This is a genomic window from Acrocarpospora catenulata (genome assembly GCF_018476525.1).
Taxonomy (GTDB): domain Bacteria; phylum Actinomycetota; class Actinomycetes; order Streptosporangiales; family Streptosporangiaceae; genus Acrocarpospora; species Acrocarpospora catenulata.
In genome coordinates this window covers 1-49,964 of record NZ_JAHCST010000067.1, presented here as the reverse complement: position 1 = coordinate 49,964, position 49,964 = coordinate 1, and the positions used below count along the sequence as shown (strand labels likewise).

At 70.3% G+C, this 49,964-nt stretch carries 46 protein-coding genes, 1 tRNA gene, 1 rRNA gene and 1 pseudogene; 12 read left to right on the top strand and 37 right to left on the bottom strand.

Annotated elements, in window-relative coordinates:
* The first annotated feature begins 355 nt into the window (after nt 1–355).
* The 4 genes and pseudogenes from KIP79_RS39325 to KIP79_RS50280 all read left to right on the top strand — a co-directional run.
* On the top strand, nt 356–724 hold the full coding sequence (locus KIP79_RS39325) for a hypothetical protein (protein ID WP_214110103.1): 369 nt from the start codon (nt 356–358) through the stop codon (nt 722–724).
* A 62-nt stretch (nt 725–786) separates the two neighbouring features.
* On the top strand, nt 787–2,541 hold the full coding sequence (locus KIP79_RS39320) for a P-loop NTPase family protein (protein WP_250214576.1): 1,755 nt from the start codon (nt 787–789) through the stop codon (nt 2,539–2,541).
* A 308-nt stretch (nt 2,542–2,849) separates the two neighbouring features.
* Nucleotides 2,850–3,203, top strand: a complete 354-nt coding sequence (locus KIP79_RS39315; protein ID WP_214110101.1) for a helix-turn-helix domain-containing protein — start codon at nt 2,850–2,852, stop codon at nt 3,201–3,203.
* Nucleotides 3,200–4,042, top strand: a pseudogene (locus tag KIP79_RS50280) (recombinase family protein); the annotation flags it as partial. The gene KIP79_RS39315 and the pseudogene KIP79_RS50280, both read left to right, overlap by 4 nt.
* A 327-nt stretch (nt 4,043–4,369) precedes the next feature.
* Here KIP79_RS50280 and KIP79_RS39300 read toward each other — a convergent pair.
* Nucleotides 4,370–4,660: a hypothetical protein gene (locus tag KIP79_RS39300; protein WP_214110100.1), complete on the bottom strand. Its 291-nt coding sequence runs from the start codon at nt 4,658–4,660 to the stop codon at nt 4,370–4,372.
* A 196-nt stretch (nt 4,661–4,856) separates the two neighbouring features.
* Nucleotides 4,857–4,929: transfer RNA gene (locus tag KIP79_RS39295), tRNA-Ala, on the bottom strand.
* Nucleotides 4,930–5,020: 91 nt separating this feature from the next.
* On the opposite strand from KIP79_RS39295, the gene sigJ reads away from it, so the two are divergent.
* From sigJ to KIP79_RS39280, 3 genes are read left to right on the top strand one after another with little or no spacing between them, the layout of a single operon-like run.
* Nucleotides 5,021–5,908, top strand: a complete 888-nt coding sequence (sigJ, locus tag KIP79_RS39290) for an RNA polymerase sigma factor SigJ (protein WP_214110099.1) — start codon at nt 5,021–5,023, stop codon at nt 5,906–5,908.
* On the top strand, nt 5,908–6,654 hold the full coding sequence (locus tag KIP79_RS39285; protein WP_214110098.1) for a DUF429 domain-containing protein: 747 nt from the start codon (nt 5,908–5,910) through the stop codon (nt 6,652–6,654). The genes sigJ and KIP79_RS39285 overlap by 1 nt, the downstream gene beginning before the upstream one ends.
* Before the next feature lie 36 nt (nt 6,655–6,690).
* A complete protein-coding gene (locus KIP79_RS39280; RefSeq protein WP_214110097.1) occupies nt 6,691–7,848 on the top strand; it encodes an NAD(P)-binding protein in 1,158 nt (385 codons plus the stop codon).
* 106 nt (nt 7,849–7,954) lie between these two features.
* On the opposite strand, the gene KIP79_RS39275 is transcribed toward KIP79_RS39280, so the two are convergent.
* From KIP79_RS39275 to KIP79_RS39250, 6 genes are all read right to left on the bottom strand, one after another.
* Entirely contained in the window at nt 7,955–9,226 is a 1,272-nt protein-coding gene (locus KIP79_RS39275; protein WP_214110096.1) for a CynX/NimT family MFS transporter, read from the bottom strand.
* Between the two features lie 131 nt (nt 9,227–9,357).
* Entirely contained in the window at nt 9,358–9,768 is a 411-nt protein-coding gene (locus KIP79_RS39270; RefSeq protein WP_214110095.1) for a hypothetical protein, read from the bottom strand.
* The gene (locus KIP79_RS39265; protein ID WP_214110094.1) at nt 9,765–10,118 is read right to left on the bottom strand and encodes a hypothetical protein; all 354 of its coding nucleotides are present in this window, start codon (nt 10,116–10,118) and stop codon (nt 9,765–9,767) included. The genes KIP79_RS39270 and KIP79_RS39265 overlap by 4 nt, the downstream gene beginning before the upstream one ends.
* Before the next feature lie 80 nt (nt 10,119–10,198).
* Nucleotides 10,199–10,834, bottom strand: coding sequence for a response regulator transcription factor (locus tag KIP79_RS39260; RefSeq protein ID WP_214110093.1), 636 nt, complete (start codon nt 10,832–10,834; stop codon nt 10,199–10,201).
* Nucleotides 10,831–12,084: a sensor histidine kinase gene (locus KIP79_RS47845; protein ID WP_214110092.1), complete on the bottom strand. Its 1,254-nt coding sequence runs from the start codon at nt 12,082–12,084 to the stop codon at nt 10,831–10,833. Before KIP79_RS47845 ends, KIP79_RS39260 begins: the two co-directional genes overlap by 4 nt.
* A gap of 79 nt (nt 12,085–12,163) precedes the next feature.
* Entirely contained in the window at nt 12,164–13,258 is a 1,095-nt protein-coding gene (locus KIP79_RS39250) for a carboxylate-amine ligase (protein ID WP_214110091.1), read from the bottom strand.
* 118 nt (nt 13,259–13,376) lie between these two features.
* Here KIP79_RS39250 and KIP79_RS39245 point away from each other — a divergent pair, with 118 nt between their 5' ends.
* Nucleotides 13,377–14,753, top strand: coding sequence for a Dyp-type peroxidase (locus KIP79_RS39245; protein ID WP_214110090.1), 1,377 nt, complete (start codon nt 13,377–13,379; stop codon nt 14,751–14,753).
* On the opposite strand, the gene KIP79_RS39240 is transcribed toward KIP79_RS39245, so the two are convergent.
* Nucleotides 14,750–16,585 carry an ABC transporter ATP-binding protein gene (locus KIP79_RS39240; protein ID WP_214110089.1) on the bottom strand — a complete coding sequence of 612 codons (1,836 nt, stop codon included), beginning with the start codon at nt 16,583–16,585 and terminating at the stop codon, nt 14,750–14,752. The genes KIP79_RS39245 and KIP79_RS39240 overlap by 4 nt on opposite strands.
* Complete coding sequence (locus tag KIP79_RS39235; RefSeq protein WP_214110088.1) at nt 16,585–18,339, bottom strand: ABC transporter ATP-binding protein; 1,755 nt, start codon at nt 18,337–18,339, stop codon at nt 16,585–16,587. The genes KIP79_RS39240 and KIP79_RS39235 overlap by 1 nt, the downstream gene beginning before the upstream one ends.
* 168 nt (nt 18,340–18,507) lie before the next feature.
* On the opposite strand from KIP79_RS39235, the gene KIP79_RS39230 reads away from it, so the two are divergent.
* A complete protein-coding gene (locus KIP79_RS39230) occupies nt 18,508–19,338 on the top strand; it encodes a permease-like cell division protein FtsX (RefSeq protein ID WP_214110087.1) in 831 nt (276 codons plus the stop codon).
* 88 nt (nt 19,339–19,426) lie between these two features.
* On the opposite strand, the gene KIP79_RS39225 is transcribed toward KIP79_RS39230, so the two are convergent.
* The 3 genes from KIP79_RS39225 to nadD all read right to left on the bottom strand — a co-directional run bounded on the left by KIP79_RS39225 (nt 19,427) and on the right by nadD (nt 21,226).
* Nucleotides 19,427–20,062 (bottom strand): histidine phosphatase family protein, encoded by a 636-nt coding sequence (locus KIP79_RS39225; protein ID WP_214110086.1) that lies wholly within the window; start codon nt 20,060–20,062, stop codon nt 19,427–19,429.
* A gap of 22 nt (nt 20,063–20,084) precedes the next feature.
* Complete coding sequence (gene rsfS, locus KIP79_RS39220; RefSeq protein WP_214110085.1) at nt 20,085–20,489, bottom strand: ribosome silencing factor; 405 nt, start codon at nt 20,487–20,489, stop codon at nt 20,085–20,087.
* Nucleotides 20,490–20,620: 131 nt separating this feature from the next.
* Nucleotides 20,621–21,226, bottom strand: a complete 606-nt coding sequence (nadD, locus tag KIP79_RS39215) for a nicotinate-nucleotide adenylyltransferase (RefSeq protein WP_214110084.1) — start codon at nt 21,224–21,226, stop codon at nt 20,621–20,623.
* Nucleotides 21,227–21,291: 65 nt separating this feature from the next.
* Here nadD and KIP79_RS39210 point away from each other — a divergent pair, with 65 nt between their 5' ends.
* On the top strand, nt 21,292–22,311 hold the full coding sequence (locus tag KIP79_RS39210; RefSeq protein WP_214110083.1) for a M48 family metallopeptidase: 1,020 nt from the start codon (nt 21,292–21,294) through the stop codon (nt 22,309–22,311).
* A 37-nt stretch (nt 22,312–22,348) separates the two neighbouring features.
* On the opposite strand, the gene KIP79_RS39205 is transcribed toward KIP79_RS39210, so the two are convergent.
* From KIP79_RS39205 to KIP79_RS39195, 3 genes are read right to left on the bottom strand one after another with little or no spacing between them, the layout of a single operon-like run.
* Nucleotides 22,349–24,010, bottom strand: coding sequence for a serine/threonine-protein kinase (locus tag KIP79_RS39205; RefSeq protein WP_214110082.1), 1,662 nt, complete (start codon nt 24,008–24,010; stop codon nt 22,349–22,351).
* A 51-nt stretch (nt 24,011–24,061) separates the two neighbouring features.
* The gene (locus KIP79_RS39200; RefSeq protein WP_308170120.1) at nt 24,062–24,502 is read right to left on the bottom strand and encodes a DoxX family protein; all 441 of its coding nucleotides are present in this window, start codon (nt 24,500–24,502) and stop codon (nt 24,062–24,064) included.
* Nucleotides 24,499–24,687 carry a hypothetical protein gene (locus KIP79_RS39195; RefSeq protein ID WP_214110080.1) on the bottom strand — a complete coding sequence of 63 codons (189 nt, stop codon included), beginning with the start codon at nt 24,685–24,687 and terminating at the stop codon, nt 24,499–24,501. Before KIP79_RS39195 ends, KIP79_RS39200 begins: the two co-directional genes overlap by 4 nt.
* A 130-nt stretch (nt 24,688–24,817) precedes the next feature.
* Between KIP79_RS39195 and KIP79_RS39190 the strand changes: the two genes are divergently transcribed.
* Nucleotides 24,818–25,462 (top strand): LuxR C-terminal-related transcriptional regulator, encoded by a 645-nt coding sequence (locus tag KIP79_RS39190; protein WP_214110079.1) that lies wholly within the window; start codon nt 24,818–24,820, stop codon nt 25,460–25,462.
* Here the strand turns inward: KIP79_RS39190 and KIP79_RS39185 are convergent.
* The 20 genes from KIP79_RS39185 to KIP79_RS39090 all read right to left on the bottom strand — a co-directional run bounded on the left by KIP79_RS39185 (nt 25,459) and on the right by KIP79_RS39090 (nt 48,493).
* Complete coding sequence (locus KIP79_RS39185) at nt 25,459–26,706, bottom strand: glutamate-5-semialdehyde dehydrogenase (RefSeq protein WP_214110078.1); 1,248 nt, start codon at nt 26,704–26,706, stop codon at nt 25,459–25,461. The two genes, KIP79_RS39190 and KIP79_RS39185, sit on opposite strands and share 4 nt — an antisense overlap.
* The gene (gene proB, locus KIP79_RS39180) at nt 26,703–27,821 is read right to left on the bottom strand and encodes a glutamate 5-kinase (protein ID WP_214110077.1); all 1,119 of its coding nucleotides are present in this window, start codon (nt 27,819–27,821) and stop codon (nt 26,703–26,705) included. The genes KIP79_RS39185 and proB overlap by 4 nt, the downstream gene beginning before the upstream one ends.
* Before the next feature lie 9 nt (nt 27,822–27,830).
* The gene (obgE, locus tag KIP79_RS39175; RefSeq protein ID WP_214110076.1) at nt 27,831–29,180 is read right to left on the bottom strand and encodes a GTPase ObgE; all 1,350 of its coding nucleotides are present in this window, start codon (nt 29,178–29,180) and stop codon (nt 27,831–27,833) included.
* 82 nt (nt 29,181–29,262) lie between these two features.
* The gene (gene rpmA / locus KIP79_RS39170; RefSeq protein ID WP_214110075.1) at nt 29,263–29,523 is read right to left on the bottom strand and encodes a 50S ribosomal protein L27; all 261 of its coding nucleotides are present in this window, start codon (nt 29,521–29,523) and stop codon (nt 29,263–29,265) included.
* Between the two features lie 5 nt (nt 29,524–29,528).
* Nucleotides 29,529–29,843, bottom strand: coding sequence for a 50S ribosomal protein L21 (gene rplU, locus KIP79_RS39165; protein WP_214110074.1), 315 nt, complete (start codon nt 29,841–29,843; stop codon nt 29,529–29,531).
* A 179-nt stretch (nt 29,844–30,022) separates the two neighbouring features.
* Complete coding sequence (locus KIP79_RS39160) at nt 30,023–32,824, bottom strand: Rne/Rng family ribonuclease (protein WP_214110073.1); 2,802 nt, start codon at nt 32,822–32,824, stop codon at nt 30,023–30,025.
* 103 nt (nt 32,825–32,927) lie between these two features.
* A complete protein-coding gene (locus tag KIP79_RS39155) occupies nt 32,928–33,680 on the bottom strand; it encodes a TIGR03936 family radical SAM-associated protein (RefSeq protein ID WP_308170119.1) in 753 nt (250 codons plus the stop codon).
* Nucleotides 33,681–33,911: 231 nt separating this feature from the next.
* Nucleotides 33,912–35,822, bottom strand: coding sequence for a TIGR03960 family B12-binding radical SAM protein (locus KIP79_RS39150; RefSeq protein ID WP_214110072.1), 1,911 nt, complete (start codon nt 35,820–35,822; stop codon nt 33,912–33,914).
* Nucleotides 35,823–35,841: 19 nt separating this feature from the next.
* Nucleotides 35,842–36,726 (bottom strand): phosphotransferase family protein, encoded by an 885-nt coding sequence (locus KIP79_RS39145; RefSeq protein WP_214110071.1) that lies wholly within the window; start codon nt 36,724–36,726, stop codon nt 35,842–35,844.
* Nucleotides 36,723–38,159 carry an NsdA family TPR-like regulatory protein gene (locus tag KIP79_RS39140; RefSeq protein ID WP_214110070.1) on the bottom strand — a complete coding sequence of 479 codons (1,437 nt, stop codon included), beginning with the start codon at nt 38,157–38,159 and terminating at the stop codon, nt 36,723–36,725. Before KIP79_RS39140 ends, KIP79_RS39145 begins: the two co-directional genes overlap by 4 nt.
* Before the next feature lie 54 nt (nt 38,160–38,213).
* Nucleotides 38,214–38,501: a hypothetical protein gene (locus KIP79_RS39135; RefSeq protein WP_214110069.1), complete on the bottom strand. Its 288-nt coding sequence runs from the start codon at nt 38,499–38,501 to the stop codon at nt 38,214–38,216.
* A 138-nt stretch (nt 38,502–38,639) separates the two neighbouring features.
* Complete coding sequence (gene rodA / locus KIP79_RS39130) at nt 38,640–39,818, bottom strand: rod shape-determining protein RodA (RefSeq protein ID WP_308170118.1); 1,179 nt, start codon at nt 39,816–39,818, stop codon at nt 38,640–38,642.
* Nucleotides 39,815–41,848 (bottom strand): penicillin-binding protein 2, encoded by a 2,034-nt coding sequence (gene mrdA / locus KIP79_RS39125; protein ID WP_214110104.1) that lies wholly within the window; start codon nt 41,846–41,848, stop codon nt 39,815–39,817. The genes rodA and mrdA overlap by 4 nt, the downstream gene beginning before the upstream one ends.
* Before the next feature lie 5 nt (nt 41,849–41,853).
* The gene (mreD, locus tag KIP79_RS39120) at nt 41,854–42,363 is read right to left on the bottom strand and encodes a rod shape-determining protein MreD (RefSeq protein ID WP_250214573.1); all 510 of its coding nucleotides are present in this window, start codon (nt 42,361–42,363) and stop codon (nt 41,854–41,856) included.
* 4 nt (nt 42,364–42,367) lie between these two features.
* Nucleotides 42,368–43,495 carry a rod shape-determining protein MreC gene (gene mreC / locus KIP79_RS39115; RefSeq protein WP_214110067.1) on the bottom strand — a complete coding sequence of 376 codons (1,128 nt, stop codon included), beginning with the start codon at nt 43,493–43,495 and terminating at the stop codon, nt 42,368–42,370.
* Between the two features lie 31 nt (nt 43,496–43,526).
* Complete coding sequence (locus KIP79_RS39110; protein ID WP_214110066.1) at nt 43,527–44,558, bottom strand: rod shape-determining protein; 1,032 nt, start codon at nt 44,556–44,558, stop codon at nt 43,527–43,529.
* Between the two features lie 184 nt (nt 44,559–44,742).
* A complete protein-coding gene (ndk, locus tag KIP79_RS39105) occupies nt 44,743–45,153 on the bottom strand; it encodes a nucleoside-diphosphate kinase (protein ID WP_214110065.1) in 411 nt (136 codons plus the stop codon).
* A gap of 34 nt (nt 45,154–45,187) precedes the next feature.
* Nucleotides 45,188–46,774 (bottom strand): hypothetical protein, encoded by a 1,587-nt coding sequence (locus KIP79_RS39100; RefSeq protein ID WP_214110064.1) that lies wholly within the window; start codon nt 46,772–46,774, stop codon nt 45,188–45,190.
* Nucleotides 46,775–46,785: 11 nt separating this feature from the next.
* Nucleotides 46,786–47,124: a DUF4233 domain-containing protein gene (locus KIP79_RS39095; RefSeq protein ID WP_214110063.1), complete on the bottom strand. Its 339-nt coding sequence runs from the start codon at nt 47,122–47,124 to the stop codon at nt 46,786–46,788.
* A 46-nt stretch (nt 47,125–47,170) separates the two neighbouring features.
* A complete protein-coding gene (locus tag KIP79_RS39090; protein ID WP_214110062.1) occupies nt 47,171–48,493 on the bottom strand; it encodes a bifunctional folylpolyglutamate synthase/dihydrofolate synthase in 1,323 nt (440 codons plus the stop codon).
* 70 nt (nt 48,494–48,563) lie between these two features.
* Here KIP79_RS39090 and KIP79_RS39085 point away from each other — a divergent pair, with 70 nt between their 5' ends.
* A complete protein-coding gene (locus tag KIP79_RS39085) occupies nt 48,564–49,799 on the top strand; it encodes a folylpolyglutamate synthase/dihydrofolate synthase family protein (protein ID WP_214110061.1) in 1,236 nt (411 codons plus the stop codon).
* Between the two features lie 55 nt (nt 49,800–49,854).
* Here the strand turns inward: KIP79_RS39085 and rrf are convergent.
* A 5S ribosomal RNA gene (rrf, locus tag KIP79_RS39080) occupies nt 49,855–49,964 on the bottom strand; the annotation flags it as partial.

The window sequence follows — 49,964 nt, the reverse complement described above, 5'->3', positions numbered from 1 at the left end:
ACCGTTCAGGGGCACGCCCCTTCCCACGACACACCGGCAAGCGCACGAGACGTGGGGACTTAAAACTGGCCATCAGTGGTGACCTCGATCTGGCCACCTGCGGCTACTTTTGCACGGCCACGGACACAAGCGATCCTGTGCCTGTTGTGCGGGTTCCTGATCGCCAGCACCGACGCCGGACCGCACATCAGCCAGGCTCTGGCCTCGCTGCTGAACTGGCTTGCCGGGTCCCCCTGACCATGCACCGACACGGCCCCACAGTCGCATCAGCGCACCTCAACAACCACAGCTGGCATTCCACGCACACCCAAGGAGACCGCCACGAGCCCACATCGACGCAAGGAGGAGATGCCCTATGCCAAACGCGATGCCCAACCCCTCCCACCAGCCCGTTTCCCCCATCGATCTCTATGAGGTCCACCGTCGCATGATCCAGGCCGAAGGTGCCGTAGCGGGATACCGCTCGGTGACCCCTGGCCCCGAGACCGTGTGGGCGATCATCACCGCTAGCCTGGCCGATGTCGGCCCGTTGACGGCCGAGGTCACCGCCCTGCGCACCGAGATCGGCCAGACCCGTTTGACGCTGGCCAACCTGCGCGCCGCAGCACACGCCACCCTCGCCGGTGCCGACGACGGCGAGAGCGACCCCCTGTGGTACCTGCGCGACGAACTGACCGCTCAGGCCGCCACCGCCACTGTCCCCGACATCACCGAGGGCCGATGACAGGCCGTCGCCTGTCCCGGCGTCAGATACGCCGAGCGCGCCGACGCTACGGGGTCGAGCCGATGATCCTGCTCGATGACCTGGACCGCGACCTTGTGTCCCTGGTCGTGGAGTTCCTTGCCCGTGCGGGGTGGCGCTACCGCAGCGAGCTTGCCCCGATCACCACGACCGCCCTGGTGGTCGTCGCCGACTGGGTCCTGCACCGCCATGACCCGCGCTGGTGGCCGCACGTGCTCGTCGTCACGACCGCTGCCACGGTGGCGGTCCTCCTGTTGGGGAGCCGAGCCGGACTCGCCAGCATGCCCGAACGCGTCTACGCGGCCGTCATGCTGCTGCTCACGGGGCTGTGGCTGGCGGTGGCGACCGTACGCGGCCCGCTGGCCGAGCCGCTGCCCGTGCTGCTGGCGGTGTGCGGCCTGCTGGGAGCCGTGCCGTGGTGGGCGCACCGCCGACGACGCGCCCGCGTCCGGGTGGAACGCACCCTCGCCGCGTGGCCGGAGATCTCCCGCGCGGTCGGCCTGACCGGATCACGGGTGCAATCGGCTGTCGTGGACGCCTGGGGGTGGCGCGCCCGCCTGGCGCTGGCACGCGGGCAGACCCCAGAGGATGTCATCGCCAAGCTCCCCGCCCTGGAATCGGCGCTGGGGACGCGACGCGGTGCGGTCCGCATCCTGCCCATCGCGGCAAAGGCCAACCGCGCTGAGCTGAGAGTGATCGCCACCGACCCGCACGCCGACGCTATTCCATGGCGGGGACCGTCCATCGCCAGCATGACGGAACCGCTTGAGCTGGGGGTGTTCGAGGACGGCACCCCGGTACGGGTGTCCTTCCTGCGCCGTCACGCGCTGCTGGCCGGAATCGCCGGATCCGGCAAGAGCGGTGGGGTCAACGTCATCATGGGCAACCTCGCGGCCTGCCCCGACACCGTCGTCTGGGGCGTGGACCTCAAACGCGGGATGGAGCTGGGGCCATGGGCGTCCTGCCTGGATCGGCTGGCCACCACCCCGGGCGAGGCTGACGCGCTGCTGGCCGATGCGGCGGCGATCCTGGAAGCCCGTGCCGACTGGCTGGCCTCACGCGGCAAGCGGGTCTGGGAACCCTCACCGGAGTTCCCCGCCCTGGTGATCGTCATCGACGAGTACGCCGAACTGGCAGAAGAGTCCCCCGAAGCGCTCGGACAAGCCGATTCCCTCGCACGGCGCGGCCGTGCCGTCGCCGTGACCCTGATCGCAGCGACCCAACGGCCGAGCCAGCGCGCGATGGGACACGGGGCGGTCCGCTCGCAGATGGACATCCGGGTGTCCTTCCGCGTGCGGGAACGCCGTGATGTGGACCTGATCTTGGGTCAAGGCATGCTGGCCGCAGGCTGGCACGCGCACACCCTTGACCAGCCGGGAAAGTTCCTGGTCAGCGCTCCCGGGCATGACATCCCCCGGCGCGCCCGGGGCGCGCTGCTCACCGACGCCACGGTGCAGCGCACCGCCACCCACTACGGCCCCTATCGCCCCCGCCTGGATGAGATCTCGCGGACCGCGCTCGGCACGGCCCGCACGCCCGACCCACACCCCGAGGACGAGCCGGACGGCCCAGACGACTCAGACGGCCCGGACGCGAGCGGAGACAAGACCGGGGATGCCGACACGGCGCTGTGGGATGCCCTGTGTCAGGCACCCCCGGACGGGGCGAGCGTCGCCGAGTTGATCACTGTGACCGGAATGGGACGACGGTGGATCTACTACCGGCTCGGAGAGCTCACGCGAGACGGCCGCGCCGTTCAGATGTCCCGTGGACGCTGGCGCGCCCACCACATTACGTAACCAAAACCCACGTTGTGCACGTGCACGTTCCGCGCGCGTCTGCACACATAGGCGGCGCGCTCGTCCGTGCACGTGCACGATGCACGATCACGCAACGTAGCGAGAGGAGGTGATGCCTGCTTGCCAGCGCGTGTAGTGATCCACGCCAAATCCCGCCAGCATGTCAGTTCGGCGCGGTTGATCGACGCCCTAGTGATGATCGCTCGGGAACATCTGGAACGTCCGAGGACATCGACCAGTACCGGCCGGAGTGTTCCCGAATCGGAACAGACGGCGTAGCGTGGAAGACCCGCACGAAGGCAGCCAAGATGGACCAGCAACCGCCGTCACCGCCCACGCTCGGTGAATACCTCGACGCTGCGCGCATGAGCCAGAACTACAGTCTCCGTCAGCTCGCACGGGCAACCGGAATACCCATGTCGGTGGTGAACCGTATTCTCAAAGACGCAGTAATCGGCCCGTCCGCCGAGAATCTATTCCGGATTGCCCGCGCGCTGAACCTCCCCCCTATTGATGTGTTCCGCCTCGCGGGGGCGGATGCCCTGGAGACCAGGGCAGACCTGGAAACCTTTCTCCGCTCCGAATACGGACTACCCGACAACGCCATCAACCAGATAAACGCCATCATCAGCAGGCACGCACGGAAGGGGGACGCATCATGACGATTCCATCAGGGTCTTCCACAGGGACCAAACGGGCTGTCACCTACCTGCGCGTGTCTACTCGCGCTCAGGTCAACACCGACTACGACCCCGAAGGCATATCACTGCCAGCGCAACGGGCCGCATGTCAGCTACGCGTCGCCGAACTCGGGGCCGAAATCGTCGCCGAGTACGTCGAACCCGGACGCTCGGCTACCACGATCGAAGGCCGTCGCGAATTCCAGAAGATGATGGCCAGGATCAAGGCGGAAAAAGACGTTGACTACATCATCGTCTACAACCGGGCGCGTATGTTCCGCAACTCAACGGATGCCGCACTCATCAAGCACGACCTTCGCACGTTAGGTGTCCAGCTGATTTCGATCATGGACTACACCGAAGACACCCCAGTCGGTGATCTCGTCAGCCACATCATCGACGGCATCAACGAATACCAGTCGCGGGCGTCCGGAGCCGACATCGCTTACAAGATGGAACAGAAGGTCATCCGTGGGGGAAGCATCGGGCGCGCCCCCATCGGCTATCTCAACGTCCGTGACCGTTACGAGGGAAGAGAAGTCCGTACCGTCGCCATCGACCCGGTACGCGCACCCTTCGTCCAAATGGCATTCGAGTTGTACGCCACCGGCGACTATGGATACGAGGATCTCGCCGACGCGCTATTCGACGCGGGACTACGCGCCAGACCGGACAAGAACCACCCGGCAGGCGCACGAGTGTCCATCAACAAAATCGGCAAGATGCTACGCGACCGCTATTACCTCGGATACGTGACTCACAAAGGGGTCGAATACAAGGGGCGACACAAGCCCATCATCAGCCCCGACCTCTTCGACCGTGTACAGGATGTTCTGTTCGAGCTACGCGGCGCGGGAACCCGAGCGAGGGTCCACCATCACTATCTCAAAGGCAGCATGCGATGCCATAGGTCCAAGCACCGCATCATCCTCATGCCCGGAAAGAGTAAAACCGGACAACAGTACTTCTATTTTATTTGCCGTGGCCGCCAAACACACGAATGCGACCTACCGTACATCCCTGTCGCAGACGTGGAAAAAGCCATCGAAGCGCATTACGCCACCATCTCGATACCGCAGGATCTTCGCGACCGAGTCACGGCGGGAATGGACACCGCCCTCCAGACCGACAACGCGACCGCTCAAGCGCTACGCGAACGGGTCTCCCAACAACTGACCGAACTCGACAAGCACGAAGACCGGTTCCTCGACCTGGTGGGAGACCCCGACTGGCCACGGGAGAAGATAGCCAAAAGAATGCGCGACATCCGCGACAAGCGCACACGCCTGCAAGCACAACTTGAGAAGGCCGACCGCCCTGATCTCGACACGGGCCGCGCCGCGATCACGACCGTCCTGGATCTGCTCAGCCAACCGGGCAAGCTCTACCAAGCGGCCGGCGAGCACAGCCGACGCGCACTCAATCAGGCGTTCTTCCACGTCCTGTACATCGACGTCGCAGACGACGTGCCCGGTGTCCTATCCGATGCGCCTACCGCCCCCATCGCGCCCTTCCTGCACGTCTCCAGGGGCGTACAACACGAAAGCGGCGCTGTCACCGACAGCGCCGCTCATGGTGCAACGATGCTCCTCGCCACCGCCCTGGATGGGCGGTGTTCGAGTAACAACCCTTGGGTGGAGCTATGGGGACTCGAACCCCAGACCCCCTCCATGCCATGGAGGTGCGCTACCAGCTGCGCTATAGCCCCTTGCGACGTGTGTGAGTGTATCGGAAGTGGGGCGTGGAGGGGTAACCGAGCGCGTGTCACGTCGGGCGGGGGGTGGTACGTCTGGAGGTCTATGGGTGAGGAGACGTTCGCGGAGCATCGGGAGATTCTGGTGGGGGTGGCCTACCGGATTCTGGGGAGTGTCGTCGAGGCCGAGGATGTGGTGCAGGAGGCCTGGTTGCGGTGGGCCGAGGTGGATGCGGGGGTGGTGGAGAACGTCCGGGCGTTTCTGGTTCGGGTGACCACGAATCTGGCGATTGATCGGTTGCGGCGGTTGAAGGCGCGGCGGGAGACGTACGTGGGGCCGTGGTTGCCGGAGCCGGTCAGTACCGAGGGGGGTGGGGTGGAGCGGGCCGAGTTGGCGGACAGTGTCGAGTTGGCCATGTTGGTGGTGTTGGAGACGTTGTCGCCGTTGGAGCGGGCGGTGTTCGTGCTGCGGGAGGTGTTCGGGTTCTCGCACGCGGAGATCGGGGAGGCGATCGGGCGGGCGGAGCCTGCGGTGCGGCAGTTGGCGCGGCGGGCCCGGGGTCATGTGCAGGAACGGCGGCCGAGGTTCGATGTGGATCCGGTGGAGCGGCGGGCCGTGACGGAGCGGTTCATCGGAGCCTGTGCTGGCGGGGATCTGAAGGGGCTGATGGAGCTGCTGGCAAAGGATGTCACGCTGGTGACCGACAGCGGCGGGCGGATCAGGGCGCCTCGGCGGGTCATCGCGGGGCCGGAGAAGGTGGCGCGGTTCCTGCTGGCGGTCTCGTCCGATGAGGGGATCGATCATTTCCTGCGCAGCGCCGGGCTGGCGAGGGGAACCTCGTTCGAGCTGGCGGTCCGGGAGATGAACGGAGCACCCGCGTTGGTGGTCAGCGCCGACGGGAACGCGGTCTCCGTACTGTCGCTGGTGGTGGCCGATGGCAGGGTGGAGACCATCTATCTCATGGCAAATCCGGAAAAGATTGCACACCTTTAGTGATCACGTGTGGAGTGGATCTGGCGGCGGAGGCCGTACGGACGGCGGTGGCGTGGATTTCCTGGTCGCCGGAGGGCGCCCGGGTGACCCGGATCGAGACGCAGGCGGACGATCAGCTGATCGTCGAAGCCATCACGGATGCTGATAAATCCGGAATTGATTGTCCGCTGGGGTGGCCGGAGACGTTCCTGGAGTTCGTAGCAAAGCACCGGGAGAACCGGCTGGATGTGCCGCTGAGCACCATGGGACGGGTCTGGCGGAGGGACCTCGCCTACCGCCGCACCGACCTGATCGTCCACGAGCTGACCGGCCGCCAGCCGCTGAGCGTCGCGGCGGACCGGATCGCCCACGTCGCCATGCGCTGCGCGGGCCTCATGGCGGAACTCGCCCGCCGGGGCCAGAACGTCGACAGAACCGGCCAAGGAGCCATCGTCGAGGTCTATCCCGCAGCCTCCCTCAAACAGTGGGGACTCTCCTGGAAGAGCTACAAACGCAGCGCGAACCTCCCCAACCTCACCCTCCTCGTCGACGCCCTGCAAACGGCGGCCCCCTGGCTGGACCTCGGCCCGTACGAAGATCTCTGCCGCAGGTCGGACGACGCCACCGATGCCGTGGTCGCCGCCCTGACCGCCAGGGCGGCCGCCCTTCACCTGGTCACCGTCCCCACCCCGGACCAGGCCGTCCTCGCCCGGGCCGAGGGATGGATCGCCGTCCCGACCACGTCGATCGGCAAGCTCCACGCCTGATGTCACGTTCGCGCGGGCGGCTGCGTCCTGGGGTGCATGGATGGAATCACGGTGATCGGTGGCGGGCTCGCCGGACTCACGGCGGCCATCGCCTGTGCTGAAGGTGGTGCGCGGGTCACGCTCTTCGAAGCGCACCGCACGCTGGGCGGACGGGCACGTTCGTCCGAACAGCCCTATGTCGCCAATGACGGCACACGCGTCTTCTACTCGGACGGGGAACCGTTCCGGTGGCTTGCCCGGCGCGGGCTGGTGCAGCCGTATCGGAAGTTGGGCCTGAAGGAAGGCCGCAAGGCGCGGGTGCGGTACGGAGGGACGCTGAAGGCGGCCATTCCCCGCCCACTGATCAAGGCGATCGCGAACCGGAGGCTGGTCGCGCCCGTCGACGAGGACTTCGCGTCGTGGGCGACCCGCCGGCTCGGCGCCGATGCGGCCCACGTGGTCGGCAAGGTGCTGGGAGTCGTCACCTACGACCACGATCCCGGACGCCTCTCCGCCGCCTTCGTCTGGGAACGCTTCCGCCGGGTGACCAAGCCGCGGTTCCCCGCGCCGCGCTACATCGTCGGCGGCTGGTCCAAGGTCGTCGAACGTCTCGCGACACACGCCCGCGACCTGGGCATACACATAGAAGCCGGCACACGGGTCACCGACCTGCCCACCGGCCCGACCATCGTCGCGACCTCACTGGACGCGGCTCGCCAGCTCCTCGCCGACGACTCGCTGCGCTGGGAGAGCGGACGCGCCGTCCTCCTCGACCTGGCCGTACGGCAGGCCCCCGGCGACCTCTTCGTCATCTCCGACCTGGACGAGGGCGGCTTCCTCGAACGCTACTCCTCCCCCGACCCCACCCTCGCCCCACCGGGCGAAAGCCTCATCCAACTCCAGATGCCCGTACGCCCCGGGGAGTCCAAAGCCGACACCCTCACCCGGCTGGAGCTCCTGGCCGACCTCGGCCTCCCGGGCTGGCGGGACCGGCTCACCTGGCGGCGGGACGCCACCGCGACCGGCAGAACCGGCGCCCTGGACCGGCCGGGGCAGACCTGGCGCGACCGCCCGGCGATCGTCCGGGGCGACGGCCTCTGGCTGGCCGGCGACCAGGTGGCCGCGCCCGGTCTGCTCAGCGAGGTCTCCATGAACAGCGCCCTGGTGGCCGCCCGGCACGCCCTGACCGCCCTCCCCACCCTCCGCGTCCGGTAGTCGGCGAAAGTCGCGGATCTGTTGTGGCGCGCGTGCCCGGCCGGATACGCTCCGATCTTTTACCTTCCTGTGGTGGGGGTCCTTCACCGGTTTGGGACAGGATGGCCTATTCTTGATCTGTGGTCGCCCGAGGCGAGGTCAGGTCGCCTCGGGCGGCCACCTGTGTTTCGTCCTCCAGGAAACGGTCGGCGCCCGCGTACCGCCCGGTGACCACCTGGGCGCCGAGCACCAGGAAGAGCAGCGCGAAGGGCAGCGCCCAGCCACCGCTCACCTGGTAGAGCACCCCCACCACCAGCGGACCCACCCCCGCGAAGAGATATCCGGCGCTCTGCGCGAACGCCGACAGCGCGGCGGTGGCCTCAGCGGTCCGGGTACGCAGGGCCAGCATGGACAGGGCCATCGGGAAGCTGCCCATGCCCAGGGACACCACGGTCGCCCAGAGCCAGAGCGCCTGCCCGGTGAGCAGGCCGGCGAAGCCCACGACGTACACCAGGGCGAATCCGACCACCAGGCCGCGCTGGTCGCGCATGCGGGCGGCCAGCGCGGGCACCACCAGCGAGGTCGGGATGCCGAGGCCGGTGAAGATCCCGAGCACCAGACCCGCCTGGTCGGCGGTGTAGCCGCCATCCCGCAGCAGCTGCGGCAACCAGCCGAACATCACGTACGCGATGAGGCTCTGCGTGCCGAAATATCCGGCCATCGCCCAGGCCAACCGGCTCCGCACCAGCTCCCCCGGCCTGGTGTACGCGGCCGCGTTACGCCGCTCCGGCTCATCGCGCGGGAGCGCGAGCCACGGAATGGCGGCGACGGCGGCCAGCGCGGCCCACACCCCGAGGGCCACGTGCCAGTTGCCGTCCGCGGCACGCATCAGCGGGACCGTGCCGGCGGCGGCGAGCATGGTGCCGACGGCCAGGGCCGTCGCGTAGAGCGTCATCATCGCGCCGGAACGGGCCGGAAAGTGGCGCTTGATCAGGGTCGGGATGAGCACGTTGCCGATCGCGCCACCGGCCAGCGCGACCACGCTGGCCAGCAGGAACACCGTGGCGGAGCCGACCATGGCGCGGATCAGCAGACCGGCGCCCAGCAGGACCAGGGCGGTGATCAGCAGGCGATGCTCGCCGATGCGGCGGGACAGCGCGGGCGTGACCGCGCCGAACGCGGCGAAGCAGAGCACCGGGAGGGTGGTCAGTACGCCGGTGGCGATGCCGGACATGCCCAGGCCGGCGCTGATCTGGTCGAGTACGGTGCCGACGCTGGTGACGGCGGTGCGGAGGTTGAGCGCGGCCAGGACCACGCCGAGCACGATCAGCCAGGCCAGCGATCCGGAACTCCGCTCCCGGCGTTGGCGGGTGTTCCGGTGCACGAGTACGGCGGCCATACCTGGCTCAAACCTCCACTTATCGAATCATAGGATGAATCTATGATGTTACATGAACCTCACTAACGGGGCCCAACAGGAAGGGACCCTGGGATAATCCCGGGTCCCTCGATCTGGTGAACGGTGGCGGCCTACGCCCGGCGCCCCCGCGAAAGCCAGATGAAACCAATGATCGGCAGCAGCAAGGGGATGAAGAGGTATCCGCTCCCGAACCCCGACCAGACGGTGGCCTTCGGGAACGCCGCCTGGTCCACCAGGCTCAGTGTGCCGACGATCAGCACCCCGGCCAGCTCGATGCCGCAGGCCACCAGCGCGAGTTTCCGGTATCCCCGGCCCAGCGCGACCGTCAGCAGGATGTAGACCGCCGCCGCGACCGCCGACAGCAGGTACGCCACCGGCGCCTCCTCGAACCGCGTCGCCAGTTGCACGCCGGCGCGCGAGGTGGCCGCGATCGCGAACACCGCGTAGACCGCGACCAGCACCCGCCCGGGGCCCGCCTTCACCCCTGCGGCGACCGGCACGGCGTCGTCCTGCCCGCTCATCCCGTGCCGTTCCAGATCTGCAGCAGCCGGCCGGTCATGACCGCCACGGTGAAGGCGCCGACCGCGATGACGCCCGGTCCCCATCGGGTCCGCTCCGCCCGGCCCCACCACAACGCGGCCAGCGGAATCACCAGCGTGCCGACCAGGTAGCCGATGAAGGTGGCCCGCTCGCCGACCTTGCCGAGCTGGCCGAACGCCAGCACGGCCTGCACGATCAGCGCGACCTCCAGCACCACCAGACCGGCCAGCAGCCCCACGCCCATCGGCCGATCACGAACCGCGGAGATCACGCAGAACAGCGCGAGCAACAGCCCGCCCCCGATGATCCACCCTGCGAATCCCCCGGTCACCCCAACCTCCACGACATGGCGAGTAGGCTACCGCCCACCTCGCTCGCCCCCGATCCCGGTACGAAACCGGAGCCGACGGGCTAGGCCAAACCGTGCTGGGTGGCCAGGACGGCCAGGCGGATCCGGTTGGTGCAGCCGGTCTTGGTCATGACGCTGGCGACGTGGGTCTTGACGGTGGTCACGCCGACGCTCAGGCGGGTGGCGATCTCGGGGTTGGACAGCCCTTCACCCACCAGGGCCAGCACCTCGCGTTCTCGACGGGTCAATGGAAGGGACGCGGGGGTGGCCGTGGCGTGGGTCGTCACGGCCTGGTCGACCAGTCGGGAAAGCGCGCCGGAGCTGAACGTGCGGTCTCCCTCGGCGGCCCGGCGTACGGCGGCGACCAGGTCGGCGGGCGGGGTGTCCTTGACCAGGAAGCCACAGGCCCCCGCGGCCAGCGCCGGGTAGAGGTGATCGTCGTCGTCGAAGGTGGTGAGCGCCAGCACCCGGACCGCGGCGTGGGAGGCGACGATCCTCCGGGTCGCGGCCACACCGTCCAGGCCGGGCATGCGCAGATCCATGAGCACGACATCGGGAACCGTGTCCTCGACCAGACGGACGGCCTCTGACCCGGTGGCCGCCTCGCCCACGACCTCGATGTCCGGCGCCGAATCGAACAACATCCGCAGCCCCATCCGCACCAGCTGCTGGTCATCCACCAGAAGAACCCTGATCACGCCGTCCCCCATCCGACTCTGGCCTCCTCGCGGCCAGGCGGCAGAACCGCGCTCAGCCGCCAGCCTCTCCCGACCGGCCCGGCGGACAACGCCCCGCCGAGCAGTTCGACCCGCTCCCGCATCCCCACCAGCCCATGCCCGCCGGCCAGACTCACTCCGGCCGCCGGGCTGGAAGCACCCGCCGCGACGGAGGACGCCAGTGCCACGGACGTACTTCGCCTGCCGGTATCAGTCCCGGAGAGAGTGGTGGCCGTCGTGGGTGCGCCGTCATCCTCGACCTCGACAAAGACGGATTTGTCGTCACGGAGGGTGACACCGAGCTTGACGTGGGCGGACGGCCCCGCGTGCTGGGCGGTGTTGGCCAGGGCCTCCTGAGTGAGGCGGAGGACCGTGATGCCCCGCACCGCGTCCACCTGGGCCGCGCCGGAATCGATGGTGGCCTCGATCCGGAGGCCGGTCGCGCGGGCCCGGTCGATCACCACGCTCAGGGCGTCGGGCAGCCCGCCGGTCTCGACGAAGGACGCCCCGGGAACGGCCGCCGGATCCCGCAGGATGCCGACGAGTTTCCGCAGGTCGGCCAGGGCTGCGGTGCCCGAGGAGTGCAGGTCGTCGAGGACGTCGGTCACTCGCGGGTCGGCGCCGCCGGCGAGCACGTGCCGGGCCACCCCCACCCGGAGCACCATCGAGGAGACGTGGTGGGCGACCAGGTCGTGGAGTTCCCTGGCGATGGCGGTGCGCTCGGCGGCGCGGGCGGCGGCGATGCGTTCGGCCGCGCTGTCCCGCTCCCGCCGGGCGGCCTCCCGCGCGAGCCGCACGTAACCACCCAGGAGCAGCGGAACCCCGACCACGATGACCATGCGGAACCCCGCGGCCCCGATGGTCGCGGGCAGCTTGTCGAGCAGGTTGAAGCAGACCACCACGCCGAGCACCACCGCCCCGGCGAGCACCTGCCGGCCGGTGGAACGCACCGCGAGTTCGAAGAGCAGCACGCAGGCCAGCACTTTCAGCACCGGAGCCACCGCGAAGCCGGACCAGTCGGCGTAGAGAAGCAACCCCGACTGGACGAGCAGCGCGGCCGGCGGCGACCAGCGGCAGAGGGCGGCGAGCACCAGGGCGGCCAGGCCGAGCGCCCAGTCGCGGCCCGTCACGCCCGGCACGAGCCACACCAGATCGCCCACCAGGGCGGCGAGCAGGATGCCCAGCCGGACCAGGATGTAGTCCGGCTCGAAGATGCGCTCGATCCACGCCACGCCCCGCAGCGTAGACGCCGCCACCGACAGAAGCCTCCTCCACCCGGAGGAGAGCCACCCGCCTGTCCTGACGGATCCGCTAGTCGATCGCGGTCTCCCGCAGGACGAGGTCCACCACGTCGGCCGCCTGGCGACGCTGGTTGAAGGCGCGGCGTTGCCGGGCGGCGGAGGTGCCCCGGGACAGGGCGTTCGCGGTCAGGGCGGCGACGGTGTCCCAGTCGTCCAGATCTTCCAGGGTCGGGCGGAGATCATGGAGCATGCCGTCGATGATGACCCGGGCGGGCAGGGGTTTGCCGTCCAGCGGGGAGATGAGGTCGCCTTCCAGGCCGGATCTGGCCGCCCGCCAGTGCCCGGCGCGCAGCAGCGTGGGCCTGATGTCCCCTCGAGGGGGAGCCCCCGCCTCGATCGCGGCCGTCTCCCGGGTCACCAGGGCCCGGAACAGTCCGGCGAGCAGTATCACGTCGTCCACCAGCGGACAGGCGTCACAGATCCGCAGTTCCATGGTCGGCACGTGGGTGGAGAGCCGGATGTCGAAGTAGACCATGCCCGGGTCGTCGATCACTCCGGAGGTCACCAGGTCGGCCACCGCCTGGTCGTACTCGGCGGCCCCGGAGAACGGCCCGAGCATGCCCGCCGTGGGCCACCGCTGCCAGGCCACCGCCCGGCTGCTGGCGTACCCGCTGTCCGCCTCGAACCAGTACGGCGAGCTGGCGCTCAACGCGAGCAGCGCGGGCAGCCAGGGTTCCACCCGCTGCGCCACCAGCACCGCCAGATCACGATCAAGCACGTCCACGTGTACCTGGGCCCCGCAGACCAGCTGTTCCCTGGCGATGAACTGGTAGGTGTCGTGCAGATACTGGTACCGATCATTTTCGGTCAGTTCGAATCCGGACTCACTGTGCAGGGGTGAGGTCCCCGCGGCCGCCACCCCCAGGCCCTGCGGCTCGCCCGCCGCGATCAACTGCCGCCGCAGGTCGACCAGGTTGGCCCGGAGGGCGGACAGGTCGGCGGTGGGCTCGCTGTTGGTCTCCACCACGGCCTGCTGCAGTTCGGCGGAGAACCCGGAGGTGGGCAGTCGGTCCAGGAGGGTGTGGGCCCGCGGGCTCAGCCGCCGGCTCACCAGATCGACGACGTGGAACTCCTCTTCGACGCCAAGTGCCAGCTTCTGGGTCATGCATGGGGGTTTACCCAGCTTCGTGGCAAATCCGATGCCTGCCAAACGAAACATTTTCCCCTGCTTTGCACTCAAAACAGTGGGGTCCGTCAAATCTAACGAAACGGGGATAGGCGTCATGCCAGTGGAGCTGTTCAACGAGAAACCCCTGGCCTGGGATTCGGCCGGGCTGGATGCCGACACCAAGGAGATGCTGGCCACGCTCCAGCCGAACATCCTCCGGGCACACATACGGGAACACCTGTCCGTGCTGTTCCTGCGCTTCGCCGTACCGGCGGACGGGCGGCAGTTCATCCGCGGTCTGCTGCCGCTGATGAAGTCGGCGCGCCGGCATCTGCAGGAGGTACGGCGCTTCGATCAATCCGGCACAAAGGGCACGCCATATGTCGGATTCGGATTGAGCCGATCAGGATATCGCCACCTAGGTCACGAAATTTCGGATCTGCGGAAATTTGGGGATCTGGCGTTTCTGGACGGCATGAAGAAGCGAACCGCGATCCTGGACGATCCGCCTGCGGAGGAATGGGATACCCCATACCAGCGGGACATTCACGCCGTCGTCCTGGTCGGGGACGGCGACCACACGGCGTACCAGGAGACCCTGGCGAAGGTCCGGGCCCTGGTCCCGCCGGGGGCCCGGGTGCTCGGCGAGGAGACCGGAATCGCCCAGCGCAACCCCACCGGGGACGGCATCGAGCACTTCGGCTACGTGGACGGCCGCAGCCAGCCGCTCTTCCTGGCCGACCAGGTGAGCAAGGAGCCGGGCCGCAACTGGAACCCGTTCTTCCCGCTCTCCCAGGTCCTGGTGCCCGACCCGCTGGCCCCCGACCCGGACCGGCACTTCGGCAGCTACTTCGTCTTCCGCAAGCTCGAACAGAACGTGCGCGCCTTCCACCAGGCCGAACACGACCTGGCCGACGCGCTCGGCCTGACCGGCCCGGCGCGGGCGCGGGCCGGCGCGCTGCTGGTGGGCCGCTTCCGCAACGGCACGCCCCTGCTCATGCACGGCCAGCCGAGCTCGGACGGCTGGGCGGTGCAGAACAACTTCAACTACAACCGCGACCCCGGCGGCAAGTGCCCCGTCTCCGCGCACATCCGCAAGACCAACCCCCGGGACGGCCTGGAGCGCGGCGTGATGATGGCCCGGCGCGGCCAGACCTACGGCGTACGGACCGACCAGCCGTGGGACGACGCGCCACCGGAGACCCGCCCGACCGGAGGGGTGGGTCTGCTGTTCATGGCGTTCAACTCCAGTCTGGAGGGCCAGTTCGAGTTCACCCAGCAGACCTGGGCCGACAATCCGGGCTTCCCGGAGGAGGGCGCCGGCCACGATCCGGTGATCGGCCAGGGCACCCGGGAGATCAAGGTCACCCACCCGGACAGCTGGGGCTCCACCAGCCGGTCCACCCCGGTGGCCCAGGTGCCGCAGACCGTGACCATGCGCGGCGGTGAGTACTTCTTCATGCCCTCGCTGGCCTACCTGAAGACGATCTAACCCGAAGCCGACAGGCTCTCCAGCCAGGCGGTGTGCAGCCCCGCGAAACGGCCGGAGGCGGCGATGAGCCGGTCGGGTGGTCCGTCCTCGACCACCCGGCCGTCCGCCATCACCAGCACCCGGTCGGCGATCTCCACGGTGGAGAGCCGGTGCGCGATGATCACCGCGGTCCGCCCGGCCAGGATGGTCCGCAGCGCCCGCTGGACCAGGCGCTCGCTCGGCACGTCCAGGCTGGAGGTGGCCTCGTCCAGGATGAGCACGGCCGGATCGGCCAGGAAGGCCCGGGCGAAGGCGACCAGCTGCCGCTGCCCCGCCGACATGCGCCCGCCGCGCTTGCCGACCTCCGCCTCGTACCCGCCGGGCAGCCCGGAGATGAACGGGTGCGCGCCGACGGCGGTGGCCGCGGCGACCACGTCGGCCATCGGGGCGTCCGGCCTGCCGAACCGGATGTTGTCCGCCACCGTGCCGCTGAACAGGAAGTTCTCCTGGGTGACCATGACCACGGCCCGGCGCAGCGTGGCCTCGTCCAGGTCCCGCAGGTCGACGCCGTCCAGCAGCACCCGCCCGGCGACGGGATCGTAGAACCGGGAGATCAGCTTGACCACCGTGGTCTTGCCCGCGCCCGTCGCGCCGACCACGGCCACCGTCTGCCCGGCCGGGATCTCCAGGTCCAGCTCGGGCAGGATCGGGATGTCCGGCGTGTACGAGAACCGTACGCCGGCGAACGTGACCGCCCCGCGCGCCGCCGGCAGCGGCACCGGGTGCTCCGGCTCGGCCACCCCTGGGGGCTCCTCCAGCACCCCGGAGAGCTTCTCCAGCGCGGCCCCCGCCGACTGGAGGGTGTTGTAGAACTGCGAAATTTCTTGCATGGGCTCGTAGAACTGGCGCAAATAGAGCAGGAAGGCGGCCAGCACGCCCACGGTGACCTCCTGGCGGAAGGCCAGCCAGCCGCCGTACACCAGGACCAGCGCGATGGTCACGTTGCCGATCAGCTTGATCCCCGGCATGAAGATGGCCACCAGGTGCATGCTGCGCGCGTTGGCCGCCCGGTAGTCCTCGTTCAGCTGCTCGAAGATCTCCTGGTTGCGCGGCTCGCGGCGGAAGGTCTGGGCGGCCCTGATGCCGGTCATCGACTCCACGAAGTGCACGATCACCAGCGCCACCGTCTCCCTGGTACGCCGGTAGGCCAGCGCGCTCTGCCGCCGGAACCAGCGGGTGGCCAGGAACAGCAGCGGCAGCGGGGCCAGCGCGACCAGGCCGAGGTGCACGTCCAGGATCAGCAGCATGACCGCCGTGCCGACCAGCGTGAGCACCGCGGTGACCAGCCCGTCGAAGCCCGCCTGGAGCAGCTCGGCCAGCGCCTCCACGTCGGAGGTGAGCCGGGAGATGACCCGCCCCGAGGTGTACTTCTCGTGGAAGGACAGCGACAGCCGCTGGAAGTGCGTGAAGACCCGGCGGCGCAGTTCCAGCAGCACGTCCTGCCCGATCCGCCCGGAGATGCGGAGGAACGCCTGCCGGGTCAGCGCCTGCGCCAGCGCGGCGCCCAGGATGCTCCCGACGATCATCAAGGTGATCCCCATGCCCTCGCCGCGGGCCAGGGCCGGGATGCCGGTGTCGATCCCCAGCGCCACCAGGTACGGAATGCTCAGCCCCGCCACGTTGCTGAGCAGCACCACCACGACCAGCCGGGCGATCGCGCGCCGGTGCGGGCGGAGCAGCTCGCCGAGCAGCCGCCGGGAACGTTCCCTGAGCAGCAGTGAGACCTTCTGCGGCACGTCGTCCTGGTTCTCGGCGGCGACCCCTTGCCACTGTCTGTCGGTCGACACCGTCATCACACCACCTCCTCCGCGGCCAGCAGCGAGCGGTACTCGGGCACCTCGTTGAGCAGCTGGTGGTGGGTGCCGACGTGGGCGATGGTGCCGTCGCGGAGCAGCGCCACCCGGTCGGCCAGCAGCACCGTGGAGGCCCGGTGCGCCACCACGATGCCGGTCGCGTCGGCCAGCACCCGGCGCAGCGCCTCCTCCACCAGCGCCTCGGTCTCCACGTCCAGCGCGGAGAGCGTGTCGTCCAGCACCAGGATCTTGGGGTGGCCGAGCACCGCGCGGGCCAGCGCCAGCCGCTGCCGCTGGCCGCCGGACAGGGACATGCCCTGCTCGCCGATCCTGGTCTCCAGCCCCCAGGGCAGGTCGTAGGCGAAGGTCGCCTGGGCCACCTCCAGGGCGGCCCGCACCTCCTCCTCGCTGGCCTGGCCGTGGCCGAGCGTGACGTTCTCCCGCACGCTCATCGAGAAGAGCGTCGGCTCCTCGAAGGCGGTGGCCACCACCGAGCGGAGCGCGGGCAGGGTGAGGTCCCGGACGTCCTGGCCGTCGATGGTGACCCGCCCCGCGGTGACGTCGGCCAGCCGGGGCACCAGGGCGGTCAGGGTGGTCTTGCCTGAGCCGGTGGCGCCGACGATGGCGACCGTCTCGCCGGGGCGCACGTCCAGGGTGACGTCGCGGAGCACCGGCCGGTCCGCGCCGGGGAAGCGGAACTCGACGCCCTCGAAGCGCAGGTGGCCCCGGGGCCGTTCGATCACCACCGGGCCGCCGACGATGGACGGCGGGGTGTCCAGCACCTCCATCACCCGATCGGCCGCGGTCATCGCCTCCTGCCCCATGGCCAGGATGTAGCCGAGCGCGGCCACCGGCCAGGCCAGCTGGAGCACCATGGTGGTGAAGGCCACCAGGGTGCCCAGCGACAGGCCGCCGCCCGCCACGGCGGCGGCGCCGAGCAGCAGCACCAGGGCGAGCGTGACGTTCGGGATCACCTCCAGGAAGGTGAAGAACCGCGAGCCCAGGCGGACCTTGGCCATCGAGGTCCGGTAGACCTTCCCGGCCACCTCGTCGTAGCCGCCGAAGACGTGGCCGCGGCGGCCGAAGGCCTTGATGGTACGGATGCCCAGCGCCGACTCCTCCACGATCGTGGCCAGGTCGCCCTGTTCGTCCTGGACCTGCCGGGAGAGCACGGTGTAGCGGTGCTCGAAGCGGATGGAGACGTACACGATGGGCAGCGCGGAGACCGCCACCAGCAGCCCCAGCGGCCAGTGCATGCGCAGCAGCAGGATGGTCACCGTGGTCAGCTGGAGAATGTTCATGACCAGGAAGAGCGCGCCGAACCCGAAGAACCTCCTGATGGTGGACAGGTCGGTGGTGGCGCGGGAGAGCAGCTGGCCGGACTGCCACTCGTCGTGGAAGCTCATCGGCAGGCGTTGCAGGTGGGCGTAGAGGTCGTTGCGGATGGCGGTCTCCACGCCGAACACCAGGAAACCCTGGGTCCAGCGGCGGAGGAAGATCAGGAACGCCTCGACCACGCCCAGCGCGAGGGTCAGGGCGCCGAGCCAGAGCAGCGCGCCCTGGTCGCCGCGGACCACGGGGCCGTCGATGATCTCCCTGCCGACCAGGGGGATGACGGTGCTCGCCGCGATGGACAGGATCGCCGCCAGCCAGGCGACGATCAGGGTGCCGACGTACGGGCGAAGGTAGGACCTTAATCGCCAGAGTGAGATGGAGGCGGACGGAGCACTTGGTGGTTCATCGTCTGCGGACATCTTCTGACGGCGCACTCCTCACAGCTGGGGGACAGCAGGGGATGTCATCCAGCCTAAGCACCCGCTCAACAGATTTATTGGCGGCGGACCCACCGGACCCCCGAATATCCTGTTCGGCCTGAGCCGGAACGCGAGCAGCAGGAGGCGGGTCCGGCGCGTCTCTGAGTCATGGAAGCCCAACTGTTGCGAGCCGCCAGGGCCCCGGCCGGCGCCCCGGTCGACGTCGCCGAGATCTTCGCCGCGCACCATCTGGGGCTGGTGCGGCTGGCGTTGATGATGGTCGGCGACCAGGCCACCGCGGAGGACGTGGTGCAGGACGCTTTCGCCGGGGTCCACGCCGGCCGCCGGCGCCTGCGCGATCCGGACAGGGCGTTGGCGTATGTGCGGTCCGCCGTGCTCAACGGGCGCCGGTCGGCGCTCAGGAAACGGGCGGTGGCGCTGCGGCGGGTGGCGCCGTACGAGCCGCCGATCTGGTCGGCGGAGAGCGCCGCGCTGGTCGGGGAGGACCGCCAGGTGGTCGCGGCCAGCGTGAGCGACCTGCTGTTCGCGGGCGGCCCCGTCACCGACGCCGACGAGATCCGGGTTTTCCTGTGCAAGGACGGGTTCCCTTTCCCGTCCTGCCACGGACGAGCCGCGACCCCCGAGCAGATCACCGCCGTCCGCCACGACCTCGCCATCCTGCCCCAGGTCGAATCCGTCAGCTATGACGACAAGGAAACCGTCTACGCCCGCTTCCGGGAGAACGTGGAAGCCAAAATCGCCGACATGGTGGAGAAGGGACAGGCCGTCACCGCCGAGCGAAGCATCCTGGACGTGGTGAAGGTCCAGGACATGCCCGAACTCATCCGCCTGAAAATGAAACCGGACACGGACTGGGACCAGGTGATACGCGCCGCCCAGGCCATGCCAGGCGTCTCGAACGTGTTCAACCCCGAATGCGTGTCCGAAGGCCGTGGAGCGGAAGACACTCAGCCCTGCTCAACCAACCCGCCTTCCTGAATCACCAGAAACCGGCACGCGACCACGCATTCCATACGGAAGGTGTGCCCGCCCCCGGTACGGTCACCCGGGGGCTTCGGCCGTTCGGTCAGGTGTCTTCGGTTTCGGCGGGGAGGTCGTCGCCGCGGACGGGGGTGGGGAGGGTGCCTGCGTTGTGTTCGGTCAGGCGCCAGCCGTGGCGGGTTTGTTCGAGGATGGACCAGGAGCAGTTGCCGAGGCCGCCGAGGGTGCCCCAGAGGGGTTCGGGGAGGCCGAGGATGTGGCCGATGCCGAGGCGGATGGCGGCGCCGTGGGAGGCGATCACCAGGAGGCCGTCCTCCGCCAGTTCGGTCGCCCAGCGGCGGACCGCGGTGCCGACGCGGGAGGCGACGTGGGTCACCGTTTCGCCCCCTGGGGCCTCCCAGTTCTCGAACTCGACCGGCCAGCCGGCCTTGATCTCCTCCCGGGTGAGGCCCTCCCAGGCACCGCCGCCGCGCTCGCGGAGCTCCTTGTCGGTCTGCACCGGCAGGCCGGTGAGGCGGCCCAGGGCGAGCGCGGTGTCGTGGGCGCGGCGCAGATCGGATGAAACGATCATCGTCGGGCGCAGCGCGGCCAGCAGCGAGGCGGCCCGCTGGGCCTGGGCGATGCCCACCTCGTCGAGCGGGATGTCGGTGTGACCCTGGAACCGGTGCTCGACGTTCCAGACGGTCTGTCCGTGCCGAAGGCAGACGATGCGCCTGCTCATACGGCCATCACCCAGCGGGCCGTCATTCGGCGAGCCCGCGGGCGCGCTGGGCGGCGGCCAGGCGGACGCTCTCCGGCATCTCGATCGCCGGGCAGTCCTTCCAGAGGCGCTCCAGGCCGTAGAAGTTCCGCTCCTCCTCGTGCTGCACGTGCACCACGATGTCGATGTAGTCGAGCAGGACCCAGCGGCCCTCCCGCTCGCCCTCCCGGCGGACCGGCTTGGCCTCGGCGTCCACCCGCAGCCGCTCCTCGATCTCGTCGACGATGGCGCGGACCTGCCGGTCGTTGGAGGCGGAGCAGACCACGAAGGCGTCGGTGATGACGAGGCGGTCGCTCACGTCGTAGGCGATGATGTCGTCCGCCAGCTTGTCGGCCGCGGCCTCGGCGGCGACCTTCACCAGCTGGATGGATCTCTCGGATGCGGTCACGATGCGGTTCTGTCCTCCGTGTACGGGACATCTGTCGGGTGGTTAACAGGGTGCCGACTGTGGGACACCTCTTCAAGCCTATTCGCGGCCCGGCCTGCCGCCCGCCAGAGCCCGCCCCCGGCGAGGATCCGCTACGGCCCCTGGTAGAGGTTGCGTTTCCCGATGTACTGGACGATCCCGTCCGGAACCAGGTACCAGATCGGCTGCCCCCGCCCCACCCGCTCCCGGCACTCGGAGGAGGAGATGGCCAGCGCCGGGATCTCCACCAGGCTGATCCGGCCGTCCGGCAGCCCGGGATCGTGCAGCGGGTGCCCCGGCCGGGTGCAGCCGACGAAGTGCGCGATCTCGAAGAGCTCGTCCACGTCCCGCCAGCTGAGGATCTGGGCCAGCGCGTCCGCCCCGGTGATGAAGTAGAGCTCCACGTCCGGCCCGTACACGGCGGCGATGTCACGGAGGGTGTCGATGGTGAAGGTCGGCCCCGGCCGGTCGATGTCCACCCGGCTGACCGAGAACCGCGGGTTGGAGGCGGTGGCGATCACGGTCATCAGATACCGGTCCTCCGGCGCGGAGACCGCCCGGTGCGCCTTCTGCCAGGGTTGCCCGGTCGGCACGAACACCACCTCGTCCAGCGCGAACTCGTGCGCGACCTCGCTGGCCGCCACCAGATGCCCGTGGTGGATGGGGTCGAAGGTGCCGCCCATGATGCCCAGCCGCCTGGTCGCGGCCCCGTTCCTCATAGCACGGACCCTAACGCCACCCCCGAATCCGGGTTCATGCGCGTCAGCGGAAACCCCGACGTAGCATGCCCAGCATGACCACTCCCGATCGCAACCGCGTTCAGCTGCCCGGTATCAGCTCCCGCGCGTACGAACACCCCGCGGACCGGTCCGCCCTGGTGGCGATGCGCTCGCTGACCGGGTTCGACTCGGTGTTGAAGCGCATGTCCGGCCTGTTCAGCGAGCGCCGCCTGCGCCTGATGTTCCTGGCCTCCGCGGTGCGCACCTCAGAGACCCAGTTCCGGAATCTGTACGACATGGGCCGCGACAGCGCCTACGTCCTGGACCTGCACCGCATCCCGGAGGTCTACGTCCAGCAGGGCGCCGAGGCGTACGCGATGGCGATCGGCTTCGACGAGCCGTTCATCGTGGTCTCGACCGGTCTGCTGGACCTGATGGACGAGGAGGAACTGCGTTTCGTGATCGGTCACGAGACCTCGCACATCCTCTCCGGCCACGCCGTCTACGGCACCATGCTGGCCATCCTGACCCGGCTGGCCACCCGGGTGGCCTGGATCCCGCTCGGCTACATCGGCCTGCGGGTGATCGTCGCCGCCCTGGAGGAGTGGGCCCGCAAGGCCGAGATGTCCGCCGACCGAGGCGGCCTGCTGGCCGGTCAGGACCCGGACGCCGCGCTCCGCGCGCTGATGAAGCTGGCCGGCGGCTCCCGGCTGCACGAGATGAACATCGAGGCCTTCCTCGACCAGGCCCGCGAGTACGACACCGCCGGCGACGTGCGGGACGGCCTGCTCAAGGTGCTCAACCTGCTCGGCACCACCCACCCGTTCGCGGTCACCCGGGTGGCCGAGCTGGACCGCTGGCGCCGCTCCGGGGAGTACGAGGCCATCCTGTCGGGGAACTACCCGCGCCGCGAGGACGACCACAACGCGAAGATCTCCGAGGAGGTCAAGGCGGCCGCCCAGTCCTACCGGGAGTCCTGGGCGCAGTCGCAGGACCCGTTCATCGGCGTGCTCCGCGACGTGGCCGAGGGCGCGGTCAACGCCGGGGAGCGCATCTTCAACCGCTTCGCCCGCCGGGAGAACTGAGGCCCCTTCACACGGAGCCCCTTCGCATAAAGCCCGTTCACACGAAGACGGAGATGGCGCGGACCGCCGCCGCACACAATGCCACGAACCCGCCGAGCACGGCCAGCGCCCGCAGGCCCTCCCGGCGCAGTTCCGGCAGCTCCGCGCCCACCCGCTCCACCTCGCGGCCGATGATCCCGCCGCAGACCACCCCGAACACCACCCCGGCCACGGTGACCGGCACGGGCTGATTCCACCAGTCCGGCTCCAGCCGGCCGCCCGACGTCAGCCAGAGCGCGGCGAAGGCGGCCACCCCGGCGGGGATTCCGGGCCAGGCCAGCGCGGCGATCAACGATCCGGCGAAGGTGAGCGGGAAGGACAGCGCGCGAAGCACCCCGCGCACCCGGGCCGAGCGGCGCCTGCGCACCAGCCAGTGGCCACTCCACAGGGCCCGGGCCAGCACCACCAGCACCCCCGTGATGGCGAAGGTGGCCAGCGGGTAGACGACCGAGACGATCACGCACGGCACCGCCAGCGTGGCCAGCACCACCAACGCGGCGCTCCCGGTCGGCATGCCCCCGGCCGCCTCCACCGCCAGCACCGACTCCTCCTCCGCCGTACGGCCTGCGGCCGCCTTGCGCTCAGCACGCTCTGAGCGCTCAGCACGCTCCCGCTCGGGGCGCTCGGGACGCTCCCTCTCGGGACGGTCGGTACGCTCCCGCTCGGAACGCTCAGGGCGTTCGGCACGCGCCGCAGCGGACCGGGGCCGTTCGGTCGACGCCGGGTTTCTTAGTACTTTCTTGGCATCTTCCGAATCCCCGGCGGCTTGGGCCTTCCGCCCAAGAAAACGGCGCTTCTCCGGCTTCTCCGGCGGGTCCTCGGATGGCGTGCGGGCACCCGTACCCGCATCGGAGGCGGCGGCCGTCGCGCGCGCCAGCCGGGCCAGCCGGTCGGCGAGCAGCGCCGCGGTGGGCCGCTTGGCCGGTTCCCGGTTGAGCGCCGCCCGGATCAACGGCAGCAGCGCCGCCGGAACGCCCTTCAGATCCGCCTGCCCGTGCATGATCGCGTACACCTGGGACTCCACAGTCCCCCGCCCGAAGGTCGGCCGCCCGGTCGCCGCGAAGGCCACCGTGGCCGCCCAGGCGTGCACGTCGGCCGGCTCCCCCACCACCTCGTCGGCGAACAGCTCGGGTGCCGCGTACCCGGGCGTGCCGAGGAAGGTCCCGGTCCTGGTGAGCCGGGTGGCGTCCAGCACCTGGGCGATGCCGAAGTCGATCAGGACGGGACCGTCCTCGCCGAGCAGCACGTTGGCGGGTTTGAGGTCCCGGTGCACCACCCCCGCGGCGTGGATGATGGCCAGCGCGGTGGCCAGCCCCTGCGCCACCCCGATCAGCTCCGGCTCGGCCAGCGGACCCCGCCGCCGTACCGCGTCCAGCATGTTCTCGCCCTTGATGTGCTCCATCACCAGGTACGGCCGGTCCCCCGACAGGTCGGCGTCCAGCACCTGGGCGACATACGGGCTCTCCACCCGGCGCAGCGCGCGGATCTCCCGGTCCAGGCGTAATCGGGCCTCCGCGTCATCCTCGATCGGATCGCGCAGCATCTTGAGGGCGACCTGCTGACCCCGGCGGGTGGCCGCGAGGTAGACCTCGCCCATGCCACCACGACCCAGCCGCTCAAGCAGCGCGTACGGGCCGACTCGCCCCAGACGTCCACCCATAGAGTGGCCCACCCTAGTGGACCCCTCCGACATTTCGCAGGAGGCACGCCGTCACGCGGCGGCCGGCACCGCCGATGTCTCCTCGGCGGCGCGCCGCCCGAAGAGCAGATAATCGAGGCTGGCCCGCCCCGGCCCGGCCACCGCCAGCAGCAACGCCACCGACCCGAGCGCCAGCACCAGCTCGAACCCGTTGCTCTCCAGCAGGATCCCGTGCCCCACGTGCACGTACGCGAACGCCCCCGCCATCACCACGAACAGCGCGGCCCCCGCCAGCGCGGTGAGCAGCCCGAGCACCAGCAGCGCGCCCCCGCCCAGTTCGGCCACCACGGCGAACCAGGCCGAGATCCGCGGCGCCGGGATGTTCCAGTCGGCGAACCCGCGCGCGGTGGCGTCCACCCCCCGCTGGAACTTGGCCCAGCCGTGCTGAATGAAGATCACCCCAAGCGCCGCGCGGCCCACCAGGGCGGCCACGTCGTACAGAACCTGCCTCACCGAGCATCCTCGAACAGCGTCGCGTCCTCGAACAGCTTCTCCAGCCGCACCCCTGGGTCGGTGCTCGGCCGCTCCCATCCGGTACGCCGCCACCTGACCTGGCCCCGGCGCTCCAGGAACAACAACACCTGGTCGGCCGCGACCAGCACCCCGACCACGAAGGCGATCACAACGAGAATGTCCATGACCACAAGTCAACGGGAGATCACTGTGCGTCATCGGCAGCGACACGCGTGCCAGTGACCGCCAAGTCGTTCCCAAGACCACTGCGGAAGGCTCTGATCAGGTCACCGGAGGGGTATCCGAGGAGGAGAGATGACCGCCACCATCACCGCCGTCGTGGCGGACGAGCACCCGCTGTACGCCGAGGGGCTGCGGTTCGCGCTGGCCCAGGAGCCGGACGTCACCGTGATCGGCACCGCCGCCGACGCCCTGGACGCCCTGCGCCTGGCCGTCCGCCTCAAGCCCGGCGTGATCCTCATCGACCTGGCCATGCTGGACGCGGTGGAGTACCTCTCCCGCCGCTGCCCGCAGGTCCGGGTGCTCGCGCTCGGCTCCTCCGACACGGAGACCGACCTGGTGACCGCGCTCCGCGCCGGCGCCCACGGCTACCTGCTCAAGGGCGCCCGGCCGGTCGAGATCGCCGCCGCGGTGCGCTCGGTGGCCCTCGGCCACCTGGTGTTCGGCCGCGGCCTGGCCCTCAGCGTGCTGAACCGGCTGACCACCCGTGCCGCCGCCAGCCCTTTTCCCGGCCTCACCCAGCGGGAGCACGAGGTGCTGGAACGCCTGGCCGACGGCCGCTCCAACGCCGAGATCGCCCGTGATCTCCACCTGGCCCCCAAGACCGTCCGCAACCACGTCAGCAACGTGCTGACCAAGCTGGAGGCGGCCAGCAGGGTGGACGCGGCCCTGCTGGCCAGGGACGCCGGACTAGGCTCCCGCAGGCTGGTGACCGTTTAGGATCTGATCTGCCCGTCGCCGGTGTAAACCCACTTGGTGGAGGTCAGCTCGGGCAGCCCCATCGGGCCCCGGGCGTGCAGCTTCTGGGTGGAGATGCCGATCTCGGCGCCGAACCCGAACTCCCCGCCGTCGGTGAACCGGGTGGAGGCGTTCACCGCGACCGCCGCCGAGTCCACCAGCGCCACGAACCGCCGGGCGGCCGGCTGGGACCGGGTGATGATGGCGTCGGTGTGCGCGGAGCCGTACCGGGTGATGTGGGCAACCGCCTCGTCCAGGGAGTCCACCACGGCGGCGGCGATGTCCAGCGACAGGTACTCGACGGTGAAGTCCTCCTCGGTGGCGGGCACCACGTCGTCGCCGTAGGCGGCGATCGCCGGGTCGCCGTGCACGGTCACCCCCGCCTCGCGCAGCGCGGCCAGCGCCTTCGGCACGAACTCCGCGGCGATGGCCGCGTGCACCAGCAGCGTCTCGGCCGCGTTGCAGACCGAGGGCCGCTGCGCCTTGGCGTTGACCAGAATGCGCAGCGCCATCTCCTGGTCGGCGTCGGCGTCCACGTACACGTGGCAGTTGCCCACCCCGGTCTCGATCACCGGCACCGTGGACTCCTCCACCACCGAGTTGATCAGTGACGCGCCGCCGCGCGGGACCAGCACGTCCACCAGGCCGCGCGCCCGCATCATCTCCTTCACCGAGTCCCTGCTCAGCCCCGGCACCAGCTGCACCGCCCCGGCGGGCACCTCGGTCCCGGCCAGCGCCTCCTGCATCACCCGCACCAGCACGGTGTTGGAGGCGTACGCGCTGGAGGAGCCGCGCAGCAGCGCCGCGTTGCCGCTCTTCAGGCAGAGCGCCGCCGCGTCCACGGTCACGTTCGGGCGGCCCTCGTAGATGATGCCGACCACGCCCAGCGGCACCCGCAGCTGCCGCAGTTCGAGACCGTTGGGCAGGGTGCTGCCGCGCACCACCTCGCCCACCGGGTCGGGCAGATCGGCCACCTCGCGCACCGCCTGGGCGATCTTCGCCACCCGGTCGACGTCCAGCCGGAGCCGGTCGATCATGGCCTCCGCGGTGCCGGACTCCCTGGCCCGGGCCACGTCCTCGGCGTTGGCCGCGACGATCTCCTCGGCCCGGGCCGTGAGCGCGTCGGCGATGCCCCGCAGCGCCCGGTCCTTGGGAGCGCGCGGCAGCGGCGCCAGCAGCCGGGCGGCATCCTTGGCGGCGCGGGCGACCTTCTGAAACTCACTCATATCGGCTCCTCAAGTAGCACGATGTCGTCGCGGTGGATCAGCTCTCGTTCGTACTCCGGGCCCAGCGCGCTGGCCAGCTCGCGGGTGGAGCGGCCGAGCAGCTCCGGGATCTCCGCCGCGTCGAAGTTGACCAGGCCGCGGGCCACCGGGTGGCCGTCCGGGCCGTACAGGTCGACGGGGTCGCCGGCGGCGAAGTCGCCCTCCACCTTGAGCACCCCGGCGGGCAGCAGCGACATGCGGCGGCCGACCACCGCCTCGACCGCGCCGCCGTCCAGGTGCAGCCGCCCCCGGCCGGTGGCGGCGTGCGCCAGCCAGAGCAGCCGGGTGCCCGGGTGCCGCCCGCCCGGGTGGAAGTACGTGCCGACGTCCTCCCCGGCCAGCGCGTGCGCGGCGTGCGCGGCGGCGGTGAGCACCACGGGCACGCCCGCGCCGGTGGCGATCTTCGCCGCCTGCACCTTGGTGATCATGCCGCCGGTGCCGACCCGGCCGCTGGTGCCGAGTTCCACCCCGTCCAGGTCCTCCGGGCCGCGCACCTCGGCGATCCTGGTCGCGCCGGGCTTGCGCGGGTCGCCGTCGTAGAGCGCGTCCACGTCGGAGAGCAGCACCATCGCGTCGGCGTGGGTGAGGTGGGCCACCAGGGCGGCCAGCCGGTCGTTGTCGCCGAACCGGATCTCGTCGGTGGCCACCGTGTCGTTCTCGTTCACCACCGGGACGATGCCCAGCTCCAGCAGCCGGGCCAGGGTGCGCTGGGCGTTGCGGTGGTGGGAGCGGCGCATCATGTCGTCGGCGGTGAGCAGCACCTGGCCGACGCGCAGGCCGTACCGGGCGAAGGAGGAGGTGTAGCGGGCGACCAGCACGCCCTGGCCGACCGAGGCGGCGGCCTGCTGGGTGGCCAGGTCCTTGGGCCTGGCCCGCAGGCCGAGCGGGCCCAGGCCGGCCGCGATGGCGCCGGAGGAGACCAGGACGAGCTGGGTGCCGGCCTGCCGCCGGGCGGCGAGCACGTCCACCAGCGCGTCCACCCGGTCCACGTCGATCATCCCCTGCGGGGTGGTCAGTGAGGACGACCCCACCTTGACGACCAACCGCCCCGCGGCTTTGATCCTGTCCCTGGCCACCGCTCCCCCTTACAGTCTGTTGTCGGTGCCGCGCGGGCCGCCGATCCTGGCCTGGGCGCCCTCCGAGGGCCGCCAGTCGAAGATATAACCGTTCTCCATGGAGCCGATGATCACCTCGACGCCGGGCTCGGCGCCCGCCTCGATCAGCGCCTCCTCCACGCCCAGCCGCTCCAGCCGGTCCGCCAGGTAGCCGACCGCCTCGTCGTTGGAGAAGTCGGTCTGCCTGATCCACCGCTCCGGCTTCTCGCCGGTGAGCTGGAAGGTGCCCTCGTTCACGCGGCGGAGCGTGAAGCCGGTCTCGCCCAGCTGCTTGGGCCGCAGCACCAGCCGGGTCGGCTCCTCCACCGGCGCCTCGGCGCGGGCCCGCGCCACCATCTCCCCCATCGCGTACGCCAGGGGCGTCAGCCCCTCGTGCGCGGCGGCCGAGATCTCGAACACCCGCAGTCCCCGCTCGGCCAGCAGCGGCCGGACCAGCTCGGCCAGCTCCCGCGCGTCGGGCACGTCCACCTTGTTCAGCACCACCATGCGCGGCCGGTCCTGCAACGACCCGTACGCGGCCAGCTCGGCCTCGATCACCTCGAAGTCGGTGACGGGATCCCGCCCCGGCTCCAGCGTGGCACAGTCCAGCACGTGCACGATCGTCGAGCAGCGCTCCACGTGCCGGAGGAACTCGTGGCCCAGGCCCTTGCCCTCCGAGGCGCCGGGGATGAGCCCGGGCACGTCGGCCACCGTGTAGATCACCTCGCCCGCGGTGACCACGCCCAGGTTGGGGATGAGCGTGGTGAACGGGTAGTTCGCGATCTTCGGCCGGGCCGCGGACAGCGCCGCGATCAGCGAGGACTTGCCGGCGTTGGGGAACCCGACCAGCGCCACGTCGGCGACGGTCTTCAGCTCCAGCACGAGGTCGCCCTCATCGCCCGGCTCGCCGAGCAGCGCGAACCCGGGCGCCTTCCGCTTGGCGGTGGCCAGGGCGGCGTTGCCCAGACCGCCGAACCCGCCCTGCGCGGCCACGTAACGGGTGCCGACGCCGATCAGGTCCACCAGCACCTCGCCGGTGGCCGCGTCCTTGACCATGGTGCCGTTGGGCACCTTCAGCACCATGTCCTCACCGCGCGCGCCGTCCCGGTTCGACCCGGAGCCCTGCTTGCCGTTGCCGGCCCGGCGGTGCGGCCGGTGGTGGTACTCCAGCAACGTGGAGGTGTTGGCGTCCACCTCAAGGATCACGTTCCCGCCGGGGCCGCCGTTGCCGCCGTCCGGCCCCCCCAGCGGTTTGTACTTCTCCCGGTGGATGGAGGCGCAGCCGTTGCCGCCGTCACCCGCCTTGATGTGCAGGACGACGTGGTCGACGAAATCCGCCATTGGGTGTCTGCTTTCCGCTAGCAATGAAACGAGGCGGATCGGATAACCGACCCGCCTCGTCTTCCGGTTTGACCGTGCGGGATTACTCCGCCGGCACCGGGATGATGCTCACAGCGCGACGACCGCGCTTGGTGCCGAACTGCACGTGACCGGCGGCCAGAGCGAACAGCGTGTCGTCACCGCCACGGCCGACGTTGTCGCCGGGGTGGAAGTGGGTGCCGCGCTGGCGGACGATGATCTCGCCCGCGTTCACGAGCTGGCCACCGAAACGCTTGACACCAAGGCGCTGGGCGTTGGAGTCACGGCCGTTCCGGGTGGACGAGGCGCCCTTCTTGTGTGCCATGTCTCCTACTTCCCGGGGTTGATGCCGGTGACCTTCACCTGGGTGTACCGCTGGCGGTGACCCTGGCGCTTCTTGTAACCGGTCTTGTTCTTGTACTTGAGGATGCGGATCTTGGGACCCTTGGTCTCGCCGAGAATCTCGGCGGTCACCTGGAACTTGCCGAGCACGGCGGGGTCGGTGGTGACTTCGCCGTCGTTGACGACGAGGATCGCCGGCAGCGAGAACGAGGAACCGATCTCACCGGCGACCGTGTCAACCTCGATGACGTCTCCCACGGAGACCTTCTGCTGCCTGCCGCCGCAACGAACGATCGCGTACACCGCGGAAACCCTTCTAGTCTGCTGGATGCTGCGCCCCGACATCCGATCGCTGAATCACGTGTCCGGCGGACCAGGGGAGCGCGCGAAGCCAAGCACGCCACCAGGCGCACCGATTGACTAGGGTACCGGATTATCGGGACCGAGGTCGAACCGGGCGGAACACCGGGTGTTTTTAGTCGTTAATCGGCCGCCCGGGAGCGCCTCGACCGCCGCCGTGCCCGAGGCTGTCCCTCGTCCACCGCGTCGGTGACGCTCTCCCTGCCGTCCTCGGCCGCGGCGACCACCGAGCTCTCGCCCAGCTTCTCCGAAACCGTCTTCTCGATCGCCATCTTGCCCTGCGTGCCGCGCGGCTCCGGCCTGCCCTCCACCGGCTCGGTGGAGATGATCAGGCCGCGCCCGTGGCAGCAGTCGCACGGCGTGGAGAACGCCTCGAGCAGGCCCTGACCGACCCGCTTGCGGGTCATCTGGACCAGGCCCAGCGAGGTGACCTCGGCCACCTGGTGCTTGGTCCGGTCCCGGGCCAGGCACTCCAGCAGCCGCCGGAGCACCAGGTCGCGGTTGCTCTCCAGCACCATGTCGATGAAGTCGATGACGATGATGCCACCCACGTCGCGCAGCCGCAGCTGGCGCACGATCTCCTCGGCCGCCTCCAGGTTGTTCCTGGTGACGGTCTCCTCCAGGTTGCCGCCGTGGCCGGTGAACTTGCCGGTGTTGACGTCGACGACGGTCATCGCCTCGGTCCTGTCGATCACCAGCGAGCCGCCGGAGGGCAACCAGACCTTGCGCTCCATGGCCTTGGCGATCTGCTCGTCCACCCGGTACGCGGCGAACACGTCGCCCGGCTCGGCCCACCTGCTGAGCCGCTCCACCAGGTGCGGAGCCACGTGGCGCACATAGTCGTCCACGTCCCGCCAGACCTCCTCGCCGGAGACCACCAGCGAGGCGAAGTCCTCGTTGAACACGTCCCGGACCACCCGCACGGTCAGGTCGGGCTCGCCGGAGAGCAGCTCCGGCGGGCTGGCCGACTTGGCCTTGCGCTGGATCGCCTCCCACTGCGCCGACAGCCGCGCCACGTCCCGGCCCAGCTCCTCCTCCGAGGCGCCCTCGGCCGCCGTACGCACGATCACCCCGGCGTTCTCCGGCATCACCTTGCGCAGGATCTGCTTGAGCCGGGTGCGCTCCTTGTCCGGGAGCTTGCGGGAGATCCCGGTCATCGAGCCGTCCGGCACGTAGACCAGGTACCGCCCCGGCAGGCTGATCTGCGAGGTCAGCCGGGCGCCCTTGTGGCCCATGGGGTCCTTGGTGACCTGCACCAGCACCGGCTGGCCCGACTTCAGCGCGGCCTCGATCCGGCGCGGCTGGCCCTCCAGGCCCGCGGTGTCGAAGTTCACCTCACCGGCGTACAGGACCGCGTTGCGGCCCTTGCCGATGTCCACGAAGGCCGCCTCCATGGAGGGCAGCACGTTCTGCACCTTGCCCAGGTACACGTTGCCCACGTAGGACTGGCTGGACTCGCGGTCCACGTAGTGCTCCACGAGCACGCCGTCCTCGAGCACCGCGATCTGGGTACGGCCGCCATGGCGGCGGACCACCATGACGCGCTCGACCGCCTCCCGGCGGGCCAGGAACTCCGACTCGGTGATGATCGGCGGGCGGCGGCGGCCCATCTCGCGCCCCTCACGGCGGCGCTGCTTCTTGGCCTCCAGCCGGGTGGAGCCGCGGAAACCCTGCACCTCGTCCAGCGGCGAGGTGGTGGTACGGCCCGCCCTGGGGGCGCGGATGCGGGTGACCGTGTTCGGCGGTTCGTCGCCGAGGGGCTCGACGTCCTCGGAACCCCGGCGGCGGCGCCGCCGACGGCGGCGGGAGCTGCCCGCCTCGGCCTCCTCGGCCTCCTCGGCCGCAGCCGGGGCCTCCTCCTCGGCGGGCTCCTCCTCGGCGCCGTCCTCCTCGGCCTGCTCATCCAGGTCCCGGGACCGGCCACGGCCCCGGCCACCCCGGCGGCGCCGGCGGCGGCGGGAACCCTCGGCGGACTCCTCGTCCTCGGTCTCCTCGGTCTCCTCCGCCTCGACGGCGACCGGCTCCTCCTCCGGCTCGGGCTCCACCTGGGGAGCCGGGGCGGCCGGGGCGGGCCGGGGCGCCGGCGGGGCGAACGGGTCCGGAGCCTGGAAGAGCGGCTGGAAGATGGCGGCGGGCGGCTGGAAGGTCACCGACGGCACGTCGGCCGGGCGGGCGACCAGGCCGAACGGGTCGGCCACCAGGTGCACGCGCGGGGCCGACTCCTCGTCCAGGTCCTCCAGGTCCTCCCCCGCCGGTTCGTCGTCCAGCGGCTCCTCGGCGGGCATGGCCAGCAGGATCGCGGCGGCCACCTGGGCCTCGGCCGCGCTCATCGCGCTGGATCGTTCCCCGGCCTCCTCGTCCTTCTTCCGGGTACGGCGGCGGCGTACCGGCGCCTCCTCGACCGTCTCAGCGGCGGCCACGGGGGCTTCCGCGACGGTCTCGGCAGGGGTTTCGGCGGGAGTCTCCTCGGCCGCCGCCTTCCTGCGGGCGCGGGTGCGGCGCACGGGCTTCACCGGCTCCGGCTCCACCAGGCTGTCCGCGACGGTCTCCGCGGGAGCTTCCGCCGCCTCCGTGGCCTTCACCTCGACCGGCTCGACCGCCTTGGCCTTGCGGCGCGTGACGCGCTTCGGCTTCTCGGCCGGCTGGTCGAAAAGCCGCTCCTGCTCCGCCGTCTCCTCGTCCTTGGGCACCACGACCTTGGCCTTGCGGGTCCTGGTGGTCGTCGTGACCGGCCCGGCGACGGCCGTACCCGCGAACGCCTGAGCCGGGGCCGGCGGGGCGGCGGGAATCTCCTCCGGTTCCGGCGGCGGGCCCGCCGGACGGCTGGCCCGGCGGCGCGGCGCGGCCGATTCCGCGGCCGAAGTGTGATGTTCTGTTGTCTGGTCCGTTGTCGTATCGCCGACAGTTGGCTCGTTGTCGAGCATGCGGGCGCTCTCCCGTCAGCTCCCGGGCACGTTGCCGCGCCGCGCGGGAGCATTCGTCTCTCGCGGTCCGCCTGGCCTCCTCACGGGGCCGCGACGGCAAGTCCTATAGGTCTCCACCAACCCGGTCGGTGACGAGCGGATCGGCGGGCTCACCGGTCATCGCGTCGAGCGGCCCCTGCGCCAGCCTGGTCACCGAGGGAGGTGACGGCGGCGCGAAGCCTGCCACGAGACGCAAACCCATGAGCACGTCATCGGGCCGGACGGCAGGTGTTTCGTGCCGCACGACCATGCGAAGTATGACACACGACTGAATCGGCTTCTGACCTGCCGTTCCGTCCGTGCGCTGCCCCGCTTCCCCGGCCACGGTGAGGCTGTGGACCGCCTGACGTGCGTCGAACGCACGCATGCCCTTCTTCGTCAGGCGCTCCACCGGCACACTCGGCGCGGCCAGGAACTCCCGCACCGCCGCCCCGGCCTCCGCCGGGTCGGCCCCCGTCAGCCGCGCCTCCCACAACGAGGCCTCCAGCCGGTCGGCCAGGTTCCCCGGGCCCGCCTCGGCGGCGTCGACCACGTCGAGCACGTCCAGGCCCGGCGGAAGCGAGGCGTCCAGATCGGCGCGGAGCCGCCGCGGATCGCACGCGCGGCTCACCCCGATCTCCAGGTACTCGGCCTCGCTGGCCACCCCGGTGGGGGCGGCGCCGGCGTAGGAGATCTTCGGGTGCGGACTGAACCCCGCGCTGTAGGCCACCGGGATGTCGGCTCGCCGCACCGCCCTTTCGAGGGCGCGGGAGATGTCGCGGTGGCTGGTGAAGCGCAGCCGTCCGCGCTTGGCGTAGCGCACACGCAGGCGCTGCACCACGGGCGCGGGCGGGGGGCCATCGGGAACGGGTTTCAGAGTTCCGTCGTCCCTTCCGGTCTAGTCGTCGCAAGAAGGTTGTTCGAAAGCTCGCCCGTCGATCGCGTCGCAGGCAAGGTGACTCGCTTCAACGGCGCCGGGCTCCTTTCGAATGACCTTCTTAGTTGATTCTTGAACGTTCTGATACCCAGAAGTCTCTCCCCAGCATATGCCGGGCTCAGACCACTGGGTTTAGACCACGGTGAGCGGGAGGAGCTTCCTTCCGGTGGGCCCGATCTGGATCTCGGTGCCCATCGAGGGGCAGACGCCGCAGTCGTAACAGGGCGTCCACCGGCAGTCCTCGACCTCCACGTCGCTCAACGCGTCCTGCCAGTCCTGCCAGAGCCACTCGCGGTCCAGGCCGGCGTCGAGGTGGTCCCACGGAAGCACCTCGTGCTCCTCGCGCTCGCGGATGGTGTACCAGTCCACGTCCACCCCGACCTCGGCGGCGGCCTTCATCCAGCGCTCGTAGGAGAAGTGCTCGCTCCAGCCGTCGAAGCGCCCGCCGTCCGCCCAGACCGCGTGGATCACCCGGCCCACCCGGCGGTCGCCCCGGGAGAGCAGGCCCTCCACGATGGACGGCTTGCCGTCGTGGTACCGGAAACCGATGGCCTTGCCGTACTGCTTGTCGTTCCTGAGCTCGTTGCGGAGCTCGCGCAGGCGGCGGTCCACCGTCTCGTGGTCGCACTGGGCGGCCCACTGGAACGGGGTGTGCGGCTTGGGCACGAAACCGCCGATGGAGACCGTGCAGCGGATGTCCCGCGACCCGGTCGCCTCCCGGCCGGCCTTGATCACCTTTCTGGCCAGGTCGGCGATGCCCATGACGTCGACGTCCTCCTCGGTCGGGAGGCCGCACATGAAGTAGAGCTTCACCTGCCGCCAGCCCTGCGAGTAGGCGGTGGTGACGGTGCGGATCAGGTCCTCCTCGGTGACCATCTTGTTGATCACCTTGCGCATGCGCTCGGAGCCGCCCTCCGGGGCGAAGGTCAGGCCGGAGCGGCGGCCGTTCCGGGAGAACTCGTTGGCCAGGTCGATGTTGAACGCGTCGACCCGGGTGGACGGCAGCGAGAGCGAGGTGTTGGTGCCCTCGTACCGGTCGGCCAGGCCCTTGGCCACCTCGGCGATCTCGGAGTGGTCGGCGCTGGACAGCGAGAGCAGGCCGACCTCGGTGAAGCCGGACTCCTTGACCCCGTTGGCCACCATGTCGCCGATCACGGTGATGGACCGCTCCCGGACCGGGCGCGTGATCATTCCGGCCTGGCAGAACCGGCAGCCCCGGGTGCAGCCCCGGAAGATCTCCACGCTGAACCGCTCGTGCACCGTCTCGGCCAGCGGCACCAACGGCTTCTTCGGGTACGGCCAGTCGTCCAGGTCCATGACCGTGTGCTTGAACACCCGGGAGGGCACCCCCGGCCGGTTCGGCACCACCCGCTGGATCCGGCCGTCCGGCAGGTACTCGACGTCGTAGAACTTGGGCACGTAGACGCCGCCGCTCTCGGCCAGGCGCAGCAGCAGCCCGTCCCGGCCGCCCGGCCGGCCCTCGGCCTTCCACTCCCTGATCACCTCGGTGATGGCGATGGCGATCTGCTCGCCGTCGCCGAGCACCGCCGCGTCCAGGAAGTCGGCGATCGGCTCCGGGTTGAAGGCCGCGTGGCCACCGGCCAGCACGATCGGATCCGCCTCGGTACGCGCCACCGCCTCCAGCGGGATCCCCGCCAGGTCGAGCGCGGTGAACAGGTTGGTGTAGCCGAGCTCGGTCGAGAACGACACCCCGAGCACGTCGAAGGCCCGCACCGGCCGGTGGGCGTCCACGGTGAACTGGGGCACGCCCTCGGCGCGCATCAGCGCCTCCAGGTCGGGCCACACCGCGTAGGTCCGCTCGGCCAGCGTTTCCGGCAGCTCGTTGAGGATCTCGTAGAGGATCTGCACGCCCTGGTTGGGCAGGCCCACCTCGTACGCGTCCGGGTACATCAGCGCCCAGCGGACCGTCGCCTCGTCCCAGTCCTTGACGGTCGAGTTGAGTTCACCCCCGACGTACTGGATCGGCTTCTGCACCTTGGGCAGCAGCGCTTCCAGGCGGGGAAACAGCGACTCGGCAGACATGCGTCCAAGGGTATCCGCATCAGAAGGCATGCCAGGTACGGTCGTCGCCTGCCCGCAGCGAGGCCAGCCGGAACCGCAGCTCGGCCCGGGTGCCCGGATCCCGGTGGGCGTTCCTGAGCACCGCGGTGAGCGTCTGCATCTCCCGGGTGTCCCGCAGCACGCCGTACCCCGGCCAGTTCCTGACGTCGTACCCGTACGCCTCGACGAACCCGTCCCGCTGCGCCTCGGTCAGCCCGAACCTGACCCCCACCATGGTGGGCACCAGGTCGATCTCGCGAGGCCCGGCGCTCACCGAGTCCCAGTCGCACAGCAGCAGCCCCTCAGGTGTACGGAGCAGGTTTCCCCGGTGCGCGTCACCGTGAACCAGCCCGTACGGCAGAGCGAACTCCAGCCGCTCGTAGTAGGCGTCGGAGAGCGCCGAGCACCGTTCGGTCAGCCACTCGCGCTCCTCCTCGTCGATGGCCCGGCTGGCCGCGATGGCCCGCCGGATCGTCCCGAAGGGGTCGTAGGTCGGCAGGTCGAACGGCACCGGCGGCAGCGCGTGCAACCGCCGGAGCATCAGGCCGAGCGGCGCGGGGTCGGGCGGCGGCCCGGCGTGCTCCTCGTAGTGCCAGAAGGTGGCCAGCGCGCCGTCCACGGCCAGCGGCTGCCGCACGTCCACCGGCTCGGTCGCGGGGAAGCCCTGGTCGGCCAGCCAGCGGGTGACCTTCAGCGAGGTCACCAGCCGGTCGTACTTGCCGACCGCCCCCGCTTCGGAGAGGCGGACCACCACGCCCTCCCTGGGCAGGTGGTAGACGGAGGTGGCGAACTCGCGCAGCAGGCGGGCGCCGGTGGCGCTCAGCCCGGCCACACGGCATGCCTCGATGAGCGCGGCGGGAACGCCGGCGACAGTGGGAGCGCTCATGAGGGCAACACCCGCGCCACGCCCGGAGCCTCAAGGGTGGGCAGCAGGTCCCGGCTCTGGGACAGACCCACCGAGCAGAAGCCCTCGATCTGCCGGGCCATGCTCTCCGAGACCAGCGCCCGGCTGGCCGACAGTGTGGCGCCCAGGCTGTCGATCCTGCGTTCCGGTGGCAGTTGCAGTAACGGCGCCACCGCCTCCTCCGCGCCGGCCTGGTCGTCCTGGAGCACGCAGGCGATGGCCAGGTGGGCGCGGGCCATGGCCTCGCAGCCGTAGGAGCGGTTCTCCCGCTCGTCGCCCGCGTACAGCTCGATGGCGCGGCGGGCCTCCTCGATGGCCCGGGGCGTCTGGCCCAGGTGCAGGTGGGTGACGGCCGCGTAGTAGTGCTGCTTGGCGGGCCGGAACGCGAACTCGCCGCCGATCTCGTCGTGCAGCTCGTCGTGGCCGCCCGTGCCCCTGGCGTGCTCGGCGCGCGCCAGCTCGTCCCTGGCCTCGGCGGACCGGCCCAGCATGGCGCAGGCCCTGGCCCGCAGCATGTGCAGGCGGGCCCCGCCGGAGCCGGTGGACAGGTGGGTGAGCGCGTCCCCGGCGTACCGGGCGGCGTCCTCGTACCGGCGGTCCCAGAGGGCCACCGAGGCCTGCATGCCGCGCGCCCAGCCCATCAGCGAGGGATGCCCGGAGATCCGCCCGTACGTCCAGGCGGCCCTGGCCAGCGTGTCGGCCGGGACCCGGCGGCCCATGTCCATGCTGGCGTTGGCCATCAGGCCGCAGAGCGCGCCCGTCAGAAAGTAGAGCTCACCCGCCTGGGCCGGGTGGATCCGGCGTTCCAGGGCCTTCCTGGTCTGCTCCTGGAGCGCCCGCATCTCCACGAAGAGCGGCAGCGGCGTCTCCCACACGTACCGGCGGCCCACCCAGACCACCTGGGTGCGGATGCGCTCCAGCGCGCCGGTGCCCAGCTCGCTGGTCTCCGCCTCCTCGGCGTGCACGCTGGCCTCCTGCGCGGCGTCCGCGATCGGATCACCGCCACCGGCCGCCGCGGTGGCGCGGCGGGCCTCCTCCGGCGTGTAGTCGCGGGCGAAGCCCAGCTGCACCGGCCCGGTCTCGAACAGGCGGCACAGCAGGTCGGTGTACTCCCGGTCCGGCCGGGCGCCGGCCTCCCACTCCCGCCAGGAGCGCTCGGACAGGCCACGCCGCCGGATGCCCGACCGGTCGCACATGGCGTGGAAGTGCTCGATGGACTCCTCCACCGTCCAGCCGTTGGCCAGCCGCATGCACTTGAGCCGCGAGGTGGCGGGGGAGCTGAGCAGGATCTCCTCGGCGATCTGGTGGATGACGGCGGTGGAGGGCGCCTCGCCGAGTGCCGCGAGGGTGCGGTCCCGGATCGCGCCGGCGAACTGGATGGCGGACCGGTCGGCCCCGCGTGCGGAATGGGTCATCGGCTCTCCAATAAGGTGCGCATCCACGCTAGCCGGGCACTCGTTACGGAATGGTCACCGCGCACGGTGCGAGTCGCTCTCCGGGGCCGTACGAGGGGCCGTCGCTGGGGCACTTACCGGGCCGCTGTGGAAGGGCCCGACCGTGCCGCCGTTACGCAACTGTGCCAGGAAGAGCTGGCCGCAGAGACTGCTCGCCGTCTGGGCGAACCACACCGTCGGCGGATTTCCGGCCGCCGCCGCGGCCCACCGGCCCCCGCCGTACACGATCCGGTAGTCGGGGAAAGCCTTGCGGAGCAGGTCCAACGCGCGCACGCGCTCCTGCGCCTCGTCATCCGGAGTCACGGTTCCTCCGTAATCCCGCAGCTGCCTGAGTCGGCCCTGTGCGTCACCGCACATTCAAAGTACGTTCCCAGACTGTTCGTTTTACGAAGGTCGCACCAGTGAGAGCCGACCGCAGGATGGTGCGGGCGGCTCTCACCCTCAGCCGTAGGGGCGTTCTCGGATGTGGATGGCTTGGAGCAGCCCGATCCCGATCATGTTGGCGAACGTCGCCGTGCCGCCGTAGGAGACGAACGGCAGCGGCAGCCCCGTGATCGGCATGATGCCGATCGTCATCCCAACGTTGATGAATGTCTGGAACGCGAACCAGCAGACGAGGCCGCCCGCCACCAGCGCCCCGAACCGGTCCTCGCACTGCCGGGCGATGCGCAGCCCGCGCAGCAGCACCACGCCGAGCAGCGCCACCACGGTCACCGCGCCGAGGAACCCGAACTCCTCACCGACCACCGTGAAGATGAAGTCGGTGTGCTGCTCCGGCACGAACCGGCCGGTGGTCTGGCCGCCGTGGAAGAGGCCCTTGCCGAAGAACTCGCCGGAGCCGATCGCGATCAGCGCCTGGGTGCTGTTGTAGCCGACCCCGCGCGGGTCGCTGGCCGGGTTGATGAACGCGGTGAACCGGGCCACCTGGTACGGCTGGAGCAGCCCGAGCGACCAGACCAGACCCCCGCCCGCCGCGGCCAGCCCCAGCACCACGACGATCCAGCGTTTCCGCACCCCGGAGAAGATCAGCACGGCGCCGGTGATCACCGAGAGCACCATGGTGGTGCCCAGGTCGGGCTGGAGCATCACCAGCCCCATGGCCAGCCCGGCCGCCGCCATCGCGAACGTCACGTCCCGCGGGCGCGGCCGGTCGGTGCCCTCGGCCGGTTCGGCCAGCAGCATGCCCAGCAGCAGGATCAGCGCCGGTTTGGCCAGCTCGGAGGGCTGCATGGCGAAGCCGCCGCCAAGCATGATCCAGGAGTGCGAGCCGTTCACCGTGCTCCCGAGCGGGGACGCCACGGCCACCAGCAGCAGCAGGGCCACCCCGTACACGGCCGGCGCGTACGCCCGCAGCCACCGGTAGTCGGCCACCGCCACCGCGCTCAGCAGCGCCCCCCCGATGCCCAGGTTGAGCACGTGCTTCTTGACCAGCCCGGCCCCCTCCGCAGAGCTCCAGGTCCGGGTGGAGGACCAGACCAGCAGGGTGCCGACCACACTGAGCGCGACCACCGCGACCAGCAGCACCCCGTCCATCCGCCGGACCGCCGAGCCCTCACCGACCGCCCGGCTGGCCAGCGAACGGCGCCGGACGGTGCTCGCCGCCGCACCCGAGGGGATCACCGCTGCACCGTCCCGTCCGGCTTGATGCGGGGCAGCCGTTCGGCGGGTTCCTGCAGGGCGGGGGTGAGGAACTTGCCGAAGCCGTAGATGCCCTCGTAGATCTCGCGGACCGCCGGGGCGGCGGTGGAACCACCCATACCGCCCTGGGAGACCATGACCACGACCACGAAACGCGGCTTGTTGGTGGGGGCGAAGGAGGCGAACCAGGAGGTGTCGTGCTTGCCGTACACCTCGGCGGTGCCGGTCTTGCCGCCGATCTTCACCACGTTCATCGGCCAGCCGTTGAACGCCCCGGCCGCGGTGCCGTCCGAGGTCACCTCGCTCAGCGCGTCCTTGATGTACGCCCGGGTCTCCTCGTCGATCGGCAGCTTCCCGATCACCGGCGCCTTGATCTCCTTGACCAGGGTGCCGTCCGGCCGCACCAGCGCCCACCCGAGCCGCGGGCTGCGCACCTTGCCGTCCCCGACCAGCGCCGCGTACGCGTTGGCCAGCTGCAACGGCGTGACCAGCACGTCGCCCTGCCCGATGGAGAAGTTGGCCGCGTCACCCGCCCGCCAGACGAAGCCCTCCACGCAGTTCTCGTACGCCAGCTTCTTCAGGAACGCCGCACGCGCCGCGTCCTTCTCCTCCGGGTAGCCGGTCTTGCCCCGGACGCAGTTCTGCGCGCGGGTGGCCGCCCACAGGTTCCGCTTCCAGTTCCGGTCCGGGATGCGCCCCGGCGACTCCCCCGGCAGGTCGATCCCGGTCGCCTTGCCGAACCCGTACGCGCGGGACATGTTGGCCATCGGGTCCTTCGGCTTGGGCACCGGCTTGCGGCCGCCGTCCCGCAGCCACATCTCGTACGCCGCCCTGTAGAAGATCGTGTCGCACGACTTGACCAGCGCCGTGTGCAGGTTCATCGGCCCCAGCCCGATGCCGCGGAAGTTGTGGAACGGCCGCCCGCCCACCATGTACGCCCCCGGGCAGTCGTAGGTGCCCTTCAACGGGTAGCCGTCGGCCACCATCGCCGACACCGAGGTGACCTTGAACGTCGAGCCGGGGGCGAAGGTGCCCTTGATCGCCCGGGAGACCAGGGGTTTGCCCGCCTTGTCGGAGAGCAGCCGCTGATACTCGGCCTCGGCGATGCCGCCGATCCAGACCGACGGGTCGTAGGTGGGCACGCTGGCCATCGCGATCACCCGCCCGGTCTGCACGTCCAGCACCACCCCGGCCGCGCCGTCCGCCTGGGGCGCCTTCTTCATCGCCCCCGCCAGCGCCTGCTCCACGATGGACTGCACCTTGGCGTCGATGCTGGTGATCAGCGTGTCCCCCGCGACCGGCACCTCCTGCTGCTCCACACCAATGGCCTTGCCCATCCGGTCCACCTGGACCCGGCGCAGCCCCGTCTTGCCGCGCAGTTCCTGGTCGTAAACCGACTCCAGGCCGTCCCTGCCGATCAGGTCGACGCCCGAGAAGCTGGCCTTCAACCCCTCCCGGCGTTCGAGCTCCTCCTCCGTCACCGGCTGCAGGTACCCGAGCACCTGCGCCGCCTCGGAACCGTACGGATACTCCCGCACCGCCTGGATCTCCGCGGTCACCCCGGGAAAGTCCTCCTGCCGCTCCAGGATCTGCAGCGCCTGCCGGGTCGAGACGTGGTTGTCCACCGGAATCGGCTGGTACGGCGAGCCCGGCCAGCACGGCCGGGACACCTTCGGCCCGCACGGCCGGATACGCTCCTTGAGCTTGACCGGGTCGGCCCCGAGCACCGCCGCCAGCCGGGCCAGCACCGCGGAACCCCGGTCCGGCAGCCGCTCCAGCCGGTTGCGGTCCACCGACACCACCAGCGCGGTGCGGTTGCGGACCAGCGGCCGGCCCACCGAGTCGAGGATCTGCCCGCGCACCGCGGGCACCCGCACGTCCCTGGTCCGCGTCTCGGTGGCCACCTCCACGAACTCGGCGCCGCGGACCACCTGGACCTGCCAGAGGCGCACCCCCAGCACCACCAGAAGCGTGATCACTGTCAGGTGCACCACCACGAAACGGGTCCGCATCCGGCTCACGGCCGCCTCCCTCCCAGCACCAAAGCCTTCTTCCGGGGCCGGCGGGGCACCCGGAAGAGCGCGTTCACCCCCCAGACCAGGAAGGGCGCCACCACCAGGTTGCAGAGCGCCGTTCCCGGCCAGACGGCCTCGAACGCCCCCCAGTCCACCCCGGGATCGCCCAGCAGCGCGCCGACGCCCACGGCCAGGGCCGGGGCGCACACCGCGCAGGTCATCACGGTCAGCATCGGGGCCCGGACCGCCCCGCGCCCGGCCACGTACCCGATCAGGCACATGACCAGCCCGTACTGCCCGAGCACGTGGTCGGCGGGCGGCAGCACGTCGGCGGCCAGACCCGTCAGGAACCCGATCACCGCGCCCGCGGCGGCCCCGCGCGCCGCGGCCAGCGCGATCACCAGCAGCAGCACCAGATCCGGCACCACGGCGAAGCCGAGCCGGTTGAGCACGGTCACCTGCAGCACCATCGCGACGAACAGCAGCGCCGCGGTGCCCAGATTCCGCCCCATGAGGTCAGGCCCTCTCGTCCGGCTGTTCGTCCTGCCTGGCCCGCTCATTCGGACCGGACGGCCCGGTCCGATCGTTCGGAGCGGCCGGCCCGGTCCGCTCGTTTGGACTGGCCGGCCCAGTCAGCTCGTTTGGGCTGGCCGGCCCGGTTTGCTCATTCGGAGTGGACGGCCTGGCCTGCTCGTTCGGAGTGGATCGTCCGTCTTGCTCGTTTGGCCTTGCTTGTCCGGTCGGCTGGTCCGGCTTGGCGGGCTTGGCAGGCGCGGCCGGCAACACCGAATCCCGGGGATCCCTGGACGGCCCCCGGACCACCACTCCGACCACGTCGAGCGCGGTCAGATCGGCGAACGTCCGCGCGTACGCGGTCCGGGTGAGCTCGCCCGGAGTCGCCTCCACCCGCTCGATCGTCCCCACCGGGACGCCCGCCACGTACGGCACGCCCTGCACCGAGCCGAAGCTCACGATGCGCGAGCCCACGGTCAGCGGGGCCGTCGAGTCCAGCAGCCGGAACTTGATGAACCGGCCCCGGTTGCCGCCCTCCCCCAGACCGCTGACCACGCCGAGCTCGTTGCCGCCCTCCAGCCGCGCCCCCGCCGAGGAGGCCGGGTCGGAGAGCAGCACCACGGTGGCCGTGCCCGAGGTCACCTGGACCACCCGGCCGATCAGACCGTCCTCGTTGAGCACGGTCATCTCCTTGCGCACACCGTCCCGGCTGCCCGCGTCGATCTCCACCGCGTCCTCGAAGCCCGGCGCCGAGCGCCGCGCGATCACCTGGGCCGGCACCACCTGGTAGCCGCCCCGGCCGGCCAGGCCGAGCATGCCGTCCAACTCGGCGGCGCGCCGCTTGTCCAGCCGCTGCGCGATCAACTCCTTGCGCAGCTTGGCGTTCTCGGCGGAGAGCTGGGCGATGCGCTGCTGTGCCGAACTCGCCCCGGCCAGCGCCCGCACGAACCGGCCCACCGGCTCGATCACCGACGCGGTCGCCTGCTCGGCCGTGCCGAACGTGGCGGCCGCGAAGGACCGGATCGGGCCGAGCACCGGGGTGTCCCCGCTGCGGTGGTCAACGGTGATCAACACCAGCGCCGCCGCCAGCAGCGCCCCCACGACCACGCGCCCCCGCCGCGAGTCCTTCACCACCCCGCCCCTTTCGTCTCAGTCGATCCGGTCAGTGCCGCGGTTCTGGCACCAGCACCTGCTGCAGCGCCTCGAAGTCCTCCACGCACCGGCCGGTGCCGAGGGCCACCGAGTCGAGGGCGTTGTCCACCAGGTGCACGGGCATGCCGCACTCCTCCCTGAGCCGGTCGTCCATGCCCTTGAGCAGCGCGCCGCCACCGGTCAGCGCGATCCCCCGGTCCATCAGGTCGCCGGACAGCTCGGGCGGGCACTTGTCCAGGGTCGCCTTCACCGCGTCCACGATCGCGTTGAGCGGCTCCTCGGTGGCCCGGCGCACCTCGTCGGCGGAGACCACGATCGTCTTCGGCAGCCCGCTGACCAGATCACGGCCGCGGATCTCGGCGTGGTACTGCTCCCGCAACGGGCAGGCGGAACCGATCGCGATCTTCACCTCCTCCGCGGTGCGCTCGCCGAGCATCAGCGAGTACTCCTTCTTCGCGAAAGCGATGACCGCCTGGTCCAGCTCGTCGCCGCCCACCCGGATGGACTGGCTGGTCACGATGCCGCCCATGGAGATGATCGCCACCTCGGTGGTGCCCCCGCCGATGTCCACGACCATGTTGCCGGTGGGCTCGTGCACCGGCAGCCCCGCGCCGATCGCCGCCGCCATCGGCTCCTCGACGATGTACACACGGCGGGCCCCCGCCTGGTAACCGGCCTCCTTCACCGCCCGCTGTTCCACCCCGGTGATGCCGCTGGGCACCGCCACGATGATGCGCGGCTTAACGAAATAACGTCGTTTATGGACGCGCTGAATGAAATAGCGCAACATGCGTTCGGTCACGTCGAAGTCGGCGATAACGCCATCCTTCAGCGGCCGCACCGCCACGATGTTCCCAGGCGTCCGCCCGATCATGCGCTTGGCCTCAATGCCCACCGCCACGATCTTCCCTGAGCTGGTGTTGATCGCGACAACCGATGGTTCGTTGAGGACGATGCCACGCCCGCGCACGTAGACCAGCGTGTTCGCCGTACCGAGGTCGACCGCCATGTCGCGGCCGAGAAAAGCCAACTTGCTGCCCATGGGGAAGGAAGCCTTCCGTCAGGAGTTCCGCTGAAGATAACGCATCGCACTCGAATCGTAACGTGTTGTACCCATCACTCAGCGCAACGATCCTGCTCGGACACAAAAATGCTCCGAGATTACGCTGGGACCTGCGGAAACACGAAAGGCCCCGGAAATCCGGGGCCTTTCATCAAGAACTGGGTCAGAACCGGTCGGGGAAGAAGATCTTGATCTCCCGAGCGGCCGATTCGGGGGAGTCCGACCCGTGCACCACGTTCTCGCCGATCTCCAGCGCGTGGTCGCCACGGATGGTCCCCGGCGCGGACTTCACCGGGTCGGTGAGCCCGGCAAGGGCGCGGAAAGCCTCGACGGCGCGCGGCCCCTCCACCACCATCGCCACCAGCGGCGCCGAGGTAATGAACGTCACCAGCTCACCGAAGAACGGGCGCTCGGCGTGCTCGGCATAGTGGGCCTTGGCGGTGTCGGCGTCCAGCGTGCGCAGCTCCATCGCGACGACCTTCAGGCCCTTGCGCTCGATGCGGCCGATCACGTCACCGATGAGGCCACGACGGACACCGTCGGGCTTGATCAGGACAAGCGTACGCTCGGACACGGGATATCTCCTTTGATGCGATCCTGGGGCGCGCCTAGCTTATCTGCTCCTCGCCAGTGTCCTCGGGCGACGGCGTCGGCGCGGGCACCACCAGCGGGACCGGATCAGGGTCCAGCGCGAGCACCTCCGCCTCGTCCGGCTCCGCGTCCGACTCCAACTCCGCCAACTGCTCCGCGGCCGGCGCCGGTGCGGGCGCCTCCGGCTTGGGTGCCTCCGGGAATCTCCGGGCGAGCAGCGAGGCCAGCAACAGCACGAGCACCACCACGAATCCACCGACCAGCGCCCACAGATGCAAAGCCCCCACGAAGGCGTCCACCATGGCCTCCCGGGTGGCGCTCCCCAACTCGCCGACCTCCCGCAGCCGGGTCACCTGGATGCCCGTACCCAGCAGGAACCCGGCCAGCACCGACGGGAACAGCAGGGACACCGCGAACAGCGCGGCCACCTGCCCGGCCGCGCGCAGCGCGCTCACCAGCGCCACCGCCGCCCCGGCCGCCAGCAGAACGAACGGCACGGCCAGCAGCATCCCGCCCATCGTGGGCACCAGCACGCGGATCGCGCACAAGCCCACCACCACGGCCACCAGCCCGGCCGCGACCAGCCGCGGCGCCTGGCCCTCCGCGAGCCGCACCGCGCCCCCGGCCGCCAGCACGGCGACCACCGCCGCCACCCCGAACGGCACCCACAGCCCGGTCAGCCCGGGACCGCCAAGCCCGCCCAGTTCCACGTAGGTCAGCTGGGCGGCGGTCGGCAGCACCACGAGCCCGACCGCCACCTGGGTGAACGCGGCAGCCCTGCCCCCCTCGAACACGGCCACCGAACCCAGCCCCAGCATCGCCACCACCGCGACCGCGGCCACCGCGATCACCGTCACCGGCGGCCAGTCGAAGGTGGTCCCCACCGCCAGCACGGCGATCCCCGCCGACGGCACCGCGGCCATCGCCAGCCGCGCCCGCTCCACCGGCGTCCCCGGCACCGCCACCCCCCGGCCGGCCTCACCGGCCAGCAGCCAGAGCACCAGGAACACCGCGGCCAGCCCCAGCGCCACACCGGTCAGCAGCGGGTACGGCTGGAGCGTGACCTGCCAGGAGGAGACCGCGTCCAGCGGCCACAGGGCCAGGGCCTGGGCGGCCAGCAGGCTCACCGCCAGCACACCCGCCCACAGCGGCAGCAGCACCCTGCGGTGCGGCCGCTCCATCGCCGCCACCAGCGTCGCCGGGACCAGCAGGCCCGCGCCCACCCCGTGCAGCACCCGCAGCACCGCCACCATCCCGGGGCCGCCGGCGTAGCCACCCGCGGCGTCCGCCAGCGCCAGCACCGCCAGACCGGCCACCAGCATGGGGGCCGCCCGGAACCGCCGGAGCGCGAGCGCGGCCCCCGGCACGGTCAGCACCATCGCGGGCAGCGCGAGACCGTGCGCGCGCATCATCGCGATCTGCGGCACCTCCGGCGGGAGCAGCGCGGCCACCACCGAGATCGTGTTCGGGATCGCCAGAATGGCCAGTGGGAGCGCGGCCACGATGAGCAGCCCGACGACGACATCGAGCACGACGCCCGTCGCCGGGGCCCGGACCGCGTCCAGCGGGGGGCGCAGCGGCTGATGCATTGGGGGGACGGCCATGGTGGCCGACTTTAGCGCTTCGTCGCGCCCTCGACACGGCGAGCGACGAATATCGCGGTTATCCATAGGGCTGCGAAGATCGCCCCGAGAAAGAACATCGTGGGCACCAGAAAACCGGTCGCTATCGCCAGAACCTGGATCACGCTGCCCGCGATATAGCCCACCGGATAACGGAGCAGCCCGGCGACGATCACACAGAGCACGGCCAGCCCGACACCGGCGCCCACCGCCAGCCGCGGTTCGGTGCCGGTGATCTGGATCGCCACCGGCGTCAGGAGGGCGACGACGATCGCCTCCATGCCCAGCACGGTCGCGCCGAGGCGGCGCATCCCGGGGGTTACCTCGAACATCCAGCCCACCTTCAGGAGAATCCTCTTGCGCTGTTTCCCGTAGCGTTCAGCTCGCCCTCAGGAGGATCCTGGCGTCCCCGGCGGTGACCACCGAACCGGTGATGAGCACCCCGGAACCGAACTCGTCCCCCTCGTCGGCCAGCCCGACCGCGATGTCGATGGCGTCGTCCAGGCGCAGACAGACCTGCACCCGCTCCTGGCCGAACACGCCCACGGCACGTTGCGCCAGCTCGTCCGGGTCCATGGCACGCGGGGAGGAGTTCCGGGTGACCACGATCTCCGTCACGATCGGTTCGAGGAGCTCCAGGATCGCGTCCACGTCCTTGTCGGCCATCACCGCCACGACGGCGATCAACCGGGTGAAACCGAAGGACTCGGTCACCGCGTCGATCGTGGCCTCCATGCCGCCCGGGTTGTGCGAGGCGTCCACGATCACCGTCGGGCCCCGGCGGACGACCTCCAGCCGGCCAGGGCTGGTGACCTGGGCGAACGCCTGACGTACCAGCTCGTCGGAGAGCGGGTCCTCACCCGCCGTCAGCGCCTCCACGGCGGCCAGGGCGGTCGCCGCGTTGCCCGCCTGGTGGGCTCCGTACAGGGGGAGGAAAACCTCCTCGTAGACGCCCTTCAGGCCGCGCAGATCGAGAACCTGGCCGCCCATGGCCAGCTCCCTGCGCAGCACCCCGAACTCCAGCCCCTCCCTGGCCACCAGCGCGCCCACCTCGGCCGTACGGCGCAGCAGCACCTCGGCCGCCGGGAGCACCTGCTGCGCGAGCACCGCGGTCGACCCCGGCTTGATGATGCCCGCCTTCTCGCCCGCGATCGTGGCGACGTCGGGCCCCAGGTACTCCGTGTGGTCCAGCGAGATCGGCGTGATCACCGCCACCGTGCCGTCGGCGACGTTGGTGGCGTCCCAGCGGCCGCCCATGCCCGTCTCCACCACCGCGATGTCCACCGGGGCCTCCGCGAACGCGGCGAACGCCATCGCGGTGAGCACCTCGAAGAAGCTCAGGCGGCCGTACTTCTGGTCGACGATCTCGAAATAGGGCTGGAGCTCCTGGAACAGCTCGACGAACCGCTCCTCCGACAGGGGGGCGCCGTCCACGCAGATACGGTCGCGCATCGACGCGAACTCCGGGCTCGTGTAACGACCCACGCGGAGGTTCCGTTCGCGCAGCAACGCCTCGACCATCCGGGCCGTGGTCGACTTGCCGTTCGTTCCGGCAATGTGGATCACGGGGAACGCCGCCTGTGGCTGACCCAGCAGATCGACCAACCCAGCGATACGGTCCAGGGTCGGATCAATCTCCCATTCGACACCCCGGGCCCGAATGGCGGCCTCGACCGTACGAATGTCCTGCGCTTCTGTCACCTGGACAGTTTAGTGCCGCCCACGCTCGGGCCATGGCCCTGTGGCCGGGGGCCTCTCATAGACTCACGCAGTGCGTTCCGACAGCGCGTTCTTCGAGGACTGGCACTCGCGCCCCAAGGGTTCCCGCCGCAGCCTCGAACGTGCGCGGCATCTGCTGAACCTGATCGGGCTCCCCGGCGCCGACGCGCCCGTCCTCACCGTCGTCGGCTCGAAAGGCAAAGGCACGACGGCCACGTACGCGTCCGCCTTCCTCGCCGCGACCGGTGCCCGTGTGGTGACCGTCACCAGTCCTGGCCTGCGCTCCAACCGCGAACGGATCAGGCTCAACGGAGCCGCGATCTCCGACACAGACCTCGCCCCCCTCGGAACCCGCATCGCTCACGCCCTCCGCCGCCTTCCCGACCGCACCCGACTCCCCGGCCATCTCGCCCCCGCCGGGCTGTTCACCGCCGCCGGAGTCCTGTACGCGAACGAGATCGGCGTCGACTACCTCGTACTGGAAGCCGGCATGGGAGGCGGCTCCGATGAGGTTTCCCTCTTCTCCCCCCGCGTCGTCGCGATCACAGAAATCTTCGCCGAACACGTGGGCGTCCTCGGCGACACCCCCGCCGAAATCGCCCGGGAAAAGGCGTCCGTCGTCTCCCCTCGCACCAGAGCCGTCCTGTCCCTCCCCCAACAACCCGCCGTGCGAGAAGCCATCGAAACGACCATCAGCCAGAAGGCAAACCTGGACCTCGACATCCTCAACCCCGACACCGCCTCCCTGTCGGCCGACCTCCTCCCCCCTTCTTACGGCCGATGGAACGCCGAACTCGGCTGCGCCGCGGCAACCAAGCTCCTGTCCCTGCTCGACAAGGAGCCCCCTGCCCCGTCCCAGCTCACCCGAGTGCTCAATTCCGTACGCCTCCCGGGCCGGTTCTCCCACCACCTCGTGCCAGGCACCGACATTGAGGTCTGTATCGACTCGCCCATCAGTCGAGCGGGAATAGCCACCGCCCTAAAAATGGCTCATGAACGCTGGAACAGCATCGACCACGTGCTTCTCTGTCTCCCCGACAACAAGGACCTAGAGGGCTCCATCCTCGAACTCGCCGACTACCCCGTCACCTTCATCCGCCTGACCAACACCCACTTCACCTTCACCAAAGCACTGCCCCCCAAGTGGACCGTCCTCGACCAGGACGAAATTACTCCGGAATTCCTGGCCGACTTGGGCCACCACATCCTCAGCCTCGGGACCGCCCTCTTCTCGGGCCACATGCTGAGTATCTTGAACGTCTCAACCGAGCAACTCTTCGTTCCTTGAAGTCTCGGGAAATGCGAAAGGCCCCGGTCAAACGACCAGGGCCCTTCGAAAGATTGTCCGGCGGCGTCCTACTCTCCCACACCGTCCCCGGTGCAGTACCATCGGCGCTGGAGGGCTTAACTTCCGGGTTCGGAATGAGACCGGGTGTTTCCCCACCGCTATAAC

Coding starts and splice junctions, on each gene's coding strand:
- KIP79_RS39240 (WP_214110089.1), bottom strand. CDS start 16,585: ATGACGGTGTCGACCGACAGACAGTGGCAAGGGGTCGCCGCCGAGAAC.
- KIP79_RS39320 (WP_250214576.1), top strand. CDS start 787: ATGATCCTGCTCGATGACCTGGACCGCGACCTTGTGTCCCTGGTCGTG.
- KIP79_RS39195 (WP_214110080.1), bottom strand. CDS start 24,687: ATGGACATTCTCGTTGTGATCGCCTTCGTGGTCGGGGTGCTGGTCGCG.
- KIP79_RS39150 (WP_214110072.1), bottom strand. CDS start 35,822: ATGTCTGCCGAGTCGCTGTTTCCCCGCCTGGAAGCGCTGCTGCCCAAG.
- KIP79_RS39185 (WP_214110078.1), bottom strand. CDS start 26,706: ATGAGTGAGTTTCAGAAGGTCGCCCGCGCCGCCAAGGATGCCGCCCGG.
- KIP79_RS39245 (WP_214110090.1), top strand. CDS start 13,377: ATGCCAGTGGAGCTGTTCAACGAGAAACCCCTGGCCTGGGATTCGGCC.
- KIP79_RS39205 (WP_214110082.1), bottom strand. CDS start 24,010: ATGGGTGGACGTCTGGGGCGAGTCGGCCCGTACGCGCTGCTTGAGCGG.
- KIP79_RS39110 (WP_214110066.1), bottom strand. CDS start 44,558: ATGGGCAGCAAGTTGGCTTTTCTCGGCCGCGACATGGCGGTCGACCTC.
- mrdA (WP_214110104.1), bottom strand. CDS start 41,848: ATGCGGACCCGTTTCGTGGTGGTGCACCTGACAGTGATCACGCTTCTG.
- KIP79_RS39210 (WP_214110083.1), top strand. CDS start 21,292: ATGCCCAGCATGACCACTCCCGATCGCAACCGCGTTCAGCTGCCCGGT.
- sigJ (WP_214110099.1), top strand. CDS start 5,021: ATGGGTGAGGAGACGTTCGCGGAGCATCGGGAGATTCTGGTGGGGGTG.
- KIP79_RS39145 (WP_214110071.1), bottom strand. CDS start 36,726: ATGAGCGCTCCCACTGTCGCCGGCGTTCCCGCCGCGCTCATCGAGGCA.
- KIP79_RS39275 (WP_214110096.1), bottom strand. CDS start 9,226: ATGGCCGCCGTACTCGTGCACCGGAACACCCGCCAACGCCGGGAGCGG.
- KIP79_RS39280 (WP_214110097.1), top strand. CDS start 6,691: ATGGATGGAATCACGGTGATCGGTGGCGGGCTCGCCGGACTCACGGCG.
- rpmA (WP_214110075.1), bottom strand. CDS start 29,523: ATGGCACACAAGAAGGGCGCCTCGTCCACCCGGAACGGCCGTGACTCC.
- KIP79_RS39270 (WP_214110095.1), bottom strand. CDS start 9,768: ATGAGCGGGCAGGACGACGCCGTGCCGGTCGCCGCAGGGGTGAAGGCG.
- mreD (WP_250214573.1), bottom strand. CDS start 42,363: ATGGGGCGGAATCTGGGCACCGCGGCGCTGCTGTTCGTCGCGATGGTG.
- KIP79_RS39315 (WP_214110101.1), top strand. CDS start 2,850: ATGGACCAGCAACCGCCGTCACCGCCCACGCTCGGTGAATACCTCGAC.
- KIP79_RS39095 (WP_214110063.1), bottom strand. CDS start 47,124: ATGTTCGAGGTAACCCCCGGGATGCGCCGCCTCGGCGCGACCGTGCTG.
- KIP79_RS39190 (WP_214110079.1), top strand. CDS start 24,818: ATGACCGCCACCATCACCGCCGTCGTGGCGGACGAGCACCCGCTGTAC.
- KIP79_RS39160 (WP_214110073.1), bottom strand. CDS start 32,824: ATGCTCGACAACGAGCCAACTGTCGGCGATACGACAACGGACCAGACA.
- KIP79_RS39230 (WP_214110087.1), top strand. CDS start 18,508: ATGGAAGCCCAACTGTTGCGAGCCGCCAGGGCCCCGGCCGGCGCCCCG.
- KIP79_RS39225 (WP_214110086.1), bottom strand. CDS start 20,062: ATGAGCAGGCGCATCGTCTGCCTTCGGCACGGACAGACCGTCTGGAAC.
- nadD (WP_214110084.1), bottom strand. CDS start 21,226: ATGAGGAACGGGGCCGCGACCAGGCGGCTGGGCATCATGGGCGGCACC.
- KIP79_RS39325 (WP_214110103.1), top strand. CDS start 356: ATGCCAAACGCGATGCCCAACCCCTCCCACCAGCCCGTTTCCCCCATC.
- KIP79_RS39140 (WP_214110070.1), bottom strand. CDS start 38,159: ATGACCCATTCCGCACGCGGGGCCGACCGGTCCGCCATCCAGTTCGCC.
- obgE (WP_214110076.1), bottom strand. CDS start 29,180: ATGGCGGATTTCGTCGACCACGTCGTCCTGCACATCAAGGCGGGTGAC.
- KIP79_RS39250 (WP_214110091.1), bottom strand. CDS start 13,258: ATGACCCAGAAGCTGGCACTTGGCGTCGAAGAGGAGTTCCACGTCGTC.
- KIP79_RS39235 (WP_214110088.1), bottom strand. CDS start 18,339: ATGTCCGCAGACGATGAACCACCAAGTGCTCCGTCCGCCTCCATCTCA.
- KIP79_RS39100 (WP_214110064.1), bottom strand. CDS start 46,774: ATGGCCGTCCCCCCAATGCATCAGCCGCTGCGCCCCCCGCTGGACGCG.